57 protein-coding genes, 1 tRNA gene, 1 pseudogene and 1 riboswitch (1 of these 60 running past the window's edge) are annotated in these 54476 nt (G+C 71.7%); of the genes and pseudogenes, 15 read left to right on the top strand and 44 right to left on the bottom strand.

Translation table 11 applies throughout. The features are described from left to right. Positions 1–72: the 3' portion of a winged helix-turn-helix transcriptional regulator gene (locus tag IEZ03_RS11490; RefSeq protein WP_207946022.1), read on the top strand. The gene continues 423 nt to the left of window position 1, outside the view; the window shows 72 of its 495 coding nt (coding positions 424–495); the start codon falls outside the window, past its left edge; its stop codon occupies positions 70–72. On the opposite strand, the gene IEZ03_RS11485 is transcribed toward IEZ03_RS11490, so the two are convergent. The 14 genes from IEZ03_RS11485 to IEZ03_RS11420 form a co-directional block, all read right to left on the bottom strand. After that, positions 69–734, bottom strand: coding sequence for a GTP-binding protein (locus IEZ03_RS11485; protein ID WP_132053176.1), 666 nt, complete (start codon positions 732–734; stop codon positions 69–71). The two genes, IEZ03_RS11490 and IEZ03_RS11485, sit on opposite strands and share 4 nt — an antisense overlap. After that, positions 715–1137 carry a DUF742 domain-containing protein gene (locus IEZ03_RS11480; RefSeq protein ID WP_132053178.1) on the bottom strand — a complete coding sequence of 141 codons (423 nt, stop codon included), beginning with the start codon at positions 1135–1137 and terminating at the stop codon, positions 715–717. The genes IEZ03_RS11485 and IEZ03_RS11480 overlap by 20 nt, the downstream gene beginning before the upstream one ends. A 6-nt stretch (positions 1138–1143) precedes the next feature. Further along, positions 1144–1560, bottom strand: a complete 417-nt coding sequence (locus IEZ03_RS11475) for a roadblock/LC7 domain-containing protein (RefSeq protein WP_184888416.1) — start codon at positions 1558–1560, stop codon at positions 1144–1146. Beyond that, complete coding sequence (locus IEZ03_RS11470; protein ID WP_184888418.1) at positions 1557–4331, bottom strand: sensor histidine kinase; 2775 nt, start codon at positions 4329–4331, stop codon at positions 1557–1559. Before IEZ03_RS11470 ends, IEZ03_RS11475 begins: the two co-directional genes overlap by 4 nt. Before the next feature lie 184 nt (positions 4332–4515). Beyond that, positions 4516–4863: a hypothetical protein gene (locus IEZ03_RS11465; RefSeq protein ID WP_131988491.1), complete on the bottom strand. Its 348-nt coding sequence runs from the start codon at positions 4861–4863 to the stop codon at positions 4516–4518. Positions 4864–4907: 44 nt separating this feature from the next. Beyond that, positions 4908–5447 carry an ATP-binding protein gene (locus IEZ03_RS11460; RefSeq protein WP_184888420.1) on the bottom strand — a complete coding sequence of 180 codons (540 nt, stop codon included), beginning with the start codon at positions 5445–5447 and terminating at the stop codon, positions 4908–4910. Positions 5448–5609: 162 nt separating this feature from the next. Beyond that, positions 5610–6191: a PadR family transcriptional regulator gene (locus tag IEZ03_RS11455; protein WP_131988527.1), complete on the bottom strand. Its 582-nt coding sequence runs from the start codon at positions 6189–6191 to the stop codon at positions 5610–5612. A gap of 128 nt (positions 6192–6319) precedes the next feature. After that, entirely contained in the window at positions 6320–8122 is a 1803-nt protein-coding gene (locus tag IEZ03_RS11450) for a fatty acyl-AMP ligase (RefSeq protein WP_184888422.1), read from the bottom strand. A 6-nt stretch (positions 8123–8128) separates the two neighbouring features. After that, positions 8129–9937, bottom strand: coding sequence for an acyl-CoA dehydrogenase family protein (locus tag IEZ03_RS11445; protein ID WP_221480882.1), 1809 nt, complete (start codon positions 9935–9937; stop codon positions 8129–8131). Positions 9938–10174: 237 nt separating this feature from the next. Continuing rightward, positions 10175–10600, bottom strand: coding sequence for a nuclear transport factor 2 family protein (locus IEZ03_RS11440; protein WP_184888427.1), 426 nt, complete (start codon positions 10598–10600; stop codon positions 10175–10177). A gap of 33 nt (positions 10601–10633) precedes the next feature. Further along, positions 10634–11641, bottom strand: coding sequence for an SGNH/GDSL hydrolase family protein (locus tag IEZ03_RS11435; protein ID WP_184888428.1), 1008 nt, complete (start codon positions 11639–11641; stop codon positions 10634–10636). Between the two features lie 74 nt (positions 11642–11715). Continuing rightward, positions 11716–12339 carry an SGNH/GDSL hydrolase family protein gene (locus IEZ03_RS11430; RefSeq protein WP_184888430.1) on the bottom strand — a complete coding sequence of 208 codons (624 nt, stop codon included), beginning with the start codon at positions 12337–12339 and terminating at the stop codon, positions 11716–11718. After that, positions 12339–12596 carry an acyl carrier protein gene (locus IEZ03_RS11425; RefSeq protein ID WP_131954036.1) on the bottom strand — a complete coding sequence of 86 codons (258 nt, stop codon included), beginning with the start codon at positions 12594–12596 and terminating at the stop codon, positions 12339–12341. The genes IEZ03_RS11430 and IEZ03_RS11425 overlap by 1 nt, the downstream gene beginning before the upstream one ends. 454 nt (positions 12597–13050) lie before the next feature. Further along, a complete protein-coding gene (locus IEZ03_RS11420; RefSeq protein ID WP_184888432.1) occupies positions 13051–14073 on the bottom strand; it encodes a sulfotransferase family protein in 1023 nt (340 codons plus the stop codon). Positions 14074–14629: 556 nt separating this feature from the next. Here IEZ03_RS11420 and IEZ03_RS11415 point away from each other — a divergent pair. The 4 genes from IEZ03_RS11415 (at position 14630) to IEZ03_RS11400 (ending at position 23173) form a co-directional block, all read left to right on the top strand. After that, positions 14630–15301, top strand: a complete 672-nt coding sequence (locus tag IEZ03_RS11415) for a hypothetical protein (RefSeq protein WP_184888434.1) — start codon at positions 14630–14632, stop codon at positions 15299–15301. An 81-nt stretch (positions 15302–15382) separates the two neighbouring features. Further along, positions 15383–17410 (top strand): SPFH domain-containing protein, encoded by a 2028-nt coding sequence (locus IEZ03_RS11410; protein ID WP_184888436.1) that lies wholly within the window; start codon positions 15383–15385, stop codon positions 17408–17410. A gap of 114 nt (positions 17411–17524) precedes the next feature. Continuing rightward, positions 17525–22399 carry a DNA repair ATPase gene (locus tag IEZ03_RS11405; RefSeq protein WP_184888439.1) on the top strand — a complete coding sequence of 1625 codons (4875 nt, stop codon included), beginning with the start codon at positions 17525–17527 and terminating at the stop codon, positions 22397–22399. 36 nt (positions 22400–22435) lie between these two features. Then, entirely contained in the window at positions 22436–23173 is a 738-nt protein-coding gene (locus IEZ03_RS11400) for a hypothetical protein (protein ID WP_184888441.1), read from the top strand. Between the two features lie 27 nt (positions 23174–23200). On the opposite strand, the gene IEZ03_RS11395 is transcribed toward IEZ03_RS11400, so the two are convergent. From IEZ03_RS11395 to IEZ03_RS11370, 6 genes are all read right to left on the bottom strand, one after another. Then, positions 23201–23698 (bottom strand): pyridoxamine 5'-phosphate oxidase family protein, encoded by a 498-nt coding sequence (locus IEZ03_RS11395; RefSeq protein ID WP_184888443.1) that lies wholly within the window; start codon positions 23696–23698, stop codon positions 23201–23203. Positions 23699–23778: 80 nt separating this feature from the next. Beyond that, complete coding sequence (locus IEZ03_RS11390) at positions 23779–24051, bottom strand: VOC family protein (RefSeq protein WP_184888445.1); 273 nt, start codon at positions 24049–24051, stop codon at positions 23779–23781. Positions 24052–24150: 99 nt separating this feature from the next. Then, entirely contained in the window at positions 24151–24777 is a 627-nt protein-coding gene (locus IEZ03_RS11385) for a GAP family protein (RefSeq protein WP_184888447.1), read from the bottom strand. A 266-nt stretch (positions 24778–25043) separates the two neighbouring features. Next, positions 25044–25550 (bottom strand): DUF2332 family protein, encoded by a 507-nt coding sequence (locus IEZ03_RS11380; RefSeq protein ID WP_268248537.1) that lies wholly within the window; start codon positions 25548–25550, stop codon positions 25044–25046. A 17-nt stretch (positions 25551–25567) separates the two neighbouring features. Continuing rightward, positions 25568–26005 carry a VOC family protein gene (locus IEZ03_RS11375; protein WP_184888449.1) on the bottom strand — a complete coding sequence of 146 codons (438 nt, stop codon included), beginning with the start codon at positions 26003–26005 and terminating at the stop codon, positions 25568–25570. Beyond that, positions 26002–26568 carry a DinB family protein gene (locus IEZ03_RS11370; protein ID WP_184888451.1) on the bottom strand — a complete coding sequence of 189 codons (567 nt, stop codon included), beginning with the start codon at positions 26566–26568 and terminating at the stop codon, positions 26002–26004. Before IEZ03_RS11370 ends, IEZ03_RS11375 begins: the two co-directional genes overlap by 4 nt. A gap of 61 nt (positions 26569–26629) precedes the next feature. On the opposite strand from IEZ03_RS11370, the gene IEZ03_RS11365 reads away from it, so the two are divergent. Further along, positions 26630–27583: a helix-turn-helix transcriptional regulator gene (locus IEZ03_RS11365; RefSeq protein WP_184888453.1), complete on the top strand. Its 954-nt coding sequence runs from the start codon at positions 26630–26632 to the stop codon at positions 27581–27583. Positions 27584–27586: 3 nt separating this feature from the next. Here IEZ03_RS11365 and IEZ03_RS11360 read toward each other — a convergent pair whose 3' ends face one another. Next, positions 27587–28030, bottom strand: a complete 444-nt coding sequence (locus IEZ03_RS11360) for a winged helix-turn-helix transcriptional regulator (protein WP_184888455.1) — start codon at positions 28028–28030, stop codon at positions 27587–27589. 115 nt (positions 28031–28145) lie between these two features. On the opposite strand from IEZ03_RS11360, the gene IEZ03_RS11355 reads away from it, so the two are divergent. Next, a complete protein-coding gene (locus IEZ03_RS11355) occupies positions 28146–29054 on the top strand; it encodes an NADP-dependent oxidoreductase (protein ID WP_184888456.1) in 909 nt (302 codons plus the stop codon). A 74-nt stretch (positions 29055–29128) separates the two neighbouring features. On the opposite strand, the gene IEZ03_RS11350 is transcribed toward IEZ03_RS11355, so the two are convergent. The 11 genes from IEZ03_RS11350 to IEZ03_RS11305 form a co-directional block, all read right to left on the bottom strand. Beyond that, on the bottom strand, positions 29129–29587 hold the full coding sequence (locus tag IEZ03_RS11350) for a hypothetical protein (protein ID WP_189241186.1): 459 nt from the start codon (positions 29585–29587) through the stop codon (positions 29129–29131). A 229-nt stretch (positions 29588–29816) separates the two neighbouring features. After that, a complete protein-coding gene (gene hypE / locus IEZ03_RS11345) occupies positions 29817–30911 on the bottom strand; it encodes a hydrogenase expression/formation protein HypE (protein ID WP_308427959.1) in 1095 nt (364 codons plus the stop codon). Next, positions 30908–32032 carry a hydrogenase formation protein HypD gene (gene hypD / locus IEZ03_RS11340; protein ID WP_184888460.1) on the bottom strand — a complete coding sequence of 375 codons (1125 nt, stop codon included), beginning with the start codon at positions 32030–32032 and terminating at the stop codon, positions 30908–30910. Before hypD ends, hypE begins: the two co-directional genes overlap by 4 nt. After that, positions 32032–32301, bottom strand: coding sequence for a HypC/HybG/HupF family hydrogenase formation chaperone (locus IEZ03_RS11335; RefSeq protein WP_132052217.1), 270 nt, complete (start codon positions 32299–32301; stop codon positions 32032–32034). The genes hypD and IEZ03_RS11335 overlap by 1 nt, the downstream gene beginning before the upstream one ends. Further along, positions 32301–32981: a D-sedoheptulose-7-phosphate isomerase gene (locus tag IEZ03_RS11330; protein WP_184888462.1), complete on the bottom strand. Its 681-nt coding sequence runs from the start codon at positions 32979–32981 to the stop codon at positions 32301–32303. The genes IEZ03_RS11335 and IEZ03_RS11330 overlap by 1 nt, the downstream gene beginning before the upstream one ends. Continuing rightward, positions 32978–33199, bottom strand: coding sequence for a HypC/HybG/HupF family hydrogenase formation chaperone (locus IEZ03_RS11325; protein WP_184888464.1), 222 nt, complete (start codon positions 33197–33199; stop codon positions 32978–32980). Before IEZ03_RS11325 ends, IEZ03_RS11330 begins: the two co-directional genes overlap by 4 nt. Beyond that, the gene (locus tag IEZ03_RS11320; RefSeq protein WP_184888466.1) at positions 33196–33786 is read right to left on the bottom strand and encodes a D-sedoheptulose-7-phosphate isomerase; all 591 of its coding nucleotides are present in this window, start codon (positions 33784–33786) and stop codon (positions 33196–33198) included. The genes IEZ03_RS11325 and IEZ03_RS11320 overlap by 4 nt, the downstream gene beginning before the upstream one ends. A 25-nt stretch (positions 33787–33811) precedes the next feature. Then, entirely contained in the window at positions 33812–33940 is a 129-nt protein-coding gene (locus tag IEZ03_RS38540; protein ID WP_268248535.1) for a hypothetical protein, read from the bottom strand. 20 nt (positions 33941–33960) lie between these two features. Beyond that, positions 33961–34464 (bottom strand): hydrogenase maturation protease, encoded by a 504-nt coding sequence (locus IEZ03_RS11315; RefSeq protein ID WP_229808214.1) that lies wholly within the window; start codon positions 34462–34464, stop codon positions 33961–33963. Then, positions 34461–35393, bottom strand: a complete 933-nt coding sequence (locus IEZ03_RS11310) for a hypothetical protein (RefSeq protein WP_184888468.1) — start codon at positions 35391–35393, stop codon at positions 34461–34463. Before IEZ03_RS11310 ends, IEZ03_RS11315 begins: the two co-directional genes overlap by 4 nt. Further along, positions 35381–36070 (bottom strand): DUF6084 family protein, encoded by a 690-nt coding sequence (locus tag IEZ03_RS11305; protein WP_184888471.1) that lies wholly within the window; start codon positions 36068–36070, stop codon positions 35381–35383. The genes IEZ03_RS11310 and IEZ03_RS11305 overlap by 13 nt, the downstream gene beginning before the upstream one ends. Positions 36071–36526: 456 nt before the next feature. Here IEZ03_RS11305 and IEZ03_RS11300 point away from each other — a divergent pair, with 456 nt between their 5' ends. Further along, positions 36527–37540, top strand: a complete 1014-nt coding sequence (locus IEZ03_RS11300) for an aldo/keto reductase (protein WP_184888473.1) — start codon at positions 36527–36529, stop codon at positions 37538–37540. 42 nt (positions 37541–37582) lie between these two features. Here the strand turns inward: IEZ03_RS11300 and IEZ03_RS11295 are convergent, their stop codons facing one another. Next, entirely contained in the window at positions 37583–39739 is a 2157-nt protein-coding gene (locus IEZ03_RS11295) for an acyl-CoA dehydrogenase family protein (protein ID WP_184888475.1), read from the bottom strand. 123 nt (positions 39740–39862) lie between these two features. On the opposite strand from IEZ03_RS11295, the gene IEZ03_RS11290 reads away from it, so the two are divergent. Next, complete coding sequence (locus IEZ03_RS11290; RefSeq protein WP_184888477.1) at positions 39863–40654, top strand: FadR/GntR family transcriptional regulator; 792 nt, start codon at positions 39863–39865, stop codon at positions 40652–40654. A 23-nt stretch (positions 40655–40677) separates the two neighbouring features. Here IEZ03_RS11290 and IEZ03_RS38965 read toward each other — a convergent pair whose 3' ends face one another. Together IEZ03_RS38965 and IEZ03_RS11280 are read right to left on the bottom strand one after the other, a co-directional pair. Next, positions 40678–41139 carry a ribosomal protein L7/L12 gene (locus IEZ03_RS38965; RefSeq protein ID WP_184888479.1) on the bottom strand — a complete coding sequence of 154 codons (462 nt, stop codon included), beginning with the start codon at positions 41137–41139 and terminating at the stop codon, positions 40678–40680. Positions 41140–41198: 59 nt separating this feature from the next. Next, entirely contained in the window at positions 41199–41777 is a 579-nt protein-coding gene (locus tag IEZ03_RS11280; RefSeq protein WP_184888481.1) for a TIGR03086 family metal-binding protein, read from the bottom strand. Between the two features lie 444 nt (positions 41778–42221). Here IEZ03_RS11280 and IEZ03_RS11275 point away from each other — a divergent pair, with 444 nt between their 5' ends. Beyond that, positions 42222–42584, top strand: coding sequence for a hypothetical protein (locus IEZ03_RS11275; protein WP_184888483.1), 363 nt, complete (start codon positions 42222–42224; stop codon positions 42582–42584). 136 nt (positions 42585–42720) lie between these two features. Next, complete coding sequence (locus IEZ03_RS11270) at positions 42721–43137, top strand: hypothetical protein (protein WP_184888485.1); 417 nt, start codon at positions 42721–42723, stop codon at positions 43135–43137. Positions 43138–43142: 5 nt separating this feature from the next. On the opposite strand, the gene IEZ03_RS11265 is transcribed toward IEZ03_RS11270, so the two are convergent. From IEZ03_RS11265 to IEZ03_RS11255, 3 genes and pseudogenes are all read right to left on the bottom strand, one after another. Next, positions 43143–43793, bottom strand: a complete 651-nt coding sequence (locus IEZ03_RS11265) for a M15 family metallopeptidase (protein WP_229808213.1) — start codon at positions 43791–43793, stop codon at positions 43143–43145. Positions 43794–43798: 5 nt separating this feature from the next. Further along, positions 43799–43976: riboswitch (cyclic di-AMP (ydaO/yuaA leader) on the bottom strand. Between the two features lie 1602 nt (positions 43977–45578). Further along, a pseudogene (locus tag IEZ03_RS38815) lies at positions 45579–46106 on the bottom strand (TerD family protein); the annotation flags it as partial. A 168-nt stretch (positions 46107–46274) separates the two neighbouring features. Continuing rightward, positions 46275–46655 (bottom strand): tautomerase family protein, encoded by a 381-nt coding sequence (locus IEZ03_RS11255; RefSeq protein WP_184888491.1) that lies wholly within the window; start codon positions 46653–46655, stop codon positions 46275–46277. Between the two features lie 63 nt (positions 46656–46718). Here IEZ03_RS11255 and IEZ03_RS11250 point away from each other — a divergent pair, with 63 nt between their 5' ends. Beyond that, on the top strand, positions 46719–47198 hold the full coding sequence (locus IEZ03_RS11250) for a MarR family winged helix-turn-helix transcriptional regulator (RefSeq protein WP_184888493.1): 480 nt from the start codon (positions 46719–46721) through the stop codon (positions 47196–47198). 13 nt (positions 47199–47211) lie between these two features. On the opposite strand, the gene IEZ03_RS11245 is transcribed toward IEZ03_RS11250, so the two are convergent. Continuing rightward, entirely contained in the window at positions 47212–47796 is a 585-nt protein-coding gene (locus tag IEZ03_RS11245) for an HD domain-containing protein (RefSeq protein ID WP_184888495.1), read from the bottom strand. A gap of 348 nt (positions 47797–48144) precedes the next feature. Between IEZ03_RS11245 and IEZ03_RS11240 the strand changes: the two genes are divergently transcribed. Both IEZ03_RS11240 and IEZ03_RS11235 read left to right on the top strand, forming a co-directional pair. Next, positions 48145–48417 (top strand): UvrB/UvrC motif-containing protein, encoded by a 273-nt coding sequence (locus IEZ03_RS11240; protein WP_184888497.1) that lies wholly within the window; start codon positions 48145–48147, stop codon positions 48415–48417. Between the two features lie 111 nt (positions 48418–48528). Next, positions 48529–49293, top strand: coding sequence for an enoyl-CoA hydratase/isomerase family protein (locus IEZ03_RS11235; protein ID WP_184888499.1), 765 nt, complete (start codon positions 48529–48531; stop codon positions 49291–49293). Positions 49294–49382: 89 nt separating this feature from the next. Here IEZ03_RS11235 and IEZ03_RS11230 read toward each other — a convergent pair whose 3' ends face one another. Next, positions 49383–49772: a RidA family protein gene (locus IEZ03_RS11230; RefSeq protein ID WP_184888501.1), complete on the bottom strand. Its 390-nt coding sequence runs from the start codon at positions 49770–49772 to the stop codon at positions 49383–49385. Between the two features lie 566 nt (positions 49773–50338). Between IEZ03_RS11230 and IEZ03_RS11225 the strand changes: the two genes are divergently transcribed. Then, positions 50339–51148, top strand: coding sequence for an FkbM family methyltransferase (locus IEZ03_RS11225; protein WP_184888503.1), 810 nt, complete (start codon positions 50339–50341; stop codon positions 51146–51148). Positions 51149–51655: 507 nt separating this feature from the next. Here IEZ03_RS11225 and IEZ03_RS11220 read toward each other — a convergent pair. From IEZ03_RS11220 to IEZ03_RS11205, 4 genes are all read right to left on the bottom strand, one after another. Further along, positions 51656–51895, bottom strand: a complete 240-nt coding sequence (locus IEZ03_RS11220) for a hypothetical protein (protein WP_184888505.1) — start codon at positions 51893–51895, stop codon at positions 51656–51658. Positions 51896–51952: 57 nt separating this feature from the next. Further along, entirely contained in the window at positions 51953–53386 is a 1434-nt protein-coding gene (locus IEZ03_RS11215; RefSeq protein ID WP_184888507.1) for a WGR domain-containing protein, read from the bottom strand. Positions 53387–53765: 379 nt separating this feature from the next. Next, a tRNA-Ala gene (locus IEZ03_RS11210) sits at positions 53766–53839 on the bottom strand. Between the two features lie 47 nt (positions 53840–53886). After that, positions 53887–54411, bottom strand: a complete 525-nt coding sequence (locus tag IEZ03_RS11205; RefSeq protein ID WP_184888509.1) for a SepX/GlpR family protein — start codon at positions 54409–54411, stop codon at positions 53887–53889. Between the last annotated feature and the right edge of the window lie 65 nt (positions 54412–54476).

Here is a 54476-nt window from a genome sequence, read left to right as displayed (position 1 = left end):
AACGGCCACGACGTCGGCGTGGACGAGATCATCATGGGCCCCCCGCAGCCCGAGGAGGGCCAGAACGGCTAGCCGTCGCGGGTGGGGGCCGGGGTCCGCCAGGCCCGCGGGCTCGTCGAGGACGGGCCGCTGGCGAGCCGCAGCGCGTGCTCGACCAGCGCGACCAGCACCTGCTTGGCCGACACCGTCTGCCGCGCGTCGCACAGCAGCACGGGCACGTGCGGATCGATGTCCAGCGCCATCCTGATCTCCGGCGGGTCGTAGCGGTCGGCGTCGTCGAAGCAGTTGACGGCGACGACGAACGGCGTGCCCTTCTGCTCGAAGTAGTCGATCGACGCGAAGCTCGCCATCAGCCGCCGCGTGTCGGCCAGCACGACCGCGCCGAGCGCCCCGCGCGACAGCTCGTTCCACATGAACCAGAACCGCTCCTGGCCGGGCGTCCCGAACAGGTAGATCGCGACGCCGTCGCGCAGCGTGATCCGGCCGAAGTCCATGGCCACGGTCGTGGTGGTCTTGGACCCGAGCCCGTCGAGGTCGTCGACGCCGATACTCGCGTCGGTCAGCGCCTCCTCCGTCCGCAGCGGCCGGATCTCGCTGACCGCGCCGACCATCGTCGTCTTCCCGACGCCGAACCCGCCGGCGACAAGGATCTTCAACGCGACCCGCGGACCGTCCGCCCGGTCGTCATGCTCCTCGGTGGCGTCGGGCGGGGGGTCAGAGCGCGCGGAGTTCATCGAGCACCCTCCTGAGCAGGTTCTGGTCGGTGTGCGGCTGGACGTACGGCTGGCCGGCCGGTGTGGACCACCGCTGGACGTCCACGAGGCCGGAGTCGAGCAGGTCGCCGACCAGGACCCGGATCACGCCGAGCGGCAGGTCCAGGTCCGAGGCGAGGTCGGCGAGGGCGTGCGGGCGGCGGCAGAGCGCCAGCAGGCGGCGCTGCTGGCGGGACAGCCGGCCGGGTTCGGCGGGCGGCCGGCCGGTCGCGACGAGGATCGCCACGATGTCCAGCGGCTCGCCCGTCGGCTGGGTGCGGCCGCGCGTCACCGCGTAGGGGCGGACGATGGGTCCGGCGGCGGCGTCCAGCCACCGTTCCCGGCCCGGCCCCCTGGGGGCGCCGGGCGTTTCGCTCGGGTCCATCGCGGGTCACCTGTGTCCGGGGCCGGGCCCGCCCTGCCTGATGCCGGTGGACAGCTGCCTCCCGACCCGCTTGACCAGCATGGTCATCTCGTAGGCGACGAGGCCCGCGTTGGCGCCGACCTCGCTGATCAGGGCGAGGCAGCTGTTGGCGCCGGCGGGGACGACGAAGAACAGGCCGTTCTCCATCTCGACGAGCGTCTGCCGGATCTCGCCGGACTCCAGTTGCGGCTTGGCGCCGATCGCGAGGCTGTGGAACCCGGCGGCGAGGGCCGCCAGGTACTCGGCGTCGTCGCGGCCGACGCCGCGGGACATGCCCATGACGAGGCCGTCCCGCGACAGGACGACGACCTTGCGGATCTGCGGCACCCGGTCGACGAGATCGTCGAGGAGAAAGTTCAGCTCGGCCGCGACTTGCTGGGTCATGATCTTCCCTCCATGGCGTCCCCGGGTCCCTCGTCCTCGTCCCTGCCGCGGAGCCAGCCCGCCTGCAGGGAGGCGAACAGGTCGCGGGACGCCTCCGCTGAACGTTCCTCCCAGGCGGCGACGGCGTCGTCCTGGGCCGATGGCGCGGCGAACGGCTGCTCGTCGCGGAGTTGCGGCGCCAGGTTCCCGCCGCGGACGCGGCGCGGAAGCGGGGCCCGCCCGCCGCCCGGCTGCGCCTGGGCCTCGCCGAAGGACGCGGGCGCGCCGTACTGGCCGTACTGCTGCGGCCCCGGCTGCCCGAACTGGCGCGTGGCGTCGAAGGCGGTGCCGGCCTCCCCGTACTGTGCCGGGCCGTACGCGGACGACGGCGGGGTCCCGTACGACGGCGGGGTCTCGGTCCCGTCGTACGACGGCTGCTCCTGGAAGGACGCCGGTGCGTTGAACCCCACCGCCGCGTCGTAACCCGGCTGGTCCGAGCGGGACGCCGGAGTGTCGGACGGCGCGGTGCCCTGCACCTGCGCCGCGTCGTGCGCGGGGTCATGCGCGGGGTCATAGGACGGTGCGGAGGTGTCCCACGACGGTGTGGCGTTGTCCCACATCGTGGGGGACGTGTCCTCGGCCGGTGCGGACGTGTCGAACGGCGTCGGCGCGTTGAGCATCGCCGTGGAGGAGGACGACGACGGCGTCGGCCACGCCTTCGCCGCCCCGTTCGTGGGCGCGGAGCCGTTCTCGTGGACGGGCCTGGCCCGCGCGACGGGAACGTCTCCCGCGACGGCGCCGTCCTCGTCGTCGGGCTGGTCGACGTCCACGATGAGGCGGCGCGGGATCAGCACGACCGCGCTGACGCCTCCGTACAGGGACGGCTGCAGCGCGACCCTGATGCCGTGCCGGCCGGCGAGCCGGGAGACGACGAACAGGCCGAGCCGGTCGGTGACGGCCAGGTCGAACTCGGGCGGCCGCGAGAGCCGCAGGTTGAGCGCGTCGAGTTCGGACTGGTCGAGCCCGATGCCGCGGTCGATGATGTCGACGGCGAACCCGTTGGCGCCCATCTCGCCGCGGACCAGCACCTCGGTGGGCGCGGGCGAGAACACCGTGGCGTTCTCGATCAGCTCGGCGAGCAGGTGGATGATGTCGGCCACGGCCTCGCCGATCACGGCGGCCTGCCCGGACACGACGACGACCTCGACGCGCTTGTAGTCCTCGACCTCGGCGATCGCGGCGCGCAGCACGTCCTCGACGTGCACGGGCTGGCTCCAGCCGCGGCCCGGGGACGTCCCGGACAAAATGACCAGGCCCTCCGCGTGCCGGCGCATGCGGGTGGTGAGGTGGTCGAGGCGGAACAGGTCTTCGAGGGCCTTCGGGTCGGACGCGCTGCGCTCCATCTCGTCCAGCATTCGCAGCTGGCGGTGCAGCAGCGACTGGCTCCGCCACGCGACGTTGAGGAACACGCGGCTGATGCCCTGCCGCAGGTACGACTCGCGGACGGCGGTGTCGATCGCGGTGTGCTGCACCTTGGTGAACGCGTCGCCGACCCTCGCGACCTCGCGGGTCTTGCCGATGACGAGCGGTGGCGCCTCGGCCTCGACGTCGACCTCCTCGCCGCGCCTCAGCCGGGCGACGACGCTGGGCAGCCGGTCCTCGGCGAGGTTCAGCGCGGCGCGCTGCAGGCCGCGCAGCTCCCGGGACAGGCTGCGCGCCGCCAGCAGCGACAGGATGATCGACCCGACGACCGCGAGCAGCCCGAACCCGCCGGCGAGGACGAGCCGCATGATGATCTGCTCGCCGATCGGCTCGGCCATCTCGTTGAGCGCGAGGCTCGCCTGGGTGACCTGCTGCGCCCACGCCTCCGACAGCAGCTGGGTCGTGGCCTGCCACTGCGCCGCCTCGGCGGGCAGCCGGTCGTCGCGGACCTGGACGATCGCCGTCTCGGCCGCGCGGAACCGCTTGTACTCGTCGGATGCGGCGAGCTTCTGCAGCGGCCCGCGGAGCTCGTCGTTGAGGTCGGCGAGGCCCGCCTCGAACTGCCGCCGCCCTTCCGCCGCCCACTGCACGAACGCGGTGTGCTCGGCCGGGGTGAGCCGCCCGTTGCGCGCCATCGCGGCGGTGACGAGCGAGTCCTGGCGGAGCATGTTGGCGCGGGCGTTGCCGACGCTGATCAGCGCGCGGCCCTGCGTGACGATCGCGACGTCGTTGACCGTCACCAGGCCGTTGAAGACCTTGATGACCTCGTCGAGGACGGCGCTGTAGGCGTTGATGACCTTCAGCGGCTCGACGTCGCCGGAGTCGACTTCGGCGCGCAGCTGCGGCAGCGTGTCCAGCGCCTTGAGCGCGGTGGCGAGCCGCTCCTTCGTCTCGGGTTCGGCGGCGTCGCGGGCCTCGGGCGACAGGGCGGTCGAGCGGAACGACTTCTCGATGCCGCTGACGCGCTGCCGCAGCCCGGCGAGCTTCTTCTGGGCCCCGGCGTCGCCGGTGGCGAGCGCGACGACGCTGAGGGAGCGTTCCGCCTGGAGGTGGTTCACCAGGTAGATGCCAGGAAGCCCCACTTTGTCGTAGGTGGTGGAGAAGTCGTACTTGTCGAACGCGTCACCGAGGGTGATGTTCGCGGCGAACGCCCACAGGGCGATGAGGGAGACCAGCGGCACCAGCAGCAGGGCCGTGATCCGCAGGCGGATGGACCGCCTGCGGCGTCCCTTGCGGCCGGACGGGTGGTCCGGTGGCTTGCTTCTCGCGGCGGCCGCGTGGGGGTCCGCCTGCCGACCTTCGGCGACCATTCAGATCACAACCTCATGCGGGGAACGGACCGCGGTTCCGGCCCGTGCTCGGTCACTTCGTCTTCGTCTGCGCTCGCGCACGCCCGTTTCCGGGCATGCGCTCGCCGCTCGTGCGGTGCTCGTGCGCCGTGCTCTCGCTCATGCCGTGCCGTGCTCGGTCCCGCGCCGGCCCCGCGGGCACGGTTCAGGACCGGGCCTCGTCCAGGGCCGCGCGCGCCACCAGCCCGCGCAGCCGGCTCGTGATCATCGAGACCGCCTGCGCGTGCCCGCGCACCGCCTTGTCGCGCGTCGTGTACTGCCCGATGTCGGCGTGCATCGTGGTGTCGGACACGATCGTCTGCCACAGCAGCGGCCGCCCGTTGGCGGCCAGCCCGAGGTCGATCACGGTGAACCAGGTCGAGACGACCACCGTGACGGCGCCGACGCGGATGACGTCCTGCGCGAGCAGGCGTCCTCGCACGTCCAGCAGCAGCCGCTGGGCCTCCTCGGCCGTGGCGCGGCTCCCGTCCGAGCGGTAGTAGTCACCGGACATGGCGCGCCTCCCATCGCTGAACCGGGGATCTGCGAGGGGACGGCTCAGTGTCCGGGGTGCTCGTCCCGTGGCCAGGCCCGCACCTCGCACCACACCGACTTGCCGGAGGGCGTGTGGTCGGTGCCGTGCCGTTCCGCCAGGACCGCGACGAGGAACCAGCCCCGTCCCGTCTCCTCCATGAGGTCGACGGGGCGCGGCCGCGGCACCGCGGCGCTCTCGTCGTGGACCTCGATGCGGAGCCTGGTGCCCGTGCGGAGCAGTTTCAGGATGAGCGCGGAGCCGGGGACCGGCGCGTGCCGGACGGCGTTGGTGACCAGTTCGGAGACCAGGACCTCGGCGTCGTCGGCGATGTGGCCGACGCCGGAGACGGTGCTCACCGACCGGCTGAAGCGCCGCGCATGGGGCACGGACTCCCGTTCGGCGGGCAGGGTCAGTTCGCCCAGCAGTGACGCGGTGGGCTCGTCGAGTGCGCGGAGGTCGTGGGCCGCCGTTCCGTTGGTCGCGGGACCGTGGGTCGGGGTGCCGTTGGATGGGGCCGGGGCCAGGGTGCTAGGGAGTTCGATGGTGTGGTGATCGCCCGACATGATGGACGCCTCCTTGACTAAGGCGTGTTGTCCCGATCCAGCCCTGCCGGGGTGCGGAGCTGGGGAGGGCGCGGGGGGTTGGTGCGTGTGCCGCCGCCGTTCGGGCATGCGGCGGCACGGTGTTCGAGGTGGTGCGGGCCGCCGTTGTGCAGTGCATTCCGGTCATGACGGCTCGCCCCCCTCGGCCTGTGTGCCCGCCCGGGCTCGCAGCAGCCGGGCGGTACTGGTGAACCACTCGTAGTTCTCCTGCTCGAAGCGCAGGCCGCGCAGGCATGTCAGGTACGGCCCCACGGGGTTTCCGGTCCGCAGGAACGCCTCCTCGTCCAGGTCGCCGCGCAGGTGCTTCAGGGTGCGTTCGAAGACCTCGACCTTGGCGGCGGACGCCACGGCCCGGTCCTCCAATTGCGCGATGACGGACTCGGCTGAGATGTGGTCCACGGCCTGGACCATGACGAGCAGGTTCTCTCGGATGATTCCTGGTTTGGCGGGGGACGTCGCGAACCGCTCGAGCTCGTCGACGCCGGCCTGCGTGACGGTGTACACCCGCTTGTTGGGGCGGTCGTGCTGGATGATCTGCCGTCCGCTGATCAGACCTTCGGTCTCCAACCTCGACAGCTCCGAATAGAGCTGCTGCGGTACGGCATGCCAGAAGTTGGAGACCGACAAATCGAAGATCTTGGCCAGCTGGTAGCCGCTGTACTCGCCATCGAGCAGCGCCGCCAGCACCGCGTGACGTAGCGCCATCGGCTTCTCTCCCCGCCTTGACTCAGGGTTGTGCCGACGGTAGCAGACAACGACATGATTAGTCATGCTTTTGACTAGGTTTGGTTATGGTCATTTTTCCGGTTCACCGAAACTCCCAGGCCGGCCGGTCACACGTGCGTCCGGGACGGCCCGGCGACGCCCGGTTCGAGGTCCCGGGCGAGCTCGGTGACCTCCCCGGCGAGGTACGCGCGCCGGGTGAGGAGGCGCTGCAGCTTGCCGCTGGTCGTCCGCCGCACCGTGCCCCGCCCGGTCAGCACGACGCTCAGCGCGGGCAGCTCGAACGCGCGGGCCGCGCGGGTCTTGATGAGGGACGCCACCTCGTCCAGCGGCGTCCCGGCCGCGGCCCTGGTGCTGATCTCCTGGACGAGGACGACGTGCTCGACCCCGTCGTCCCGCCCGCCCGCCGGGTCGACGACGAACGCCGCGCCGGTGAGGGCGGCGGGATGCGCGTCCCGGGCGGCCTCCTCGATGTCGTGGGCGTAGATGTTGCGCCCGTTGACGATGATGAGGTCCTTGATCCGCCCGGTGACGTACAGCTCGCCGTCCGCGACGAAGCCCAGATCGCCCGTCCGGAGGTAGGGGCCCTCCCCGTCGGCGGTGCGGGCCTGGAAGCCCTCACGCGTCTCCTGAGGGCTCCTCCAGTACCCGCTGGCGACGCTGCCGCCGCCGACCCAGATCTCCCCCACGTGCCCCTCCGGGCGCTCCTTGAGGGTCACCGGGTCGACCACGCGGACGTCCAGCGTGACGGGGCGGCCGCTGCTCACCAGCCGCCGCACCCCTCCCTCCTCCCCGGAGGGCCCGTCCCGGGGGACGGCGGTGTCAACGGGGACGGCGGTGTCGCGGGTGAGGGCGGCGGCGTCGAAGTCGCGGATGACGGGCCCGTCGCCGACGGGGGCGGCGGTGATGAGGAGGGTCGTCTCGGCCATCCCGTAGCACGGCATCCACATCTCGGGACGGAAGCCGACCGGCGCGAACCGCTCGGTCATCCGCTCCAGCGTCGCCGCGCGGACCGGCTCCGCGCCGTTCTTCGCCACCCGCAGGGACGACAGGTCGAGGCCCTCCAGCTGGCTGTCGGTGACGCGGCGCAGCGCCAGGTCGTAGCCGAAGTTCGGCGCCACCGTGATCGTGCCGCGGTAGCGGGTGATGAGCTCCAGCCACAGCACCGGGCGCTTGATGAACGTGATCGGCGAGGTGAACACGTAGCGGCAGCCGAGGTAGAGCGGTTGGAGGAACTGCCCCACCAGGCCCATGTCGTGGTAGTGCGGCACCCAGCCGACGCCGACCGTGTCGGGCGACCCCTCGATCCGCCGCTTGATCTCCTCGCCGTTGCCGAGCAGGTTGCCGTGGGTGACCATGACGCCCTTCGGCTCGCTGGTGGAGCCGGAGGTGTACTGCAGGAAGGCCAGCGTCTCGGGACCGAACTCGGGAGGCGCCCAGTCCCCCGGGTCGAGGCCCTCGCCGTCCCCTGCCGCGGTGTCGAGGCAGTGGACGCGTCCCTTCAGGCCCCCGCCGGCGAGCCATCCGTCGATCGTGTCGCGGTGGGCGGTGTCGGTGAGGATCAGCGTGATGTCGGCGTCGTCGATGATCCGGCGGGTGCGTCCGAACCGTTCCGCGTCCAGGTCGGGCAGGGGTGCCGGGACGGCGACGACCCGCGCGTACAGGCACCCCAGGAACGCCGTCAGGAACTCCAGCCCTTCCGGATACAGCAACAGGACGGCCCTGTCCCGTAAACCGCGCGCCTCCAGCCGGCAGGCCAGCGCGCGGGCCTTGCGGTCGAGTTCGGCGAACCCGAGCACGTTCTCCTTGTACTTGCGGCCCGGTTCCTCACTGATGAACGTGAACGACCGGCCGTCGCCCTGCTCCCGGATGTTCTCCCGGACGAGCGACACGAAATCCCTGTGCGAGCGCATAGGCCATCACTCGTCTTCGGCCAGGGAAAGCAAGGAGAACCAGCGCCGCTCGTCGGAGACGCGGAACATCGCTGCCTCAAGCGAAGGGAGGAACTCCTCCGACAGGATGGTGTCGGGCTGGGCGCGTTGCAGCAGGCGTTGCAGGCACAGCACGAGCCACTGCCCGTCGGCGAAGGCCCCGCCGAACGCGTGCCTGTTGTGCAGCCACGTCAGGGCGCACGACATCATCGCGTGCAGCTCGCAGTACCGCTTCGCCCGTGCCAAGGCCGCCACTGATCCCGTGTCGCCCTCGCTGGCCCGGATGCCCTGGTCCACCTTGGCCCGCAGCCCACCGATGCTGGACATCAGGTCCTTCAGCTCTGCCGCGACCCCAGGCGCCGCGTGCGCGTTCGCCGCCGACAGCAGTTCCTCGGAGATCTGCTCGAACCGCTGCCCGATCTCGTCGCGGCCCTCGTTGGTGAGCTGCAGCATCCGGCCGTCGGGTTCCCAGGTGGGGGGCGTGCGCGTCCAGCAGAACAGGTCGGCGAGCAGCTCGTCCTCGTGGCCCGTCTCCTCCGGCGGCTCGATCAGGTACGGCAGCTGCCCGGCGACGTTGGCGAGGTTGACGTGCGTGGTGCCCTCGAAGATGCTCGCGATCGCGTGGTCGCGCTGGAGCTTCTGGAACACCCCGTGCGCCACGCCCTCGCGCAGGTAGCCGCGCGCCGCCAGCACCGTCCCGATGCTGGCCACGACCTCCTCCCCCAGGACGGGGACGAAGTACTTCACGATCGACGACCACAGGCTGAGCCGCCCCGGCGCGACCGTGAGGCTGCGCGTCACCGGGATCGCGACGCACTCGGCGATCAGCAGGTCCAGGTGCGTCTTGACCAGGTGGTCGCGGATCACGGGGATCTTGTAGATGTCCGACCCGTACAGCGTGCGCTCGCGCGAGTACCGCATCCCGATGCGGACCACCGCGTCCATCGTGCCGACCGACAGCGCCGCGATCGCCGTCCGGGTGATCTGCAGCGTCTTCAGCGTCTGCACGAGCCCGGAGCCGCGCCGCCCGATCACCCGCTCCGCCGGGACTCGGGCGCCGACGAACATCACGCCGCTCAGGTCGTGGCCGCGCAGCCCCACCGTCCGGACCGGCGGCAGCGCCGTCCACATGTCCGGTTCGAGCTCCTGCTTGTCGACCAGGATGAGCGAGAAGTCACGCGGGCCCGTCTTGGCGTAGGTGGTGACGAACCGGCCGCGCGTGGCGTTGCCGACCGGCCACTTCGTCCCGGTCAGCAGCAGCTCGTCGCCCTGGACCTCGGCCTCCGACTCCGACGCCATGACGTCGCTGCCGTGGTCGGCCTCCGAGACGCCGAAGCACGCCAGGTCGCCGTTCAGCACCCCGTCCGCCACGGTCCTGCGCTGCCACCCGTCCCCCCACAGCCAGACCGGGTTCACCGCCAGCAGCCCCGACCCGTACATCACCGCGACGGTGACGCTGCGGCGGGAGATGCCGCGCGTGACGAAGAAGAGGTCCTCCAGGGTCGTCAACCGGCCGCCGAGCCCGGCGGGCACCAGGTACTTCGGGAAACCCCAGGACCGGACGGCGTCGACCGCGCCCGCCGGCAGCTCGTCGCGCTCCTCGGCCTCAACGATCGCCTTGTAGGAGAACGGCCCGGACTCCTCGTCCATCGGGTCGCCCAGATAGCCGTCCAGATCAGCGGCGACCCGGTGCGCCGGTGACAACTCACCCCACCAGACCCTGGACCGCACGTCCCCCGGGGCGGGCTCGTCGGCACCGGCCGCACCCCGGGCGGGCACGGATTCCGCCGGGTTCACGGGGTCCACCGAATCCACAGGGTCCGCCGAGTTCTCAGTGTCCGCCGGATTCATGGGGTCCGCCGGATTCATGGGGTCCGCCGAGTTCATGGGGTCCGGGGACTTCAAGGGCTCCGCCGAAACCACGGGCGGCCTGGGGGGCTCGGGCTTCGCGGAGGTCGCGGGGACGTCAGGGGTTGCGGTAGCGGGGTGTGTCGCGCGTGCGGGGACCTTACTGTCCATCTCTTTCTCGACTCCCTATAGGTGGGCGGTGCCGGACGGGCCCCCCGGTCCCTCCGCCGCCTCCATCCGCCGCCCCACCGCCCGCGCGAGCGTCATCGCCGCGGGCAGGGGGCGGACCATCACGGTCAAGCCGGTGACGAGACCGTTGTCGCCGAACCGGAGCAGATCGAGCCCCTGGACGGCCTTGCCCATCACCCGGGCGTTGAAGATCAGCGCCTGGGCCGGCGCGTCGGGCCGGCCGGCGCTGATGAGCTCGTCGGTGTAGTGGAAGTCCTCGAAGACCTCCAGCAGCACACCGAGGAGCGCGGCGACGGAGTCGCGGCCGTGGTAGGGCTTCACCATCACCGGGCTGTGGAACTCGATGCCAGGGTCGAGCGAGCCGGTGATCGCGGAGAGGTCCTTGGCCTCCACCGCCTTTCGGAACGTTCCGGGAACCGTCACCTGAGCTGCTCCCTTCACTTGCCGTGGTCGGGGTCAGTTCACCGTCCGGGGCGGGACGATGTCGGCGGGGGGCGCGCTCTCAGCGGAACCGGGCGCGGGATCGGGTGCGGGCGAAGTCGTAGTGGCGGGGGTCGTAGTGGCGGGGCTCGTAGTGGCGGGGCTCGTAGTGGCGGGGCTCGTAGTGGCGGGGCTCGTAGTGGCGGGGCTCGTAGTGGCGGGGGTCGTGGTGGCGGGGACGGGGGTCGCGGCGCGGGCGAGGTCCTCGGCCCAGGCCCGGTAGCCGGCGGGCGACGGGTGGAAGCCGTCGCTCGCGAACAGCCGCCGGTCGCGCGCCATCGCCTCGTCCATCGGGGCGTGGACGGCGCCGCGCGACCGGGCCGCGTCGCGCATGATCCGGTCCATGAGCCGGGCCCGCGCGCCGAGGACGAGCCGCAGCGGCTGCGGGATCGCCGGGAACCGGTGCACGGGCGGCATCCCCGCGACGACCAGCGTCGCGTGCGCGTACCTGCCCTGCAGCGCGGCGATGAGCCGGGACACGTCGTCCGTCCACCGCCGCAGCGGGCGCCCCCGGATCAGGTCGTTGATCCCGACGGTCACGACCACGAGGTCCGCGCCCGGTCCCCCGGACGCGCCGCCGGGCGGCGCGCCCCCGGGGGGCGTGCCGTTACCGGAGGTGCCGTTGCCGGACGCGTCTTTGCCGGACATGTCCGTGCCGGGGGCGCCGTTCGGTACGAGGCCGGTCGCGACCCGGTGGGCCGTGGCGCCGTTCTCGCCGTTGACCGACCAGGACACGCTGCGCCGCAGGCGTTCCCGCAGCGCCTCGGCCAGGAAGCCCGGCAGGGCCTGCGCGTGCCGGGACGCGCCGACCCCCACCGCGGTGGACTCCCCGATCACGACGACCCGGTAGGCGGGTCCGGCGCCGGGGTCGGTGCCGGGGGCGAAGCCGTGCTCGTCACCGGACGCGGGTGCGAGCCGGGGCGTGCGCCGGGCCGTCCGCCAAGCCTGCACGGCGAGGACCGGCGCGAGCGGAATCAGCAACATCGACTGGGGGACTCGGGCGAAGGTGAATGGTCTCTTCATCTCAATCCCAGACTTGTGCGGTTCGGCCCCCGAGCTCATATCGCCCGCTCGCGGAGCAGGCTTCGTGCGAAGTTCGCGATCACCTCCGCGACATAAGCGTGCCCGCGCGGGTTCAGATGGATTCCGTCGGCGCTCCACATCGCGGGATCGGCGACCTTGTCCACCGTTTCTCGCGCGGGAAACGGTATTCCGAACTCGCGCGTCGCACGGGCGAGCTCCTCGTTGAAGTCGTGAATGCGCTGCACCGTTCGCTTCTTGCGGAACTGCGACATCGGGGACAGGTCGAGCAGCGGCGGCCGCGGCACCGGGATCGCGAGCGCGATCGCGTCGCGCGAGCGGGCCCAGCCGAACAGCTCGGTCAGCCGGGCCGCGGCGGCCGGCCGCTCGAACCCGCGCAGCGCGTCGTTCATCCCGCAGCCGAGCACGACGAGCCTCGGCCGCAGGTCCCGGACGGCGGGCAGCTGGGTGCCGACCACGTCCTCGATCGTCGCGCCCGGGTCGGAGACGTTGAGCATCTCCTCGCGGGAAACGTCCAGCTCACGGGCCAGCCGACCGGCCCAGCCGAGCCACCCGCCGGCCGGGTCCGGGTCGTTCTGCCCCTCGGCGACGCTGTCGCCGAGCACCACCATGACGGGCCCGCCGCCCGGCCGGTCGGCCATCACGCGACGAGTTCGAGCAGGTAGTCGGTGAGGGCCGTCACCGTCTCCCGGCGCCGCGCCTCGGCCACGTCGACCTCGACCTGGAGATGGTCTTCGATGTCGCTGATGATGCTGATGGCGTAGACGGAGTCCACGCCATACCGCGCCAGTTCGACACCTGGATCGATGTTTTCAGCAGGCCGGTCGAGGTAGAAGGCGATCCTGTCAAGAAGCCACGATTGCAGCTCGTCGTGGGAAATTGTTTCCGATCTGGTCACCGCATTCCTCCTTATGTCAGAGGATCATCGAATCAATCGCGATAGCTATCGGAAGACGAGCAACACGCAAGATACCGGCAAATAGACGATGTGTCTCAGATCCCCATGTGAACGATCGGACACAACCATGTCTCTGTTTCGTAAATTAAGTCAGTTAGACGGTAAAACGGCACTAGGTTACTGGTGAGTAACCACTTCCGTTATGGGGCCCACCGGAAGGCCGCCCGCGAACCCCTGTCCCCGCCCGTCCCACTGGATCCGTCGCTCACCCGCGAACCCACCGCGGCACCCGACCTGCGTCGTTTCCCAGCAGACCCGTCCCGCACGGGCATCCGGCCGGCCATGCCGACCCGGCACGTTCCAAGAGAATTTCGGACAAACTCCCAGACTCCCCCATCACGGACGAGTCAGGTCCTTCTTCCTTCGCAGGCATATATAGCTTGCCCCGCGGAAATCATGCCTGGTCAGCGGCACCGTCCACCGGCACCGGCCCGGTGAGGAGGGAGGCCACCGGATTGGGGTCGCGGGACTGCGCCAGGCGGTCCAGGACCGCGTGCGCCCGCTGCGACCGCCACCGGTGCGCCGCGATCCGGTGGTATCTGGCGAGGTTCGCGGCGGACGGGCGCGCCACCCCCGTCAGCGCGTAGCCGTGCTGGGCCAGCCGCGAGGCGAGGACGTGCTCGACCAGGTCCGCCTCCCAGTCCTCCAGGCGCTCCCGCCACGCCCCGACGTTGCGGGTGTTGGGCGCCTCGTGCGTCCGGAGGTGCCACTTGCGCGCGGACGGCACCGTCTCCCGGGCGTGCTCGTACGCCTTCGTCATCGCCGGGTGGTAATCCTCGCCGAGGAACGCGCACAGCCGCCGCAGCGAGTTCTCCGGTTCGGCGACGAGGTCCTCGTACCGGAACTCGTAGAAGGTCTCCGGGCCGAGGCGGCGGGCGAGGCACTTGCCGGTGTCGACCGCCTCCCGCCAGGTCAGCGCCGCCGAGAAGGTGTCGCCGTGGTACCAGGGCATCTTCTTCAGCGAGCTGACCGCGTCCCGGCCGTCCCGGACGAGATGGACGAACTGGGCGTCGGGGAACATCCGCTGGAGCATGGGCACCCGGCGGAAGTAGCTCGGGCGCTTGTCGCCCCACCGCGGCTTGCCGTGCTCGCGCGCGTACGCCCGGAAGACGGTCGCCAGGGCCGACCCGAGCGTCGGCGGCGCCTGCACGATCTCCTCGATCGTCCTGTCCGCGTCCAGCTTGAGGACGTGGAACTTCGTGTCCTTGCCCTTGACGATCCATTCCGCGAGCCTGCGCCGGTTCTCCGCCAGCTCCAGGTCACCGAAGGTCTGCCGCACCTCGTACGAGGTGTGCACGAACCTGGTCTCGGACGGGAACGCGATCCGCGGATGCGAGTGCAGCATCTGCTGGAGCAGCGTCGTGCCCGAACGGGGACAGCCGATGATGAAGATCGGCCGGCTGGTCTGCGGAGTCATGCCGCGCCAAAATACGCCGGGTTCCTGAGTGAAGCCCCAACGCTACCTCAACGAAACCTGAAAGTTCCCCCCGGTTTCGCGCCCGCCGCAGATCCGGTGGCCCGCGGCGGCCAAGCCACTGGAACCGATCATGGCGCCGGAACGCCCAAGTGTCGGGTCGCCGCACCGCGGACGGCGCGGCCCCTCGCCCGAGCCGCCGCGGCGAACGGCGAGGTCGGCGGCCGGTCACGGCAAACGATCCGACAGCAGACTTCCCTTTTCGCGAGAAATAAGCTAAGTTAACTACCGGTGTGCCGGGAAGTCTGGTCGGCGAGACACCATACGTCTGCGACCAGGAGGGTGGATGAATTCCCGGCACTTCATCATCGCGCCGCCTCCGTCGCCGCGCGTTCCCGCCCGGCCTTACGGCATGATCTCCATGGCCTGGGCGCACGACTTCCCAGATAGCTGAGCCGCTTCCTTCCCCTCCCCTTCGCGGGCCTTTCCTCACGGGCCGGCGCGCATTCGGCGCGCCCGGCGCGGTCTTCGACGTCCCACAGCGGAAGCGTGCATTCTCATGGCTGAATTCTTCGACGCCGCGTTCGGTTTTCCGACCGCGCTTTTCACTTTCTCTCTCCTGGTCGTCGCCGTGTACTGGGCCTTCGTCCTGGTCGGCGGCCTCGACATGGACCTCCTCGGGGCCGGCGCCGATGCCGATACGGGGGCCGGCGCCGGCCCCGAGGACGGGGACGGGCCCGGCCCGGGCTGGTTCGCCTTCCTCGGCCTCGGCGGTGTCCCCGGCACGGTCGTCCTCTCGCTGCTCATCGCCCTCGCGTGGTTCGTCAGCCTCGCGGGCTCGGCGCTGCTGGACGGCGCCTTCCTGCGGACCCTCGTCCTGGCCGTCGCGCTGATCGCGGCCTGGGCCGGGACGCGGCTGGCCGTGCTGCCGCTGCGCCGCGTCCTGCGCCGCCCGGTCGAGGCGTCGCTGCGCGACTTCGTCGGGCTGCCCTGCGTCATCCGCACCGGGCGGGTCGGCCCGGACTTCGGCCAGGCCGAGGTCACCGCCCCCGACGGCTCGTCCGCCATCGTCCAGGTGCGGCAGCCCGCGATGGACGTGGCCGTGGCGGGCGGCGCGCAGGGCACCGCCCTCACCGCCGGCAGCCACGCACTGATCTTCGATTTCGACCCGGCCGGCCAGTTCTTCTGGGTGATGCCGCACGACGCGGCGTTCGACCGCCCGGCCCTCTAGCCCCCGCGCCCCGACCCCCCGCGCCCCGCCCCCCGCGACCTGATCCCCGCGACCGCACTCCCCCGACAGACAGGGATTCCGATGGACGTCATCACCATGGGAGCCGGTGTGCTCCTGGCACTCGCCCTTCTCGTCACCCTCGGGCTCGTCCTGATGGTGAAGAAGCTCTTCCGCAAGGTCGACCAGGGCCGTGCGCTCATCATCTCCAAGTACAAGAAGGTGGACGTCACCTTCACCGGCGCGATCGTCCTGCCCGTTCTGCACAAGGCCGAGATGATGGACATCTCGGTGAAGACGATCGACATCGAGCGGACCGGCCGGGAAGGGCTGATCTGCAAGGACAACATCCGCGCCGACATCCGCATCACGTTCTTCGTCCGCGTGAACAAGACCGTCGAGGACGTGGTGAAGGTCGCGCAGGCCATCGGCACCGAGCGCGCCAGCGGCCAGGAGACGCTGCAGGAGCTGTTCGCGGCCAAGTTCTCCGAGGCGCTGAAGACCGTCGGCAAGCACCTCGACTTCGCCGACCTCTACACCCGCCGCAACGAGTTCCGCGACCACATCATCCAGGTCATCGGCACGGACCTGAACGGCTACAGCCTCGAGGACGCGGCGATCGACTACCTGGAGCAGACGCCGCTGATGTCGCTCGACAGGTCGAACATCCTGGACGCCCAGGGCATCCGCAAGATCACCGAGCTGACCGCGATCGAGCACGTCCGCACCAACGAGCACGCCCGCCACGAGGAGAAGGAGATCACGCGCCAGAACGTGGAGGCGCGCGAGGCGATCCTGGAGCTGGAGCGCCGCCAGGCGGACGCCGAGCTGCGCCAGGAGCGCGAGGTCGAGACCGTCCGGGCGCGGGAGCAGGCGGAGATCGAGCGGGTGAAGGCCGAGGAGCGGCTGCGCGCGCAGACCGCGCACATCCGCACCGACGAGCAGCTCGGCGTGCAGCACGAGAACAAGGAGCGGGAGGTCTCGGTCGCCGCGAAGAACAAGGAGCGGGTGCTCGCGATCGAGAGCGAGCGGATCGAGAAGGACCGCCTGCTGGAGGTCATCGCCCGCGAGCGGGAGACCGAGCTGACCCGGATCTCCGCCGACAAGGAGGTCGAGGCGGAGAAGCGGGAGATCGCGAACGTCGTCCGGGAGCGGATCGCGGTGGAGCGGACGGTCGCCGAGCAGGAGGAGAACATCAAGCGCCTCCGGACGGTCGAGGAGGCCGAGCGCACCCGCCAGGCCGTCATCATCCAGGCGGAGGCCGAGGCGCAGGAGAACCTCGTCAAGGACATCAAGGCCGCCGAGGCCGCGGAGGCCGCCGCCGAGCACCGCGCCCGCGAGGAGCTGACGATGGCGCAGGCGCGGCAGGAGGCCGCCGAGCTGGACGCGCAGGCCAAGATCAGGCTGGCCGAGGGCCTGCGGGCCGAGGCCGCCGCGCCCGGGCTGGCCGAGGTCCAGGTGCGCGAGCAGCACGCCGCCGCGATCGAGAAGGTCGGCCGGGCCGAGGCGGCCGTCGCGCGGGAGAAGGCGATGGCCGAGGCCGCCCGGATCCGCGAGGCGCTGAAGGCGGAGGCCGAGGGCCTCAACGAGAAGGCCGGCGCGATGGCCGCGCTGGACGAGGCGTCCCGCCAGCACGAGGAGTACCGGCTGCGGCTGGAGACGGAGAAGGACATCCGGCTCGCCGCGATCGACGTGCAGCGGCAGGTCGCCGAGGCGCAGGCGAGCGTCGTCGCGGCCGGGCTGGAGTCGGCCGACATCAACATCGTCGGCGGCGACAGCGTGTTCTTCGACCGGCTCGTCGGTTCCATCGCGCTCGGCAAGAGCGTGGACGGCTTCGTGCAGAACTCCGAGGTGGCGCGGTCCGTCGCCGGCCCCTGGCTGGACGGCTCGGGCAGCTTCACCGACGACATGGCCAGGCTGCTCGGCTCGGTCGACACCGGCGGCGTCCGCGACCTGACCCTGTCGGCGCTGCTGCTGCGCCTGATCAAGTCCGGCGGCCCCGAGGCGTCCGGGTTCCAGGACCTCCTGGACACCGCCCGCCGCCTGGGCGTGGCCGACGCGCCGCTGCGGCAGGCCAACGGAACCGAGTTGACGGCCCCCGGGACCAGCTGACCGCACCCGTTGACTTGCGGCGTGTTGTTGTTATCCGGCCTGTCAAAACAACAACACGCCGCAAGTCAACGCGCGGGGGGGCGGGGAGTGAAGGCGGAGCGGAGGGAGTGACGGGTGAGTGAGGGTGTACGGGCGGAGCTGGACCACGGGACGTACGAGGTGCTGCGGGCGCGGCTCGCCGAGCACGCGGCGGAGCTGGCGCGGCGCGCGGAGGAGCTGAACGCGCGGCGGCTGGAGGTCTTCGGCGGGGCGGAGCTGCGGCTGGCCGGCACCGAGCAGATCCGGACGGCGCACAACTGCGTCCCGCGGGACGTGGTGGCGCTCGGCGGGGTGATGCTGTTCGGCTACAACGTCTTCCTCGGGCTGAAGCCGGAGACGACGGTCGACGACGTGTTCTCCCTGCACCGCTTCGCGCGGGACGGGGACGGCATCTCGTTCGTCCCGACCGGGCCGGAGGCGGTGCCGGGCCTGCTGGACGACCCGCGGTTCCAGCGCGACTTCTCCGACATGTACCGGTACTACCGGCAGGCGCGGCTGCTCCAGCTGCGGCTGGTGGACGGGCGGCTGCTCGCGGTGTTCCAGACCGGCCCGCGCCTGTCCGATCTCCGGGTGCTGCGGTGGCGGACCGCGCCCGACGGCACCGTCGCGTACGAGGACAACCAGGGCGAGCGCGACCACGCGTTCCCGGCCGCGCACGACGTCGACTGGGTCGAGACCACCCGCGACGACCACGTCCTCGGCCGGCACCCGCACATCTCGGTCGAGGGCGAGGTGTTCGTCGAGACGATCGGCGGGACGCTCACCGTCAAGATCGAGGACAACACCGACAGCGGGACGGGCGTCTACTCCGAGCCGGTGGACGAGCCGCTCCAGTCCCTCGCCGACGCCGACATCCTGCACGCCCGGGTCGGGGCGCTGATCCTGCTCCGCATCCGCCCGTACAACGAGACGGCGTGGCGGCACCTGGTGTTCAACGTCCGCACCAAGGAGGTCGTGCGGCTCGACGGCATCGCGCAGGCGTGCCGGAGGCTGCCGGACGACCAGGGCATCATCTTCCCGGGCGGGTACTACCTGGACACCGGCGCCGCGAAGACGTTCGACACCGACGTCGCGGGCCTGGAGTACGAGCGCGTCGTCCGCTCCCCCAACGGCGAGGACGTCCTCTACGTGTTCCACTCGCGGGAGGACGGGCGGTCGCTGCTGCTGCCGTACAACGTGATCCGCAAGCAGGTCACGACGCCGATCACCTGCCACGGGTACTCGCTGTTCGAGGACGGGACGCTCGCGGTGATGCGGGCGTTCTCCGAGGAGCCCGCCCGCGTCCACCCGATGCAGATCTGGCGGAGCCCGTTCGTCTCCGACGCGCACGCCGCCGCGCAGCCCGTCGGGACGGGCCCGCTGGAGCGCGTCGGGAACGCCGACCTGGTCCGCGGGATCTCCGAGTGCCTCTCCGTCACCCGCATGGTGGACGAGATGTCGCCGTCCGGCCGCGTGTTCGAGGCGCTCATCTCGGCGTGCACGCGCACGGCCGACCTGTACCACTGGCTCGCCGAGGACGACCTCGGGGAGGTGGCGGCGCCGCTGGCCGACGTCCGCGCCACCGCGGGCCAGGTCCTGGACGAGTACGAGAAGGTCAGCGCGCTCACCGACCAGGCCGCCGCCGCGGTGACCGAGGCGGCCGAGGACATCGCGGCCCTGGTCCGGCGCTCCCGGGCCGAGCCGCCGGCGAGCGCCGACGGCTGGATCGGCCGGCTCGCCGAGTTCCGCCGCGCGCAGGGGCATCTGGAGACGCTGCGCGACGTCCGCTACATCGACCTCGCCCGGATCGACGAGCTGTCCGAGACCGTCCAGGCCGAGCTCCGGGACGCGGGCCAGGGCGCCGTCGAGTTCCTCCAGCGCGAGGACGCATTCACCGGCTACCACGCCGAGGTCGAGCGGATCAGCGAGGCGGCGCAGGCGATCGAGACCGCCGCCGAGGCCGTGCCGCTCGGCGACCTCCTCGACGCGCAGAACGAGGGCCTGGAGGTCGTCACCGGGGTCGTCGGCGACCTCGACCTGACCGACGCGACCGCGCGGACCGCGATCCTGGAGCGCGTGGGCGAGGTCCTCGGCGGCCTCAACCGGGCCCGCGCCGTCCTCGACGGCCGGCGCCGCGACCTGCTGGGGCGCGAGGGCCGCGCCGAGTTCGCCGCCGAGCTCGGCCTGCTCGACCAGTCCATCGCGGGCGCGCTCGCCGGGGCGGCCACGCCGGAGGGCTGCGACGAGCAGCTCGGCCGGCTGCTGCTCCGGCTGGAGACGCTGCAGGCCCGGTTCGGCGAGCTGGACGACTTCCTCGCCGAGCTGGAGACGAAGCGCACCGAGGTCTACGAGGCGTTCTCGTCCCGCAAGCAGACGCTGCTGGACGAGCGCGCCCGCCGCACCGACCGGCTCACCGAGTCGGCCGACCGCATCCTGTCCGGCGTCCGCCGCCGCGCCGCGGCCCTCGGGTCGCCGGACGAGGTCAACACCTACTTCGCCACCGACCCGATGGTGGCGCGGCTCCGCGGGATCGCCGACGAGCTGCGCGCGCTGGACGACGGCGTCCGCGCCGAGGAGCTGGAGGGCCGGGTCAAGGCCGCCCGCCAGGAGGCCGGCCGGGCGCTGCGCGACCGCCTCGACCTGTACGGCGACGACGGCGGGTCGATCCGGTTCGGGCGGCACCGGTTCGCGGTCAACACCCGCCCGATCGAGCTGACCCTCGTCCCGCACCGCGACACGGTGGCGTTCGCGATCACCGGGACCGACTACCGCGCGCCCGTCCGCGACGGCGGCTTCGCGGCGACCCGGCACCTGTGGAACCAGACGCTCGTCTCGGAGACCCCGGAGACCTACCGCGCCGAGTACCTGGCGACGTCGATCCTCGCGGAAACCGGCGCCGCCCGGCTGCGGCGGGCGGCGGAGGACGGCCGCCTCCTCGCCCTCGTCCGGGAGGCGGCCGCCGACCGGTACGACGAGGGCTACGAGCGGGGCGTCCACGACCACGACGCCGCCCGCATCCTGGAGACGCTGCTGCGCCTGCGCTCCGAGGCGGGCCTGCTGCGCTACCCGTCCCCGGCCCGCGCCGCCGCCCAGCTCTTCTGGACTCACGGCGCCGACGAGACCGGGCGCGCCGCCTGGACGACCCGCGCGCGGTCCCTCGTCCGGGCCCGCGAGGCGTTCGGTAGGACGGCCGGCCGCACCGGCGCGCTGGCCGAGCTGACGGCCGAGCTGTCCGCCGCCGTCACCGCCTTCACCGAGCGCAGCGGCCTGGCCGCACCGGACCCGCTCGCCGCCGAGTACCTGGTCGAGGAACTGGCCGCGGCCCCCGACGGCTTCGTCATGAGCCAGGGGGCCCGCACCCTGCTCAAGGGCTTCGGGCAGGCGCTCGGGGAGAACGCGCTGGACGACGACCTGCGCGGCGCCGGGTCGCTGGCCGCCCAGCACCAGCTGGCGGAGGCGTGGCTCCGCTCCTACCTCGGGACGGGAGCGGACGGCGACGAGGCCGACGCCCCCGAGGCCGTGGCGACGCTGCTCTGCGCGTCCGCCCGCTACGACTCCCCCGCCGCGCTGACGGCGACGATCGACGACCTGCTCGGCGACCACCCCCGCATCGCCGACCGCCGCATGGACCTCCGCCTCGACGAACTGCTCGCCCGCACGGAGCGGTTCCGCGCCGAGCGCGTCCCGGCCTTCCGCGCCTACCAGCGGCAGCGGAACGACCTCATCACCACCGAGGAGAAGCGGCTCAACGTCGCGGCGCTCAAGCCCCGGACGATGAGCGCGTTCGTCCGCAACCGGCTGGTGGACGAGGTGTACCTGCCGCTGATCGGCGACAACCTCGCCAAGCAGCTCGGCATCACCGGCGAGGGCAAGCGCACCGACCAGATGGGGATGCTGCTGCTCATCTCCCCGCCCGGCTACGGCAAGACGACCCTGATGGAGTACGTCGCCGAACGTCTGGGGCTGGCCCTGGTCAAGGTGGACGGCCCGGCCCTCGGCCACGACGTCACGTCCCTCGACCCCGCCCAGGCGCCCAACGCCACCGCCCGCCAGGAGGTCGAGAAGATCAACTTCGCCCTCGACATGGGCAACAACGTCCTGCTCTACCTGGACGACATCCAGCACACCTCGCCGGAGCTCCTGCAGAAGTTCATCCCGCTCTGCGACGCCCAGCGCCGGATCGAGGGCGTCAAGGACGGCGAGCCGCGCACCTACGACCTGCGCGGCAAGCGGTTCGCGGTCTGCATGGCCGGCAACCCGTACACCGAGTCGGGGCAGCGTTTCCGCATCCCGGACATGCTCGCGAACCGCGCCGACGTGTGGAACCTGGGCGACGTCCTGTCCGGCAAGGACGACCTGTTCGCGCTCAGCTACATCGAGAACGCGCTGACCTCGAACACCGTCCTCGCGCCGCTCACGAACCACGACCGCGCCGACGTCGAGCTGCTGGTGCGGATGGCGTCCGGCGACCGGACCGTCCGGCCCGACCGCCTGTCCCACCCGTACTCCCAGGCCGAACTGGACGAGATCCTCTCCGTCCTGGAGAAGCTGCTCCACGTGCAGCGGGTCGTCCTGACGGTCAACCGCGCCTACATCGCCTCGGCGGCCCAGGACGACTCCGCCCGCACCGAGCCCCCGTTCCGCCTGCAGGGCTCCTACCGCGACATGAACACGCTCGCCGAGCGCGTCCTCCCGGTGATGAACGCCGCCGAACTCGAAGCGGCCATCGACGACCACTACCGCGCCGAATCGCAGACGCTGACCTCGGACGCCGAGGCCAACATGCTCAAGCTCGCCGAGCTCCGCGGCACCATGACCCCCGGCCAGCAGGCCCGCTGGACGGAGATCAAGGACGCCTACCAGCGCGCCCAGGCCCTCGCCGGCAGCCAGGAGGACCCCTCGGTGGGCGCCCTCCTCCACCTGGCCGACAAACTGACCGCGATAGAAAAGGCGCTCCGGACCACCCGCTGACGGCACCGCCGAAATCCACCGACCGGGAAGCACGACATGGCTCATCTCTCCCTCCGCGGCATCATGAAGAGCATCTTCATGACCGTGCTCAACCTGGCGGCCGGCGTCGGGCTGGTGGTACTGGCCGCCGGGCTCCTGGCGGCGGAGGCACCGGACGGAGACCGCGACCTGCGCGCCTACGAGTCGGCGACACGCTGCCAGGCTCCGCCGCGAGCGCCCGCAGACTGCCGCTGGACGGCGAAGTTCACGGTGTCCGACGTCCGCCTGACCAGCAAGCGAGGCGAGTCGGACAGCGCGGTGCTCACCGACGCGGACGGCGACGGGTGGGAGACGTCCTATCCGAACAGCGGCCCCGTGCTGAACACCCTGGACGAGGGCGACCGGGTCACCGGCACGGTCTGGCGCGGCAGGCTGACCGAGATCGCGGCCATGGGCCAGTCCCAGCGGACCCACGCGGCGCCGGTCGACATGCGCACCCGGGTGCTGATCGGCGCGCTGATCCTCGTCCCCGGCGGCGTCCTCATGACGGCGGCGAGCACCTGGCGCCTGCTGCGGCTCCGGGCCCGCCCCGAGCCGACCCCGGGCATGGTCGCCACGCTCGGCCTGGCCTACGCGCTGTTCCTCGCCGGACTCTTCTCACCGCTCCTGGTCAGTGCCGGCGGCGAGAACTTCCGGACGACACTGGCCGTCTGGGTCCCCATCGCCGCCGTCATGACCGCGGCGGCCTTCGTCAGCACCGCTCGGAAGCGCCGCACGATGTCCGCGCCGGGCTGAGCCGCCGGAGCGCGCACCGGCCGGTGTTCAGGTCTGCGCGCGCTCCTGCTGCCGCTGGATCAGCTCCTCGACCGCGGTCGGCAGCGTCGTCTCGAAGTCGATCAGCTTCGCCCATGTGGGGGTGACCACGATCCGGACCATGGCCTCGTAGAGCGAGCGGACCCCGGCCTCCCACTCGACCCGCTGCTCGGGCGTCATCTCGTACGAGCCGTTCATCTGCAGGTACTCGTCCGGGATGCCCTCGACGAGGTCCAGCTCGGCCCGGCCCCGGATGAGCAGGATCTTCGGCGGGTGGACCTCGGTGTCGATGGTCAGGGCGACCATCGGGTTCGCGCGCAGGTGGCTCAGCTTCGGGGCGTTCGTCGCGGTGCACATCACGAGCTCCGCGCCGTTCCAGGTGAAGCCGATCGGTACGTTGCGCGGCGTGCCGTCCTTGGCGACGTAGGCCAGGCGGGTCAGGTCGCGGGCCAGCAGCTCCCGGCTCAGCGGCCGGTTCAGGATCTCGTTGATCTCATGCTGTTCCATGGTCGTTCCTCCGTCGTCCGGGCGGCCCCTCGCCGGCCGCCGTCATCCCTGGGACGAAGCCGTCCGCCGGTTCTCGACATCTAGCCGAGCTGCTCGGCCAGCCCGACGACGATCCCCTCGGGGCCCGGACGAAGCAGAGCCGGTGGCTGTCCCCGTACCGCGCCACCTCGCCGACCGGTCCGCATCATGACGATGTCGGTACGGACGCCGTCGAGCCCGAGCACCCGGTCGACCGAGTCCCCTTCGACGAACGCCTCGCCCTCCCGCTCCATGCCGAGCTCGGCGAAGAAAGCGGTGACGGCCTCCAGGTCGTCCACCACGATGAGGATGTTGTCCATCCGCAGCTTCGTCATGCCGGTTCCTCCTTCGTCACGCGGCCCTCACGGCCGCCGATGCACCTGGGACGCCACCGGCGCCGCGTTCTCGACACAGGAGGGCCCCGTCCCCGCCGATCAGAGAATGAGCGCGATGAAGACCAGGCAGGAGATGATGTTGATCAGCCAGCTGTGGTTGTTCATCCACGCGCGGACGCCGGGCATGGCCCGCTCCGCGCGCCGGTGGAAGAGCAGCAGGAGCAGCAGCGGCAGTGCCGCGACGGCGACGGTCGCCCCGACGAAGGGCAGGACGCCGGCGAAGCCCACGTCGTGCTGCTCCATGTGGGCTCCCACCGTCAGCATCACCACGATGTCCGAGGGCATGAACAGGACCACCAGGAGGCCCGTCCTGAGCGCCCGGCGCGGGCCCGCCTCCATGAGCGCCCCCAGCCAGTGGGGCGGCTCGATCGTCGCCCGCCTGACGTAGTTCCGCAGGGCCATGAGGACCAGCAGCCCGACCAGGACGAGCTGGATGATCTTTCCGGCCGATCCGTGCTCCGAGGGCTCGCCCAGGGACACGCCGGCGCCCAGCAGGTCGAAGACGCCGCGGGTCACGGCGACCCCCGCCGTCACGGCGACGGCCACGCCCAGCAGGAACGCGAGGGAGACGAGCACCGGCCGCCTCGTGGTCACCAGGATGATCGCGGACATGATCTGCGGGCCCGCCATCATCGTGACGGCCAGCGGAAAGATCTCGAGATCCAAGGCCCCTCCCCGTGGCCGGGCGATTCCACGATAAAGGGGCAGGTGATCACCTACCCTCGGCCGCGCGCCTTCTTGACCACCGGCTTGTGCTTTCTGTGCATCCGACCGGTATCCGCTTGGCCCGCCGCGCACGCGAGCGCGCCACCTGCGGCGAACGCTGACCACTCGTCCCGGGTGACGCTCGCCGACATCAAGGCCGGCAGGTTCTGACCTCGCCGGCGCGACCATGCGGGCCGTCCGCCACCGGGCGGCCCGCATCGCTCGGGCTAGGAGCCGGTCAGCCAGGACAGCAGGCGGCCGCGGGACCAGCAGCGGCCGACCGCCTCGGTGCGGACGGTCGAGTGATCGAGCAGCGCCAGGCCGATGATGCTGTGGCCGGACGCGCGGCGGTCGCCGAAGGTCGGTATCGCCGGCGCGACGCCGACGCCCTCCGCCGACACCCAGGCCACCGGCCGGTGCGCCGCCGTCTCGTCGAGGCGGTGGAAGAAGCGCAGGCGGCCTTCGAGCGGGAGGTCCGACAGCGCCCATGTCGTGGTGACCACGGGCAGGGCGTCCGGAGGCACTCGGGCGAAGGCTTCGGGCAGCACCTCGAGGGCGTCGCCTTTCAGCAGCACCGGCGGGGCCGCCGCCGCCAATGCCGTCTCCGCTTCGAGCCGCGCCCTCTGCTCCGGCCGGTCCGGCGGCAGGCAGGCGCGCAGCCAGCGGGCCTCGTCCGCGTCGGTCACGTCGACCGGGTCGGGGTCGACGCCGACGCGGGCGACGACCTCGGGGATCGCCCGATCCGGGACGCTCAGTCGAGGCAGAATTCATTGCCTTCCGGGTCGGTCATCACGATGTGGCCGGACTGCATCGGCGGTGCGGGCTCGAAGCGCTGGACGCGGGTGGCTCCGTGGGCGACGAGGCGTTCGGCCTCCGCCTCCAGGGCCTTCATGCGGTCCTCGCCCTCCAGGCCGGGGGCGGCCCGCACGTCCAGGTGGACGCGGTTCTTCGCCTGCTTGCCCTCCGGTACCCGCTGGAAGAACAGGCGGGGGCCGGAGCCCGCGGGGTCGACGACCGCGGAGGCGTCGTTGCGGTTCTCGGGCGGGACGCCTAACGCTTCCAGCGCCTCGTCCCACGACGTGAAGTCGCCGGGCGGCTTCTGCAGCTCGTAGCCGAGGGCCTCGGCCCAGAACGCGGACAGGGCGGCCGGGTCGGCGCAGTCGAAGGTGATCTGGACGTCGCGGGTCATCGGGTCTCCCGGTGCAGGTAGAGGTCGCGGAGCAGGCACACCTCGGACAGGTGGTGGATCAGCTCCCGGTTGATGTGCAGGACGAGCCGCGCCATGGGGTCCGCGGCGTACGGCCCCTCGGCCTCCCCGCACGGGCGGGCGAGGCCCGCCTCGCCCAGGGACTCTACTCCGGCGAGCCACGTCGCGTACTCGGCGTCCAGCTGGGCGAGCGCCTCGTCGGCGGTCTCGGCGTACTCGAACGCCTGGTAGTCGGTGGGCGCCCGGCCGAAGTGGGAGGCGTTGCGGATGGCGAGGACGCCGACGATGACGTGCGCGAGCCGCCAGGCGATCGTGGTGAAGGGCGGCGGGTCGGGCGGCGGCATCGCGAAGTCGATCGTCATCGTCCCGGAGCCGGCCTGCACCGGCGCGGTGCCGGTGCCGCGCGGGCGGACGCTCCAGCAGCCGGGCACCGGCTCCCGGAAGTACTCCTCGTCGGTGAGCCCGTCGATGCGGGGGCGCAGCTGGTTCGTCCAGTGCCAGGTGAGCTGGTCCCGCAGGATCGGGTTCCACTTCAGGTCGCTCATGGGTGCAGCCTGCCCCATATCGCGGACAGGATCCTTCCGTGATCTGTGGGACGCTGGGCGCGTGAGCGTCGAGGCGACCACCGAGCGGGTCCTGCGGTTGCTGGGGCTGCTGCAGCACCGGTCGTCCTGGACCGCCGCCGAGCTCGCCGCCGAGCTGGGCGTCACCGACCGGTCGGTGCGGCGGGACGTGGAGCGGCTGCGCGCTCTCGGCTACCCGGTGCACGCGGCGTCGGGGGTGGGCGGCGGGTACCGGCTCGGCGCGGGCACCCGGCTGCCGCCGCTGCTGCTGGACGACGACGAGGCCATCGCGACGGCGGTGTCGCTGCGGATGGCGTCCGGGGGCACGGTCGCCGGGGCCGGGGAGGCGGCGCTGCGGGCGCTCAGCAAGCTCGACCAGGTGATGCCGCCCCGGCTGCGCGCCGAGGTGCGGGCCGTGCACGGCGCCACCGAGACCCTCGTCGGCCCCGGGGTCGAGGTCGACGCGGAGGTGCTGGTGACGCTCGCGCGGGCCTGCCGCGACGCCGTGCGGGTGCGGTTCCGGTACGCGGCCCGCGACGGCGGGGAGCGGGAGCGGACCGTCGAGCCGGTGCGGATGGTCGCCACCGCCCGCCGCTGGTACCTGATGGCCTGGGACACCGGCCGCGGCGGCTGGCGCACGTTCCGGCTGGACCGGATGCGGGACGTGACGGCGACGACCTGGCATTTCCGGCCGCGGGAGCATCCCGACCCGGTCGCCTACGTGCAGCGCTCGGTGACCGCCGCGCCGTACCGGCATCTCGCGCGGGTGCGGCTGCACGCCCCGCCCGCCCGGGTGCGCGAACTGGTCCCGCCCCAGGTGGGACGGGTCGAGGACGACCGCGACGGGTGGTGCGTGCTCAGCGTCGGCGGCGACGACCTGGACTGGCTCGCCATGCACATCGCCCGGCTGGGCTTCGACGCCGAGGTACTGGAGCCGCCGGAGCTGCGGGACGCCGCCGCCCGGCTGGCCCGCCGCCTCGCCGCGATGGCCGGCTGACCGTCAGTTCTCCCCGGGGGCGTCGTACCGCGCCCGGTTGGCGATCACCTCGTCCATGTGCGTCTCCGCCCAGATCTTGATGCCGCGGATCGCCGCGTGGAGCGAGAGCCCGAGGCCGGTCAGCTCGTAGGTGACCGTGACCGGCACGGTCGGGGTCACCGAGCGGGTGACCAGGCCGTCGCGCTCCAGGGAGCGGAGCGTCTGGGTGAGCATCTTCTGGCTGACCCCGGCCAGCCGCCGCGCCAGCTCGGAGTAGCGCATCGGCCGCGGCTCGCCGACGCGGTCGTCCCCGGGGTACGGGTCGTCGCCGCCGAGCGCGGCGAGGACCAGCGCGACCCACTTGTCGGAGATCCGGTCGAGGAGCTGCCGGCTGGGGCATCGCGCCAGGAACGCGTCGTACTCCATCTTCGCCTCGGCCCGCTTCTGGGCCGCCGTCCTCGTCGGCATCGGCCGCTCCTTCCTACCGCGCGGTGACCTACGCACTTCCAGGTGCGTTCTTCCCGATGGAGAGCTACCCCTCCATTGTGGAGGAGCAGAGCGAACATCTCCATGGGAGGCGACCATGTCGACCACTTTCCGTACCGCCGTCGTCCGCGATCCGGGCGGCCCCGACCCGATCGAGATCATCGACGTGCCCCGCACCGAGCCGGGGCCCGGCGAGGTGCGCGTCGAGATCGCGGGCGCCGCGGTCAACCCCGTCGACCTGGCGGTCGTGTCCGGGTTCTTCCACGAGATCGGGCTGATCGAGCGGACCGGCCACGTCGGCCTCGGCTGGGACTTCGCCGGGACCGTCGCCGCCGCCGGCCCGGACGCCGGTTTCCCGGTGGGCAGCCGCGTCGCGGGGATCCTCCCCGGCTTCGACCGCGACTTCGGGACCTACGCCGAGCAGCTGGTCATCCCGGTCGACGACCTCGCCCTCGTCCCCGAGGGCCTCGACCTGACCACCGCGGCGGCGGTCCCGCTCAACGCGCTGGCAGCGGCCCGGCTCGTCGACCTGCTCGGGGACGGGGAGGGCCGGAGCCTGCTGGTGACCGGGGCCGCCGGCGCGGTCGGCGCGAACGCCGCCGTGCTCGCCCAGGAGCGCGGCTGGCGCGTCACCGGCCTGGCCCGCGCCGGGGACGAGAAGTTCGTGCGCGGCCTCGGCGTCGACTTCACCCAGGAGGCGGCGCCCGGCTGGGACGCGGTCGCCGACGCCGCCACGCTCCAGGACAGGGGCATCGCGCTGGTCCGCGACGGCGGCGTCTTCGTCGGCGTGCTGCCGAACGCCGCGCCGCCGGAGGAGCGCGGCGTCACCGTCCGCGTACTGGACGTGCGGGCCGACGGCGCCCGGCTCGCCGAGCTGCTGGACGCCGCCGCGAGCGGCCGCCTGCCGGTGCGGGTGCACGCGGTCGTGCCGCTGGACGAGGTCGCCGGCGTCCACCGCGCGGTCGCGGAGGGCGGCGTGCGCGGGAAGTACGTCCTGCGGCCCTGACCCGGACGCCTCGGACGCCGGCCGCCTCCGCCGTCGCACCCGGCCGCGGAGGCGTTCCGCCGCATATGAAGGCTTCAGCGTCGCTGCACGGTGAACGTGCCGCACCCTGGGCTCTGAATGGTGCCGTGGATTTGGTCGGGATCGGCGGATGACAGGCGGGCGCTCAGCGAGACCATTTCATAGGCGCCCGGCCTGCTGAGCCAGGAGTCACCGTGCAGAGCCAGCGAACTGCCGGTGACGTGCCCCCGCAGGGTGAACGAGCCCGACAATCCATCGGAGTTGCCGGGCGCGGGGGCGAAACGGAAGATGCCGCTGACCGTTCCGCTCGACCTTTGGACGAGGGTGAGGTTCAGCTGCATGAGCCCTTGCGGGCAGGTGTAGGTGCCGCGCCAGCTGCCGGTGAGCGTGCTCTGCCGGAGCTCCGGCGTCGAAAGATCCGGCGTCGAGAGCTCCGGGGGCGGCGGGAGCTCGCGGGTGGGCCGCGATTCGGTGGTGAAGTTCGGTATCGCGCACCCTGAGCCGAACAGTGCCATCGCGGCGATGGCGGCCGAAGCCGCGGTGATCCTTGCGCGCCCGTTCCGCCGGACGGTGTCGGGCTGGCTGCTTCTCATGGTGGCGACCCTCTGGCTGCTGGACGCCCCGCGCATCGGCACGACCCATGCCGGACCCCCGCACGGGGACGAAGGTGATCGAATCGGAACTGTGACGGCGCGCACCCGGTGCGGGTTCCGTCGGGTTCGATCGTCCGGCGCGGGGACGCGGTCAGCAGATGCGTGGCAGCGGGTCGCCCACCAGGAGGTCGACGATGCGGGTCCCGCCGAAGACCGTCTTCAGCAGGACGAGACCGGGCGGGTCGTCGCGCACCTGCCCGATGACCGCGGCGTCCGCGCCGAGCGGGTGCCGGCGCAGCGCGGCCAGGGCGGCGTCCGCGGCCTCCGGGGCGACGACGATCACCGCGCGGCCCTCGCAGGCCACGTACATCGGGTCGATGCCGAGGAGCTCGCAGGCGCCGCGGACGGCGGGCCGCACGGGGACGGCGGACTCGTCCACCACCACGGCCGCGCCGGCGTCGGAGGCCAGCTCGTTGAGGACGGTCGCGACACCGCCGCGGGTGGCGTCGCGCATGCGGCGGACGGTACCGGGGCAGGCGTCGCGGACCTCGGCGAGCAGGCAGTTCAGCGGCGCGGTGTCGGACGCCAGGTCGGCCTCGATGTCGAGTTCGCCGCGCGCCAGCATGATCGTGACGCCGTGCTCGCCGATCGGGCCGGTGACGAGGACCGCGTCCCCCGGCCGGACCTCGGCGCCGGCGGCGTGCGCGAGGCCCACCCCGGCGGTGTTGATGTAGCAGCCGTCGGCCTTGCCCCGCTCGACGACCTTGGTGTCGCCCGTGACGATGTCCACGCCGGCGGCCTCGGCGGCCCGGCTCATCGACTCGGTGATGCGGCGCAGGTCGGCGACCGGGAAGCCCTCTTCGAGGATGAACCCGGCCGAGAGGTGCAGCGGCGTCGCGCCGGAGACGGCGAGGTCGTTGACGGTCCCGTTGACGGCCAGGTCGCCGATGTCGCCGCCGGGGAAGAACAGCGGCGACACGACGTAGGAGTCGGTGGTGAAGGCGAGCCGGGTCCCGTTCACGGTGAGGTGGGCGGAGTCGTCCAGGCGGTCCAGGTGCGGGTTGTCGAACGCCTCGCGGAACACGGCCTCGATCAGGGTGTGGGTGGCCTTGCCGCCGGAGCCGTGCGCGAGCGTGATGGCGTCCTCGCGGAGGCGTGCCTTGCGGGACCGGGCGCGCTCGATGCGTTCGAGCACCTGCTCCTCGCGGATCGTCACGCGTCCCGTCACCGTGTCGCGTCCGGTCACCGTGTCGCCTCCTTGACGCGCTCGCGGGTGAAGCGGCCGAAGTTGTAGTACGCGGCGCAGGCGCCCTCGGAGGAGACCATGCAGGTGCCGATGGGCGTCTCCGGCGTGCAGGCCGTCCCGAAGACCTTGCACTCCCACGGCTTGAGGACGCCCTTCAGCACCTCGCCGCACTGGCACGCCTTCGGGTCGGCGACCCGGCCGCCCGGGATGTCGAAGACGCTCTCGGCGTCGTAGGCCGCGTACTCGTCCCGGAAGCGGAGCGCGGAGTGCGAGATGAAGCCGAGGCCGCGCCACTCGAAGTAGGGCCGCGGCTCCATGGTCTGCCCGATGACCTGGAGCGCCTTGGCGTTGCCGTCCCACGGGACCACCCGGCCGTACTGGTTCTCGACCTCGGAGCGTCCCGCCGCGAGCTGCGCCAGCAGCATGTGCACCGACTGGAGCAGGTCCAACGGCTCGAAGCCCGCGACGACCAGCGGCTTCCCGTAGTCGCCGGTGATGAACGAGTACGGGCGGCAGCCGATGACGGTCGAGACGTGGCCGGGGCCGATGAAGCCGTCCAGCCGCAGGTCCGGCGAGTCGAGGATCGCCTTGATCGCCGGGAGGATCGTCACGTGGTTGTTGAAGACCGAGAAGTTCCCGATGCCCTGGGCCGCCGCACGCAGCACCGTCATCGCGGTGGACGGCGCGGTGGTCTCGAACCCGATCCCCATGAAGACGACGCGGCGGTCTGGGTTCCGCTGGGCGATCTTCAGCGCGTCCAGGGGCGAGTACACCATCCGGATGTCGGCCCCGGCGGCCTTGGCGTCGAAGAAGGAGCCGTCCCCGCCCGGCACCCGCATCATGTCCCCGAAGGACGTCATGATGACGTCCGGCTGGGACGCGATGTGGATGGCGTCGTCCACCCGTCCCATCGGGATCACGCACACGGGGCAGCCTGGGCCGTGCACGAGCGAGATGTTCTCGGGCAGGTAGTCCTCTATCCCGTGCTTGTAGATGGTGTGGGTGTGGCCCCCGCACACCTCCATGAACTTGTACTGGCGGCCTGGCTCGCACAGGGACGCGATGGAGGCCGCGAGGGTCCGCGCCTTGTCCGCGTCCCGGTACTCGTCGACGAAGCGCATCAGTCGATCCTCGATTCCCGCAGTGCGTCGATCTCGTCGTCGTAGGCCTCGCCGAGCCCTTCGAGCATCCGCAGCGTGGCCATCGCCTCCGCCTCGTCGATCTTCGACATGGCGAAGCCGACATGGATGAGCACCCAGTCGCCGGCGGCGAGCGCCTCCCGGTCGAGCAGGCCGATGTTGACCGAGCGCCGGACGCCGGTGACGTCGACGGTCGCCAGCGGGCGGTCCGCCATGATCTCCACGATCTCGCCAGGTATCGCCAGGCACATCAGCGGGCCTCCCGGTCCAGTTCCGCCTGCGTGAGTTCCCGCTGCGTCAGTTCCCAGAGGGCGTGGTAGATCGTCGTCTGCGCCTCCTGGATGCGGTGCACGGACGACGACGGCACCACGAACAGGTGGTGCCGTCCGTCGGAGAACGCGGGCTCCTCGGCCATCTGGCCGCCGGTGTATCCGGCGAGGCCGACGGTGAGCATGCCGCGCCGCGCCGCCTCCCGCAGCGCGGCGATCAGGTTGTCGGAGTTCCCGCTGGTGGACAGCGCGAGCGCGATGTCGCCCGGCCGCCCGAACGCGGCGAGCTGCCGCGCGAAGACCACCTCGAACCCGATGTCGTTGGACAGCGCGGTCACCACGGCGACGTCCGTCGTCAGGGCCAGCGCGGGCAGCGGCCGCCCGGCGTCGCCCGGGTTGAGGAACAGCGCGGCGACGTCCTGCGCGTCGGTCGAGCTGCCGCCGTTGCCGAACGTGAAGAGCCGCCCGCCGGCGCGGAACGCGTCCGCCATCCGGGCGGCGCAGACCGCGAGGGCCTCCCCGTACTCCTCCAGGACGGACTCGCGCAGCCGGGCGATGTCGGCCGCCTTCTCGGCGGTCGAGCGGCGGACGTCGGCCATGAGCGCGTCCAGCCCCGGACCGCCCGCGTACAGGAACGGATAGAGCTGCTGCATGCCGGTCATCTCACGACTCCGATGGCCTCTTTGGCGTGGACGAGGACGGTGTCGCCGGCCGCGGCGTCCACCAGCGCCACGCTGACCTGCTCGACCCGCCCGTCCCCGGTGTCGACCTCCGCGAGGCCGTCGTCCCCGATGCGCAGGATCCGCACGGGGACGGCCTCGTCCGAGCAGGTCACGCAGTGGTCGCCCGCGCAGTCCCCGCCCGCCTGGGATGTCGTCATGCGCCGTCCTCCCCGGTCAGCACGTCCGGCTGCTCCAGGAACACGTGGACCAGTTCCCAGAGCACGTGGTAGGCCGTGACGTGCACTTCCTTCACGACGCGCGGATCGGCGGACGGCACCGTGACCAGGTGGTCGGCCGCCCCGGCGAGCTCGCCCCCGTCGCCGCCCGCCAGCGCGACCGTGAGCATCCCGAGGTCGCGGGCGGTCGCCAGCGCGCGCCGGACGCTCCCGCACCGGCCGTCCGGCGAGATGCCGAGGGCCATGTCGTCCGGGCCGCCGAAGCAGCGGAGCTGGTGCGCGAAGATCTCGTCGAAGCCGGCGCCCGCGCCGACGCCGGTGAGGGTCGCGACGTCCCCGGTGAGCGAGAGCGCGGGCAGCGCCCGCTTCCCCACGATCACCGGGTGGACGAACTCGACCGCCACGTGCTGGGCGTCGGTGGCCGCGCCGCCGGTCCCGAACGTGAACAGCCGGCCCCCGCGGTGGAACCGCGCCGCCATCGCGTGGCAGGCGGCGGCGATGGTCCCGGCCTCCCCGGCGAGCGCGGCGGCGGGCTCGGCCCGGCGCCGGAACACCTCGGTCACGGTCATCGGCCGTCACCTCCCGGTCCGGCCCTCACGGGCCGGTCCTCAGGTACCGGCGCAGGACCGGCGTGTCCCGGACGAGCCCGACGATCACCGCGAGCACGAACAGCGCGATGATCGTCCGGAGCGCGTCCGGGCCGATGCGCATTCCCTTCCGCATGCCTCTCCCCCTTCGGTCGCTCACGCGGGCGTCCCGGCGAGCAGCCGCCCGGTCTCCCGGGCGACGAGCATCTCGACCAGCCGGACGGCCTCGGCCACGGCGGCGGCGACCGGCCGGCTGAGCGTCATCTCCCACGGGGGGTGCGCGGCCCGCTCCGCCGGCTCGCACGCGACGAGCAGGGTCCGGGCCGGGACCCTGCCGTCCTCCCTGGCCAGCCGCACCGGGTCGAGCGGGTGCCCGGCCTCGCCGAGGCCGCCGACCGGCTCGACGAGCGAGACGGTGCCGGGCACGAGGCCGCGCGCCGCCGCCTCGACCAGGACCACCGTCCGGTAGTCCGCGCCGAGCGCGTACATGAGGTCGGTGCTCCGGATGCCGAAGTCGGTGACGTCCACGCCCTCCGGCAGCGGCCGCCTCCGGAGCCGCCGGGCGACCTCCACGCCGAAACCGCCGTCGCCGTTGAAGACGTTCCCGATGCCCGCGACGAGCACCGTGCCGGACCGTGCCGCAGGGTGGGACCGCGTCACCGGGCGTCCCTCCCAGTGAGCGCCTCAGCGGCGGCGCAGCGCTCCAGGAACTCCGCGGCCCGCGGGTCGGCGGCGGACATCTCCCGCCGCTCCTCCTCGCTGAGGCTGAGCACGCTGAGGACGAGCAGCCGCCCGGCCTCGGTGCCGTCGAACGGCGTGCCCTCCGGCGCGACCTGCGGCCAGTCGTAGAGGACGACCGGGGCGGCGAGGACGGTGTCGTAGCGGCCCGGCGCGCCCGCGAGCACCGGCCACAGCCCGTCGCTCGCGCACTCCGCCGCGGCGTCGGCCAGCCGCTCGGGCGGATCGCCCGGCGAGACGAACGCCCCGCCGCGCGCCCGCGCGACCACGTGGGCGCACATCATGCCCGCGTGGACGGCCTCGTCGCGGTCCTCGCCGCGGCCGGTGTTGACGACCTCGACCCGCAGCCGGACGACGCCGTCCCCGGCCTCGGCGGCGGAGAGTTCGACCGTCCCGTCCACCCGGTGCCACAGGCGCATGAACCGGGCCCCGCCGCCGAGCTCCTCCTCGTCGGTGCCCGCCGCGACCGCGACCGGGACCCGCACGGGCGAGCGCAGGAGCCGCGCCACGGGGACCCGGCCGCCGGTGATCTCGCGCTCGCGCGCCTCCTGGCGGGTCTCGTACGTCCCGTCCCCGGTGCTGACCTCGTCCACCGGGACGCCGCCGTCCATGGCCTGGCGGTGCACCGCGTGCAGGAACCGGAGCGTGACCTCCACGTCCGCGTCGGGCGAGCCCTCCATGAGGAACTCGGCGCAGACCGTCCACGGGTCGCCGGCCGCTTCCGCGTACGGGCGCGGGTAGACGCCGCCTATGGTCCACCTCCGCCCGCGGCCCTGCGCGGAGCGCCGGGAAGGCCAGAGCTGATGGCCCTCGTAGAGGACCACGTCGGCGATGGCCCTTACGCGGTCCACTCTTCCTCCTCGCGCAGCTCCCGGTCGTCCCGCAGCATCTCCGCCCTGCGGAGCAGCTCGTCGACCGTGTCGTCGAAGGACGAGTGCGCCCGCCGCGCCCGGTAGGCGGCCAGGCGGGCGAAGCAGTCGTCGTCCAGGCGGAGCCAGCGGGCGGCCCCGTAGTAACGGTCCATGAGGTCCCGCCACGTCTGGACGGGGAGGCGCCCGGTGGCCTCGTGGTGCCACGGGATCTGGCCAGTGCGCAGCCGGCCGTCCTCGCCCGGATAGAACACGGTGCCGTTGAAGGTGAGGTCGAGCGGCACGTCGCCGCCGCGGAGCGCGTGCAGGTAGCGGTCGGCCGCGACCTGCATGTCGTGCCCGCACGCGAGCGCGAGCGTCACCTCCGCATCACCGCGGAACGTCGGCACGGTCGCGCCGATGCGCCCCCACGTCAGGCCGTGCAGCGACCTGTCCCCCACGTCCGGCTCGCCGAACACGCCGGCGAGCCGCTCCCGCTCGGCGTCGTCGTAGGAGCGGCGCGACGCCGCGATCGTCACGGTCGTGGTGAGCAGGACGCACTGGACGGGCCCGCCGTCCAGCCGCCGCAGGCCGATCCGCAGGTTCAGCGTCGGCGTCGCCGCGAACGTCTCCGCCTCGATGCCGAGCAAGTCGAGCCCGAGCTCCGGCGGCGCGCTCATGACGGACCCTCGATCATGGTCTTCCATCCCCCTCGATGCTCACCATCGCTTCCACCCGCCCGGTGGAGATCATCATCAATTCGCACTGCCCGGCGAAGCCGCCCCGAAACACCCTGGGAATGCCGCGGGAACGATGACCCGATCTTGGCAAAATCGGCATCCGACCAGGGGGAGATCACTCGGCAGAGATCGCGCGAAAATGGCCCGAACAGCGATGGGAAAGCGCGGAGCCCGACCCGCCGCACCGAACACGGAAACCAGCAATTCCTGGCCAATTGCCCGATTCGCGAACGCCACTCGCCGCACCCGGAATGGCAAGACTTTCCACGCCCGTGCCGAACCCCGTACCCGCCCCCGCCGCCGGCTCCGGCGGCACGAGGTCACGGGCCGCGGGGTTGACCTTGAGTGGGCTCCAGCCTCTAGCGTTCGGGGCAACGTCGAAGGGAGCTCATCAGTATGGAGTACCGCAGGCTCGGGCGGACCGGTGTCAAGGTCAGCGCGCAGTGTCTCGGAGCCATGATGTTCGGGACCATCGGGAACGCGGACTACGACGAGTGCGAGCGCATCGTCCACCGGGCCTTGGAAGCGGGCGTCAACTTCATCGACACCGCGGACATCTACTCGGGCGGCAGGAGCGAGGAGATCGTGGGCCGCGCGATCAAGGGGCGGCGGGACGACATCGTCCTCGCCACCAAGTTCTTCAACCCGATGGGCGAGGACCGCAACATGCGGGGCGGGTCGCGCCGCTGGATCGTCCGGGCCGTGGAGGACAGCCTCCGCCGGCTCGGGACCGACCACATCGACCTCTACCAGATGCACCGGCACGACTGGAACGTCGACCTCGAGGAGACGCTCGGCGCCCTGGACGACCTCGTCCGCCAGGGCAAGGTGCTCTACCTGGGGTCGTCGTCGTTCCCGGCCGACTGGATCGTCGAGGCGCAGTGGGCCGCCGGCCGGCGGAACACCGAGCGCTTCGTGTGCGAGCAGCCGCAGTACTCGATCTTCGCGCGGGCGATCGAGACGGACGTGCTGCCCGCGGCGCGGCGGCACGGCATGGGCGTCATCCCGTGGAGCCCGCTGGCCGGAGGGTGGCTGACGGGCAAGTACCGGCGCGGCGAGCAGGCGCCCGCCGGCTCCCGGTTCGCCCACGGCGACCGGCTCGGCAAGGACCCGAGCACGCCCGACCGCTTCGACGCGGTCGAGGGGCTCACGGAGATCGCCGATGGCGCCGGGCTCTCGCTGACCCACCTGGCGCTCGGGTTCGTCACCGAGCACCCGGCCGTCACCTCGGCCATCATCGGGCCGAAGACGATGGAGCAGCTGGAGGACCTGCTGGCCGCGGCCGACGTCCGCCTCGACGCCGGGGTGCTCGACGCCATCGACGAGGTCGTCCCGCCGGGTACCGACATGCCCGGCATCGACCACATGTCCGGCAACCCGTCGCTGCGGCCGGGGAACCGCCGCCGGTGAGCGTCCGGGCCCCGGCGCGGGGTGGCGCCGGGGCCCGGTCCCTTACTTGATCAGCGGGTCGCGGGGGAGGCCGAGGATGCGCTCGCCGATCTGGTTGCGGGTGATCTCGGACGTGCCGCCCGCGATGGACAGGCCGCGCGAGCCGAGCCGCAGCCGGCTCGCGGCCTGGGCGAGCGGCCCGTCGGTGAAGGCGGCCTCCGGGCCGGCGAACTCGGCGAGGAGGTCGGCCGTGGCGTGCGCGTGCTCGGCCAGGACCAGCTTGGTGATGTTGCCCTCCGGGCCGGGCTCGCCCCCGGCGACCGCGCGCTCGGCGGACCGGAGGTTGAGCAGCCGCAGCGCCTGCTCGCGGGCCGAGTGCGCGCCGACGCGCTCGGCCGCCGCGGGCACGCGGTCGCCGCGTTCGGCGTAGAGCCGGAAGAGGTCGGGTCCGGGCGGTCCGCCGACGCCGCCGCCGATGCTGACGCGCTCGTTGCCGAGGGTCGCGCGGGCCACCGCCCAGCCCTGGTTCGGGGTCCCGACGACGTCGGCGTCGGGGACGAAGACGTCGGAGAAGAACACCTCGTTGAAGTCGGAGTCGCCGGTGGTCTGGCGCAGCGGCCGCACCTCGACGCCGGGGTGCTTCATGTCGACGACGACCATGGTGACGCCGGCGTGCTTGGCGGCGTCCGGGTCCGTGCGGACGGTCGCGAAGCCCCAGCGGCAGTAGTGGGCGCCGCTCGTCCAGACCTTCTGGCCGTTGACGAGCCAGCCGCCGTCCACCTTGACCGCCCTGGTCTTGACGGCCGCCGCGTCCGACCCGGCCTCCGGCTCGCTGAACAGCTGGCACCAGATCTCGTCGCCGGTGAGCGCGGGCCGCACCCAGCGGTCGATCTGGTCCTGCGTGCCGTGCTGGATCAGGGTGAGGATGACCCAGCCGGTGATGCCGTACTGGGGGCGCTTCACGCCGGCGGTGCGGAACTCGTCCTCGATGACGAGCTGCAGCCCGGCGCTCGCCTCCACTCCCCAGGGTCGCGGCCAGTGCGGCTGGACGTACCCCGTCTCGATCAGCTTGGTCCGCTGCTCGGCGGCGGGCAGCGCGGCGATCTCGCGGGCCAGCTCGCGGATCCGCGGCCGCTCCGCCTCCGCCTCGGGCGGCAGGTCGAGGTTCGCCTTCCGGGCGACCCCGGCGGCCCGGAGTCGCGTCACGTCCCGCTCCGCCGCGTGCGGGTCGAACACCGCCTCCAGCGTCGCGGCCCGGCGCAGCAGCAGGTGCGCGTCGTGCTCCCAGGTGAAGCCGATCCCGCCGTGCACCTGGATGTTGAGGCCCGCGTTGCCGGTGAACGCGGGGATCGCGAGCACCGCCGCGACGGCCGCGGCCAGCTCGAACTGGTCGGCCGGGCCGGACGCCGCCCGCGCCGCGTCCCACACCGCGGCCGTGCCCAGCTCGGCGGCGACGAGCATGTTCGCGCAGTGGTGCTTGACCGCCTGGAACGTCGCGATCGGCCGCCCGAACTGCCGGCGCACCTTCGCGTACTCGGTCGCGGTCTCCACGCATTCGAGCGCCCCGCCGACCGCCTCCGCGGCGGCCAGCGTGCGGGCGACGGCGGTGGCGTGCTTCCGGGCGCCCGCGAGCACCGCCTCGGCCGGGACGCCGTCGAGGCGGACGCGCGCCGACCGGCGGGACGGGTCGAGGTTGCCGGGGACCTCGACGGTGACGCCCGCCGCGTCCGCCCGGACCACGACCATCTCGTCCCCGGCGGCGAGGACCAGCAGTTCCGCGAGCCCGCCGCCGAGCACGACCCCGGCGTCCCCGGACGCGGTGCCGTCGCGCAGGGCCACCGAGCCGTCCACGCCGAGCGCCGCCAGGGTCTCCCCGGAGGCCAGGCCGGGCAGCAGCCGCGCCCGCAGGTCCTCGTCACCGGACGCGGCGATCACCGCGGACGCCGCCATCGTGGGCAGCGCCGGGCCGGGTGCGGCCGCCCGCCCGAGCTCCTCGGCGACCACGACCAGTTCCTGGAGGCCCGCCCCGCCGCCGCCGTGCTCCTCGGGGAGGTGCAGGCCGAGCAGCCCGAGCCCGGCGAACTCCACCCAGAAGCCGGGCGGCTCCTCCTTGTCCGCCTCCAGCAGCGCCCGGTTCGCCGCCCGCGCGTCCTGGTCGCGCAGGAACGAGCGCGCCGTCCGCGCCAGCTCCCGGTGTTCCTCGGTGATGGCGATCGCCATGGCCCCTCCAAGGGTCGTTCCGCTCCCGGCGCCCTGGCGGCCGCCCGGCGCTCCAGCAAATCAGTAGATTGATTGCGTTGTTATTCTGGACCGGTCGACCTCCCCACGTGAAGGAGCGGTCCCATGCGACGGGAACCGGCCGCGCCCCGCGACCGGGCGCCGGAGCCCGTCCGGATCCCGCGGCCCGCCGGACGCGGCGCCCGCACCTCCGCGCTCGTGGCCTCGTCCATCCGGTCGCAGATCGCCCGCGGTGAGCTGCGGCCGGGCGACCGGTTCCCCACCGAGGACGAGCTCATGGAGGTCTTCGGCATCGCCCGCAGCACGCTGCGCGAGGCGCTGCGGATCCTGGAGTCCGAGGGACTGGTGACCGTGCTGCGCGGCCGGAACGGCGGGCCGCGCGTGACGCGTCCGACGGTCGAGCACATCTCCCGGATGTTCGCGCTGCTGCTGCAGATCGAGGGCGTCCCGATGAACGACCTCTACGCGTCCCGGGCGGCGATCGAGCCGTGGCTGGCCAGGATGTTCGCCGAGACCCACACGCCCGAGGCGCTCGCCGACTTCCGGGCCGCGGTCGACGCCGCCGCGGACGCCGCGCACATCGCGGACGGCACCGCGTTCGGCGAGGCGGCGGCGCTGGTCCACGAGAAGCTGTTCGAGCACGCCGGGAACGCCTCGATGGCCCTGTTCGCGCGGCTGCTGAGCGAGGTCGTCTCGGCGTTCTACCGACGGTCGGGGCAGGTCACGAGCATCACCGGGCGCAGGCGGGCCGTCCGGTCGTACCGGAGGTTCTGCGAGCTGGTCGAGGCGCGCGACGCCGACGCCGCCGAGGCCCACTGGCGGCTCCACATGTCGCACACCGCCAAGGCGTTCCTCGAACAGCCCGTCGAGCTGTTCCCCGCCCCGGACCGCTTCTAGCTTCTGGCGGCTTCTGGCGGCTGCTAGCGGATCGCCTCGACGAAGCGCAGCGCCTCGTCGCGTCGCATGCCCGTCTCGGCGCACACCAGCGCGATCGCCGACTCGTGGTCGCCGGCCTGCTTGAACGCCCGGACCCGGTCCGACAGCATGCCCCCCGGCGCGATGATCAGGTGTCCGCCCTGGAGGGCCTTGACGTAGTCCTTCGCAGCCCTGGAGTCGAGGCCGAGTTCCCTGCGGATCAGCTTGACCGCGTCCTTCGGGCTGCCCTGGGCGATCAGCGCCTGCGCCTTGCCCTGGGTCTCGGGCGGGACGACCCTGGCGAACGCCTCGCCCTTCAGGCCGTCCACGTACTCCTTGGCCTCCTTGAGCCCGAGGCCCGTGACCTCCCGGACGAGCTTGATGGCGGGAATGTACTGACCCTTGCCGATCATGCTGAGGACCCGTTCGCGACCCTCGGGAAGCAGGTACGGGACGGAGGATTTCACTGGTTCTCTCCCTCGGTGCGGCCGGCACCCGATTCTTCCATCCGCGGGCGGCCGCATCCTCAGCGGCGCGGGCGGCGCCCGAGCCGGGCGACCAGCCGGTCCCCTGCGGACGCGTCCGGCCCCGCGTCGACGGGGTCGGCGAACAGCGGAGGGCGCGACTCGGGCAGCACGAACGGGCAGACATGGAGGAGCTCCTCCGCCAGGTCGGGCGGGACGGGCCGCCGCTCCCCCGACGCCTGCGCGATGTCCCAGCCGTGCACCGCCACCTCGACCGCCCCCGCCGCGGCCATCAGCTCCCCGTCCATCCGGCGGTCACCGATCTCCACCTGCCCCAGCGCCCCGGACGCGCGCAGCAGCCGGATCGCGCTCACCCGCACGGCCGACACCGGATGCTCCTCCCGGCCGGGCTGGACGGAGGTCGGCGCGACCCGCCCCAGCGAGATGCCCTCCTGCAGCGCGGACAGGGAGTCCCGGAGGTGCAGCAGCAGCATCTCAAGGTCCCAGGAAGCGCAGGGGGTCCGCCGCTGCAGCATCTCCGGCGTGACCGCCTGGACCGACGTCAGCGCGAAGCCGATCGCCCGCTCCAGCAGCCACCGGCCCCGCAGGGCCGGATACGGCTCGTGCGTCCGCTCGCGCATCGGCGATCCAATCCTGGTGATGTGCCTCTCACGTGTGGACCGCCCGCCAAGCGAAAAGTCATCGCAGACCGGCGCGCCACAGGAGCGCCGAGGTGCGGAACTCCACCTAGCAAACGATTGATATCGCACAATTCGGACTTACAGCTGCCGGACGAATGTCGTTCCACCTGTTTTCCTTAGAAATCACCACATGTTCGGGCATGGTGAATACGATCATCCAATCGGAGCGCCCCGGCGAATCGCAGGCCGGAGGCGCCCGCACCGGCGTGCGCAATGGGGCGCGCGCCCACCCCGACTAGGACAGGTGACCTGGGCAGATGCTCGTCCAAGCGATCAACGTCATCTCGATGGTGCTCCCGAACATCTTCATGTGGTGACGCTCGTGAGGATCCACTCGGGATGAAACGTCTGGCAGGCGCTGCCTGGTCGTGATGCACTGAACGAATGACAGATCCCATGACCGTGGCGGTCGCCACCGCCATGGCCGGCAAAGCCGTCGAGGTCGCGGGCGAACCCGTCCGCGCGGCCGTCGCCGAGATGTGCCGGCGGGTGCGCGAGCGGTTCCGCGGACGTCCCTCCGACGAGGCGGCCCTGGCCAGGGCCGCCGAGGACCCCGACGCCGTCGAAGGGGCCGTCCGGCGCCTCCTGGACGAGGATCCCGGCTTCCGCGCGGAGCTGGAGGCCCTCTGGAACCAGGCCCAGACGAAGGCGTCCGCGAACGACGAGGGTGTCGTCAACGTCTTCAACGGCCGGGCCGACAAGGTCGTCCAGCTCCGCGACGTCCAAGGCGACCTGAACATCAACTAGGCGCCGCGGCCGGCGCCTCCCGAGCGAGTTTCGGTTTCCTCGAACCTCGGGAGGCCCGTCCCCGTATGACCGGCCGTGGGAGAGCAGCCGGGACCCTGGGTTGCGGTCGGCGGAGAAGCGTGAAGGCGCGCGTCAGATGACCGGCGACGCGGCCCGCCCCGCCGATCCCTGGGCGCCGTTCCTGGCCGCGCTCGAAACCGGGTGCGGAACGTGCGGCGGCACGGGCGGCGTCGTCCGCGAGCAGTGGCGGACGTGGTACCGGCAGGCGGACGAGCTGGTCCGGGTCGCGCAGGCGGCGCGCAGGGCGGCGGACATGACCCCCGAGAAGGCGCCGCACCAGGACTTCTCCTACGGCTCACTCCGGCTGGGCCCGGCCGAGCCCTCGATCGTCGCCGCCATCGACCGCGCGATCGACGACCACATGAGGGCCCGGCCGGAGGGCCCGGAGGAGGCCGCCTGCGAGACGTGCCGCGGCTCCGGGACGGTCCTCACCCCCACCGGCCGGCGCCTCGCCGAGATCCTGGCCCGCCACGGCTTCTTCCGCGACAGGTGACGCCATTACGCCTGGCCGACGTCGAACTCCCAGTGCCACGGTTCGTACGGGCTGCTGTAGGCCCACCTCGGGTGCATCCAGCCGTACTTCCTGGAGTTGTCCTCCAGCCACTTGAACTGGGGTGAGGACTCGCGCTGGACGCCGTCGCACAGGTCGACCGCGATGCCGATCCCGTGCTTGCTGTTGCCGGGACGCGCGGCCATCCCCGCCGGCATGCTCTGGTACAGCTGCTTCTGCTTGTTGTAGCCGCGGTAGGAGCTCCGCACGCACATCTCCTTGCCGAAGCGGTCGTGGTACGCGGCGTTGAGCTTGTAGAAGGCCACCGCGGCGTCCGCGCGCAGGTACTCCCCGTCCTGGGGCAGCTTGCAGAGCTGGTCGACGGGAATCCGCCCGTTGGCGTACCGGGCCGTGCTCTTCGAGGGGTCGCAGTCATCCGGCGCCTTGCGCGGCGGCCCCTCGTCCCGCTTCGCCGCCGACCTGTCGACGCGCTCCGCGACGGCCTTCGTTGACGGAGTCTCCTTGGAGTCCGCGGAACCGCCGTCCGCCGAACCTCCGTCCAGCGGCGCCACGGCCACGGCGCCCGCGAAGACACCGGCGAGGACGACGCTCAGCACGGGAGCGGGCTCGAATTTCTTCTTACGGTGCCGACCGATCACGGCAGTTGCTCCTTCCATGCCGCCTACCGGGTTAGCTGACGGATTCGGGCATGGAAGTCGCCCTACGACCCTCGTCGCACGTGGCGAGGAGGCGTCGATTCACCCCTGCGAGGCGGGCATGGACCCGCACATCGCGCTGGTTCCCCGGCTCCGCGCACCACGCGGACTCGGCGCAGCCGCCCGCCCGGCCGACACACGACCCGAACGGAACGGACACGATCAGATGGTTACGGCACCTGGCAGGCGCCGATTTCGGACAGACCGTACCAAAGCTTCAAGCGGCTGCAAACACCCCGCAAACCTAACCCCACCTGTCCGAACACCCGCACGCCCCTGACCCCCGGGCATGCAGGCTCCCCGGGGACCCGATCAAACAACCGCCGCGGTATCGAGCTTCAGGACCTGGAGAACGTCCTGATGGAAGCGGTCCATCGCGTTGTCGATGCTGCGCACGAAGCCGGTCTCCTCCGTGCCCCGCTTGGTGCCCATGCCGGACGGGAGGGTCAGCCGGAAGGTGGTGATCTGCTTCCCGTCACCGGGGACGAGGATGCCGGGTTCGCTGGTCAGGTTCGCCAGGAGCTCGCAGGGGCCGGTCTTGTGGCCGGGCGTCAGGGCTTCGACGCGAAGCTCGGGCGGGGCCTCGTTCAGCTGCCGCAGTAGCCATTGGACGCGGGTGAGGGGACGCGCGCGGTCCGCGGCGGGGATCTCGACGGTGGTCTCGATCTGGCCGGTGCGCAGGTCGGCTTCGAGGAGGACCGGGCCACCGGCGGTGGGCATGCGGATCTCGGCGCTCATCCGCCCGGTCTCCACCAGGGACGTCACGGTCTGCAGGCGGCGCACCGACGCGTCCCCGTCCCGCCGCCTGCGGAGCACGGGAGCGACACCCGTGCCGGTCCCGCCGCTCAGGCGCAGGCACAACTGCCGGATCAGCTTCTCCCAGCTTTCGGCCACCTGCATGGCACGGCGGTCGCCCAGGCGGAGCGTCCCGGCGGTGACGGCGTTGCGCACCGGGACCCACGCGGAGCCCATGTCGCGGAACCCCTGGCACCCGGCGCCGTCCTGACGCAGGTAGTGCAGCAGTTCGCTGAGCAGCCACGCATGGACCGGATTGGCGACACCGTCGTGATGGCACAGCATGTCGGCTTCATGGGCGACCTCGGCCCAGGAGACGTGCCGCAGCGCGACCTTGCGCAGCAACCGCTTGTCGACCTTGAGCGGATGCTCGCTGCCCAGGGCCAGGTCGTTCGACAGGGTGATCACGGCCTCGTAGCCGTTCCGGGCCGCGACCTCGAGGTAAGCCTGCACCTGCTCCGGTTTGAGGGGGTTGCCGCCGGTCTTGGTCTCGATCAGCGCCGTCCAGATCCTGCCCGCCCTCGCCACGCGCAGCACGCCGTCCGGCCGCACCTTGCCGTCCCCGTGCTTGAAGCTCGCCTCGGCGAACGTCTGGACCGTCCCGGCCGGAGCGTTGAAACGGGCGGTCAGCCGGCGGCCGAACTCGGGAACCTGCGCCATCACCGACAGCAGCGTGGCGGTGGCGCGGACCTCGCGCTCCTGATCGTTGCGCAGACCGGTCACCGAGAACAGCCGTGCGTGCCGCCACGAGGAATGCTCAGCCAGATCGACCTTCGCCGCCTTGGGGAGGGTGGTCTTCTTCTTGGCGGTCCGAACCCGCTTCGGCCGCTCGTCCTCGACCGGCGTCGCGGCAACCGGTTCGGGCTGGTCGGTGCCGGACGTAGGGCCCTGCGAGGCCGGCGCCTCGCCCGGCTCGTCCTCGTCGCCGTCATCGACGTTGATCCCGAAGTCGGTGGCCAGCCCCGCGAGCCCGGATTCGTACCCCTGGCCGACGGCACGGAATTTCCAGCCGTCGCCCCTGCGGTAGAGCTCCCCGAAGATGAACGCGGTCTCGGTGTCGGCGTCCTTGATGTCGAAGACCAGCAGGACCTCTCCCGAGCCGTCCGAGACGGCCAGGCGCAGGTCGTCCAACGCCCCGAAGGTCGCCTCCCTGTAGCGGCTGGCGGCGACGACCACGCGTTCCACCTCGGGACGCAGCGCGGTCAGGTCGACGAGTATGCGGTCCTCACTGCCCGTGGCGGTGGGCGCCTTGCCCAGGAGCCGGACGGACTCGTCGGCCGTCGCGGGCTGGTTGTAGAAGACGAAGTCGGCGTCACTCCCCACCTTGCCGTCGGCATTGACCAAGAGCACCGAGACATCGGCCTCGCCTTCACCGGAAGGATCGATCCAGCTCAGCGCGACGGTCAACGGCCCCGTCGCCGCGGTCAGGCCGGACAGGTCGATGTTGGCGCCCTTGGACATCTGCTGCACTGGCCGGCTCCTCGTTCCGCGTGGGTCACGTGTGCGCGGCGGGAGCCATGATCGCCACCGGCCGCCAGGCACGCAGAGCGATCATCTGAGTGCGCGCTGCCAGCGTACGTTCGGATCTCCGGCTCTTCACGGGAGGGGCCACACCCGGCCAGCCGTGGGCTACTCGGCGCGGGCGCCGCCGACGAACGTGCGTTCCTGCGGGGACGCCACGAGTTCGACCATGGTGCCGGCGCGGAACTCCTCGCCGAGCACATCGGTGATCGCGTCGGTGAGGCCGGCGCCGAGGCGGGCGGTGATCTCGTCGGCGTCGGGACGGTCGAAGGCGCTGGCGCGGACGCCCATCGTCAGCGAGGCCCCGGTGTCCACGCTTTTCCCGCCTTGCACGAAGCGGCCCGCGGGCACTCCGGCCAGGCGGATGCCCACCAGGTCACGGGCCCATTCACCGTAGACTCCGATGATCGCTTCGGTCAGAGCGGTGACGAGCTCGGATTCCTTGCCCGACAGCCTGTTCTCCGGAAGGTGCACGGTCAGATGCGGCATGGCGAGCCCCGTTCCCTTTGACCTTAAAAGCTTTGTACTCAAAGGTACTTGGAGGGGCCGCCGATGTCCACCGCCCCGGACGGTCCGGCCGTCGACGAGGCCGTCCGCACCCTGCTGCTCCTGATGCCCCGGCTGGTCGGCCGCGCCAAGCGCCTGCCCGTCCCCCAGGCACTCCAGGGCTTCGACCTGGCGCCCCGCCACCTGGCGCTGCTGGCGCACCTGGAGTACGACGGCCCCGCCAGCGTCAACGAACTCGCCGCGCGGCTGGAGGTCGCCCCGACGACCGTGAGCCTCATGGTGAGCGAGCTGTCCCGGCGCGGCGTCCTGGAGCGCACCACCGACCCCGCCGACCGCCGCCGCCGCATCATCGCCATCGCCCCCGCCTACACCGCACCGATCGGCGAATGGCTCTCCGGCAACGCCTCCGCCTGGGAACGCGTAATGCGCGACCTGACCCCCGCCGACCGCGCAACGGTGATCACCGCCCTACGCGCCTACGAGACCGCCCTGGAACAGGGCGCCAACCGAACCGGCGAGCCCTGACAACGACCGCCGGCTAGGGACCCTCATCGCCGTTCAACACTCGCGTGAACCAATCGAGGGAACCGCTCTTCTGCACCTCCGCGGCCAAACGCTTGGCGGACGCGGTCTGGAGTTGGGCGAGTGAACTGTCGATCCACGGCCGGGTGTTCCGATTGCCGTGCTCCCGGTACTCGACGGCCTGAATGAGGCACTCGAGCTTGTCCGCGTCGCGGGCGCACATCGCCTCGGCGCTGGCCTTCCCTTCATACTCTGCGACGACACCCGTGATCATCGCGGTGACCACGTCCGGCAGACCGCGCGTCTGGTGCTCGGTGACCTCCTCGTTGGACGCCTTTTCCACATACGGCCTGGCCAGGTAAGGGAGGTCGGTGAGACGCGTCTCCTGACTGTCGTGGAAAAGGCTCAGCAGCGCGGCACGCTCGGGATCGGCCCCCTCCATCGCGGCCAGGACGCTCGCGATGATCGCCGTACGGAACGAATGGTCGGCAATGCTCTCGGGGTCCTGCACACCCGCCACGAACCACCCGGTGCGCTTGTATCGCTTGAGAAGCCCGATCTCATACAGGAACCCCGCCAGCCGTTCAGTCTCACTCGCCATGCTCACCCTTCCCCAACAATCCGCCACACCCAGCCCCGCCGCACTGCGGGACGACCGCACACCCGCACCACCACGCCGAATCCAATCCCCACCGTCGGGCACGTCCGAACGTCGGACCGTCCCACGGCCTGCGACGCAGCTGCGCTCCACCCACCCAAGCCCGCCGTACCCTGATCGGCCGCACTGGCCGGCCGACAGCGAGAATTGGAGGGCGGCCTCGCTGCCGAATTGCTCGCGGCTCAAGGCGCCACCGTCGACCGCGTCCGAGCCGCGCGCGAGCAGGTCAGGCCCCTCACATGCTACGGATGTGCTGAATGCGCCGGAGGTCAAAGACCCCTTGGCGCCCCCGTGCCCGTGCTCCCCGACGAGCTGGCCCTGATCACAGAACGGGTCACCGCGTTACGGCGCGCCAAGGAGGACGCCGTCGATGCCCAGGATTTCATGCGTGCAGCCGAGATAAGGGACGCGGAGAAGGCCATTGTGCGCGACGGTGTGGCAGAACTCGACGAGCAAACGGCCAGGGCCCACCTCACCATCGCGCTCGATATGATCCCGCCACTACAGGCAAGAGTGGACAGCCTTCTCGCCCTCCTCCATCACCAACACGGAACCACCGTCTAACGTGCCCCTGCCCCCGGCCAAGCCGCAGACCAAGGCTGCGCGGCCGTCCGCAAACGGTACGAGCTGCGCCAGCGGATCCAGGACTTAACGGAGAGGAACTGACCGGCCGCTATGCCGCAAGATGTCATCTATGAGGCCGACGGCCATGTCGGCGTCATCACACTGAACCGCCCCGAGGTGCACAACGCGCTGCGCCGCCAGACCTACGAGGAACTGACCGAACTGGTCCTCGCCACGACCGCCCGCGCCCTGGTGGTCACCGGAGCCGGGCGCTCCTTCTGCTCCGGTGACGACGTCCGCGAGCTGATGGGCGGCGGCGAGGCAACACCGTCCCGCCCGGAGCCCAAGATCACCCCGGCGGCCGGGGCGTTACTGAAGACGGACATCCCGGTCATCGCGGCGGTGAACGGCCCCGCAGTGGGGTGGGGCATGGAACTGGCACTGATGGCCGACCTCCGGGTGGCGGCACGGCGGGCCCGGTTCGGTGAGCTGTTCGTCAAGCGCGGGCTGTGCAGCGACGTGGCCGGGATCGCCCGCCTGGCCCAGCTAGTCGGGCGCGAGCACGCCGCGGAACTGCTGTTCACGGGCGAGGTGATCGACGCCGACCGAGCCGAGCGAATCGGCCTTGTGGGCCGAGTAGTGGACGACGACCGCGTCCTGGAAACAGCAGTCGAACTGGCCGACCGGATCGCCGCCAACCCGCCACTAGCCGTAGCCGCACTCAAACGCGGTTTGCGCCGCGCCCTGGACCCCGACTGGGACGAACTGGGCGCCTGGGTCACCTCCACACTCGGCGACCTGTTTGCCACCGAGGACCACCGCGAAGGCGTGCGATCCTTCCTAGAAAAGCGCGAACCCCGCTATCTCGGCCACTAACCAAAAAGGAAACTAAACGCCAAGTCTAGGGCCCCCCACAAGACACCGTGGTCAGCGCGCCGCTCCCGCTACGACAACGGACGCCACTCTTACGAGGTGGCCTTCCGCGCGTCCACCTCGATCTCAATCTTCATGCGCGGGTCGGCAAGCCCGCACACCATCATCGTGGCGGCCGGTCGTACCGCGCCGAAAGCACGACGCAGTACAGGCCAGCAAGGCTCGAAGTCGGAGCGGTCAGGCAGCAGATACCGCACCCGCACGACATCGGCGAAAGTGCAGTCCGCTTCGGCCAACGCGGTCTCGACGCTGCGCAGGCACTGCTCGGCCTGCTCCACCACGTCCTCGGAGATCGTCATGGTGGCGTAGTCGAACCCAGTCGTCCCGGACACGTACACCCGATCGCCGTCGACCACGGCACGGGCGTAGCCGATCTGCTCCTCGAACGTCGAACCACTGAGGATCACACGTCGTTCTGTCATGCGCGAACCCTAACGACCGGCCACCGGCCACGAACTCCCCAACGCCACGGCCGATGAACCAACTGCTCTGAGCAACACCTCCGCAGACCCGGCCGCCGCACAGCACCGATGCACCCGGTGCTCTCCAATCCCACGCCAACGACGCACAAGGCCCCGGCCACCCGGGTCCGGACGCTGGAAGATGAGTCGCAACGGGCCGGGCAAGTTCCACATGAGCCGACCCCGGTGAAGGCGGCGGCACCCAGGACGCCTTCGGCGATAACCGCATCCGCTCCGTCCAAGGTCACAATCCGCGCGCGTGATCTGTCTCAGCTGACGATCAACACGAACTTCCGGAGGCGGCCGGGTTCCGCCATTGACGGTGACATCGGGCACGCGCCGGAGTATGGTCACGCATGATCACCAGACGTTGGACCTGCCCCCCTTCCAGGGCGGTCGTTCGCCCGCTCCGGCAAAGCTCCGCGACGTGGTGGTCTACCTCAGAATCGGACACCGGCCATTCCTGTCGGCATGGCCGGACGGCCGTCGGCTGCCTACGGGCGTTAGGAATGTTACGGAGCGGGCTGTTGGTTGACGGCGTCCTCGACCCGACACCGGAGCGGGAGGAATCGGCCGCCGCAACACCGGCCGCGCGGGCCAGCCGTGCAGCCTCGGGACGCCGGCTCTCGGCGGCGTTGCCGACAGGACTGATCGGCCGCCTGGTGCGGACGGTCTATCCGAGGCTGGAGCCCGAGTTAGCGCGGCTGCCCGAGTACGTGCCGGTCGGGGGCACTGCGGTGGACATCGGCGGATGGTTCGGTCCGTGGACCCGACGCCTCTCCGACCGCGCGGACCGGGTGGTGACCGTCGAGGCCGATCCGCGGCTGGCTCGACTGCTGCGCCAGGCGTTCCCTCAGGTCGAGGTCGTGCAGGCCGCCGCCTCCGACGAGTGCGGAGAGATCGACCTGTGGGTCCCCGACGGCCGTGCCTTAGCGGGGATCTCCTCGGTAGCGGGCGGCGCCGGCCGTCCCGTGAGCGTCGCCCGGATCACCGTGGACAGCCTCGGGCTCACCGACGTCCGCTTCATCAAGGTCGACGTCGAGGGACACGAACTGAACGCACTGCTCGGCGCCGCCGAGACCATCGCGCGCGACCGCCCCACCCTGATCGTCGAGGTCGAGGAGCGCCACCGGCAGATGCCGGGCCTGATCGCTCTGATGAGCGGCTGGGGTTACACCGGCCGCGTACTCCTGGACGCCGGCTGGACACTGTTGGCCGACTTCGACCTCTGCACCCACCAGCGCGAAACAGTCCGCGAACTAGACCGAGGCTTCGTCCGCAGAACCCTGTGCCCCGGTAAGCGCTACATCAATTCCGTCCTATTCACCAGCGACTGACACCCACCGCCCCCCGCAACGCACGCTTGAAGGGCGAGCAGCCTGCCAATCCTCGGAGTGGTTCACGTACTCGTATCGCCACGGCGGCTGTACTTCGACAGTGTGATGCGGGCGATGTTCGGGTGGTCCGGGTCGTGCCATCTGGTGTCGCTCGGCCGTGGCGGCAAATGATCAGAGGCCGGTCGGATCTCCCAAACCAGCCTCTCACCGCCTGCCGACGCAGCACTATTCCGTCGCCGCTGGCGCAATCAGCTCCATATATGGCCGCCGGGTTGGGGTTGGCGGCTTCAGAGGTTTTGAAGGCAAGGGCGTTGCGGCCGTCCGCACCTACGGTCCATACGCTGTTCGTTCCGGGGACCTCTGTGACGGCCTGGAGCGTCGTGCCGTAGGGGCCGAGCTTCGCCGGTGTCCACTCGCCATTCCGGTAGCGGTGAAGGATGCCGCCGCCGTCCGTCACCCAGGCGGTGCCGGACGCGTCGACGGCGATGTCTTCGAGGATGCCGCGGGTCAGTCGTCGGGGAGCGGGACGGCGGTCCAGGCGGCACCGTCCCAGTGGAAAGCGACCGTTCCGGTCGTGGCCCAGACGTCGTCCTCCGCCACCGGGACAACGCGGCTGAAGCCGCCAAGGCCCGGGGGCGTCGGCAGGCTCGTCCAGGATGTGATCCGGTGGCGGCGGCGCGCGGTGCCGATGACCCCGCTCACCAGCATGGTGGCCGCCAGCGCTAGGCACATCAGAGATCGCGCCATGAAGGCTCTACGACCGCGCGGCGCCCACAATGCCAGTCATTACTGACAAAGTCGTGGTCAGAGGAGCCGTCTGATCTCGCCGTAGGCCCGGTAGAAGCCGCCCCGTCCGGAGGTGCGGACGCCTTCTACGGCGTAGCGGGCGCCGGGTTGGCGGATCTCCTTGGGGAACTGCACGTTCCATGTCTGCTCGTAGCCCTCGCTGATGACCCGCACCCGGTGGCGGGAACCGTCCTGATAGCACTCCAGGATGACGGCGTCGCCGGGCTGCGAGGTCGTCTCCAGTACCGTCACCGGCTCGGACGTCGGCAGCGACGCGGCGACCTTCACGTCAACGGGCTTGGGGACCGACCCTTGCTGAGCCGCATGGATGGCCGTCTCGGAGGCGTCGATGCAGACCAGCGAACCGTCGGTGGTGACGATGTAGACCCTCTCGTCCAGGAACTGCATCGAATAGGCCGAGCCGTGCCCCGTACCGAGTTTCCACAGGCGCGTGCCGTCCTCGTCGAAACAGTAGATGGACGAGTGGTTGTCGCCGGCGAACACGTAGCGCCCGTCGGGCGAGGCCGCGCAGGAGAAGACGGCGGCGTCACAGCGGTACACCGCTTCGACCTCACCATTGCCCTTGGCCAGCCTGTAGACCTCCTTGTTGCCGGTCGCGGCGTACACCGAGCGATTCTCCTGCCAGCCGAACAGCACGTTGCCGCCGACCGGCGTCCGCCAGACCGGTTTGCCATCGGTGGCCGAATAGCAGGCCACTCCGCGTGAATGGCCGTGGAAGACGGTGTTGCTCCCGGCATCGCATCGCACCATCCAGGCCGAGTCGCCGTCGACGTCGCGCGACCATTGGTACTCGTCTTCGTGGTCGACAGCCGTGACGCGGCCGTTGCGGTCGGACACTCCGAGGATCGCGTCATCGATGTCCAGCCAGTAGATGTCGACATCGGCGGATATCTCGTAGGCCACGTGCGGAACCTTGCCGCTCAGGTCGTACACCCTGCCGTCGTCACAGCCGGCGTAGATCCAGAAGTCGTCGGCGACGATGCACTTCACCCCGTTGGGCAGCCGGTAGTGGCCGGTCACGGTGCCGTCGGTGGCGACGGTGTACACGTCGCCGTTCTGGTTGCCGACCCAGCACCGGTCCTGGTCCACGAAGATGCCGAACGCCGCAGCGCCGGTGGCCAACCGCCACAGCACCGGTGCCTGGCGGGCCGTCGACCTGCTGCTGACCATGGTGCGCCTGGTGACAGGGCGGGCCTGCCGCACGCCCCGCACCGCCGGCGCGTAGCCCTTCCTGGTCTTCTCCGCGATCTTCTTGGCGGCGGCCGTCTCGGCCTTGGCCTCGGTCGCGAAATCGGTCACCTTCCTCTGGCCGGAGGCACCGATCCGTCCGTAGGTAATGGTGACCCGAGTGCCGGAACGGACCACCTCGTAGAACTTGTGCGCGGTGGCGTCGTCTTCGGACAACTCGAGGTACGTGCGGTGCTCCGCCATTCCAGCCTCTCGATCACCTGATACTGCGAACCGCTGACTCGGATGTCGCCGACCGTACAGATCAAGTCCGACAGATCGACCAGGAACCCGGCTGGAGTGGGCGCGCAGGACGCGGTCGCGTTGCGGCCAGGGCGGGGACCTCCGCGAGGCCGCGGGGCGGGGCCCGGCGGCCGTCCAGCGGCCCTCCCAGGTCACACGAGACGCCCCCACGGCGATCGGCTGGCTGGTGGCAGACGCGGCGAGGTGGCGCGCGGGATCGATGGTGGCTGCCGGGAACGTGTCATCTCGTGGCGGCGCTCCTGATGACAACGTGATGACAAACGATCAAGGCCCTGTTCGGAGCATGCTCCGAACAGGGCCTTGACCTGGGGTTTCTCGGTGGAGCTGAGGGGATTTGAACCCCTGACCCCCTCGATGCGAACGAGGTGCGCTACCGGACTGCGCCACAGCCCCGAGGACTCCGTAAGGTTAGCAAACTTCGGGGGGTGTTCGCGCACGGGTCATTCGCCGACGGCGCGGCGGTCGGGGGCGTACTGGTCGAAGACCTCCTCGGGGGTGGGGAGTTCGATGACCTCGGCGGTTTCGGTGGCGAGGAGGGCCTCGCGGGCGCGGGCCCTGGCGCGGGCGCGGGCCTGGGCGGCGGCCTGGCGGCGGGCCGTGTCCATGCCCACGGCGACGCGGAGCAGCGCCAGGTGGCCGGCCATGAGGACGGCCGGGGGCGCGGTGATCCACCACGGGGCGAGGCCGGTGGCGGCGACGGCCGTGGTGGTGAGGAGCAGGGCGGTCAGGCCCGTGGTGCGGCGGCGGCGCCGGGCGATGACGGCGGCGCGGGTCGACCGGCCGCGGGGGCGGGGCGCCGGGATCTGCTCGGGCTCCTCTTCGTCGTCCTCGACGAGGGGCTCGTCGGTGCGCTTGTGGAGGAGGCGGGTGAGTCCGGTCGCCTCGGTGTCGCGGCGCAGCCACATCGGGACGAGGACCATGGCCCAGACGGCGACGATGGCGAGATAAAGAACTGCGCTGCTCATCGGCACCACCGTCCCAGGGCACGCTCAAGAGGCGGGCCGACTTTCGGCGCGCGAACGTGCATTGG

Source organism: Actinomadura livida (assembly GCF_014648675.1).
In the GTDB taxonomy this organism is placed as follows: Bacteria; Actinomycetota; Actinomycetes; order Streptosporangiales; family Streptosporangiaceae; genus Spirillospora; species Spirillospora livida.
This window is presented reverse-complemented; position numbering and strand designations above follow the sequence as displayed.

Coding starts and splice junctions, on each gene's coding strand:
- IEZ03_RS11485 (WP_132053176.1), bottom strand. CDS start 734: ATGAACTCCGCGCGCTCTGACCCCCCGCCCGACGCCACCGAGGAGCAT.
- IEZ03_RS11480 (WP_132053178.1), bottom strand. CDS start 1,137: ATGGACCCGAGCGAAACGCCCGGCGCCCCCAGGGGGCCGGGCCGGGAA.
- IEZ03_RS11475 (WP_184888416.1), bottom strand. CDS start 1,560: ATGACCCAGCAAGTCGCGGCCGAGCTGAACTTTCTCCTCGACGATCTC.
- IEZ03_RS11470 (WP_184888418.1), bottom strand. CDS start 4,331: ATGGTCGCCGAAGGTCGGCAGGCGGACCCCCACGCGGCCGCCGCGAGA.
- IEZ03_RS11465 (WP_131988491.1), bottom strand. CDS start 4,863: ATGTCCGGTGACTACTACCGCTCGGACGGGAGCCGCGCCACGGCCGAG.
- IEZ03_RS11460 (WP_184888420.1), bottom strand. CDS start 5,447: ATGTCGGGCGATCACCACACCATCGAACTCCCTAGCACCCTGGCCCCG.
- IEZ03_RS11455 (WP_131988527.1), bottom strand. CDS start 6,191: ATGGCGCTACGTCACGCGGTGCTGGCGGCGCTGCTCGATGGCGAGTAC.
- IEZ03_RS11450 (WP_184888422.1), bottom strand. CDS start 8,122: ATGCGCTCGCACAGGGATTTCGTGTCGCTCGTCCGGGAGAACATCCGG.
- IEZ03_RS11435 (WP_184888428.1), bottom strand. CDS start 11,641: ATGTTGCTGATTCCGCTCGCGCCGGTCCTCGCCGTGCAGGCTTGGCGG.
- IEZ03_RS11430 (WP_184888430.1), bottom strand. CDS start 12,339: ATGGCCGACCGGCCGGGCGGCGGGCCCGTCATGGTGGTGCTCGGCGAC.
- IEZ03_RS11420 (WP_184888432.1), bottom strand. CDS start 14,073: ATGACTCCGCAGACCAGCCGGCCGATCTTCATCATCGGCTGTCCCCGT.
- IEZ03_RS11415 (WP_184888434.1), top strand. CDS start 14,630: ATGGCTGAATTCTTCGACGCCGCGTTCGGTTTTCCGACCGCGCTTTTC.
- IEZ03_RS11410 (WP_184888436.1), top strand. CDS start 15,383: ATGGACGTCATCACCATGGGAGCCGGTGTGCTCCTGGCACTCGCCCTT.
- IEZ03_RS11400 (WP_184888441.1), top strand. CDS start 22,436: ATGGCTCATCTCTCCCTCCGCGGCATCATGAAGAGCATCTTCATGACC.
- IEZ03_RS11395 (WP_184888443.1), bottom strand. CDS start 23,698: ATGGAACAGCATGAGATCAACGAGATCCTGAACCGGCCGCTGAGCCGG.
- IEZ03_RS11390 (WP_184888445.1), bottom strand. CDS start 24,051: ATGACGAAGCTGCGGATGGACAACATCCTCATCGTGGTGGACGACCTG.
- IEZ03_RS11375 (WP_184888449.1), bottom strand. CDS start 26,005: ATGACCCGCGACGTCCAGATCACCTTCGACTGCGCCGACCCGGCCGCC.
- IEZ03_RS11370 (WP_184888451.1), bottom strand. CDS start 26,568: ATGAGCGACCTGAAGTGGAACCCGATCCTGCGGGACCAGCTCACCTGG.
- IEZ03_RS11360 (WP_184888455.1), bottom strand. CDS start 28,030: ATGCCGACGAGGACGGCGGCCCAGAAGCGGGCCGAGGCGAAGATGGAG.
- IEZ03_RS11355 (WP_184888456.1), top strand. CDS start 28,146: ATGTCGACCACTTTCCGTACCGCCGTCGTCCGCGATCCGGGCGGCCCC.
- IEZ03_RS11350 (WP_189241186.1), bottom strand. CDS start 29,587: ATGGCACTGTTCGGCTCAGGGTGCGCGATACCGAACTTCACCACCGAA.
- hypD (WP_184888460.1), bottom strand. CDS start 32,032: ATGCGCTTCGTCGACGAGTACCGGGACGCGGACAAGGCGCGGACCCTC.
- IEZ03_RS11335 (WP_132052217.1), bottom strand. CDS start 32,301: ATGTGCCTGGCGATACCTGGCGAGATCGTGGAGATCATGGCGGACCGC.
- IEZ03_RS11330 (WP_184888462.1), bottom strand. CDS start 32,981: ATGACCGGCATGCAGCAGCTCTATCCGTTCCTGTACGCGGGCGGTCCG.
- IEZ03_RS11325 (WP_184888464.1), bottom strand. CDS start 33,199: ATGACGACATCCCAGGCGGGCGGGGACTGCGCGGGCGACCACTGCGTG.
- IEZ03_RS11320 (WP_184888466.1), bottom strand. CDS start 33,786: ATGACCGTGACCGAGGTGTTCCGGCGCCGGGCCGAGCCCGCCGCCGCG.
- IEZ03_RS38540 (WP_268248535.1), bottom strand. CDS start 33,940: ATGCGGAAGGGAATGCGCATCGGCCCGGACGCGCTCCGGACGATCATC.
- IEZ03_RS11305 (WP_184888471.1), bottom strand. CDS start 36,070: ATGAGCGCGCCGCCGGAGCTCGGGCTCGACTTGCTCGGCATCGAGGCG.
- IEZ03_RS11300 (WP_184888473.1), top strand. CDS start 36,527: ATGGAGTACCGCAGGCTCGGGCGGACCGGTGTCAAGGTCAGCGCGCAG.
- IEZ03_RS11295 (WP_184888475.1), bottom strand. CDS start 39,739: ATGGCGATCGCCATCACCGAGGAACACCGGGAGCTGGCGCGGACGGCG.
- IEZ03_RS11290 (WP_184888477.1), top strand. CDS start 39,863: ATGCGACGGGAACCGGCCGCGCCCCGCGACCGGGCGCCGGAGCCCGTC.
- IEZ03_RS11280 (WP_184888481.1), bottom strand. CDS start 41,777: ATGCGCGAGCGGACGCACGAGCCGTATCCGGCCCTGCGGGGCCGGTGG.
- IEZ03_RS11275 (WP_184888483.1), top strand. CDS start 42,222: ATGACAGATCCCATGACCGTGGCGGTCGCCACCGCCATGGCCGGCAAA.
- IEZ03_RS11270 (WP_184888485.1), top strand. CDS start 42,721: ATGACCGGCGACGCGGCCCGCCCCGCCGATCCCTGGGCGCCGTTCCTG.
- IEZ03_RS11255 (WP_184888491.1), bottom strand. CDS start 46,655: ATGCCGCATCTGACCGTGCACCTTCCGGAGAACAGGCTGTCGGGCAAG.
- IEZ03_RS11250 (WP_184888493.1), top strand. CDS start 46,719: ATGTCCACCGCCCCGGACGGTCCGGCCGTCGACGAGGCCGTCCGCACC.
- IEZ03_RS11245 (WP_184888495.1), bottom strand. CDS start 47,796: ATGGCGAGTGAGACTGAACGGCTGGCGGGGTTCCTGTATGAGATCGGG.
- IEZ03_RS11235 (WP_184888499.1), top strand. CDS start 48,529: ATGCCGCAAGATGTCATCTATGAGGCCGACGGCCATGTCGGCGTCATC.
- IEZ03_RS11230 (WP_184888501.1), bottom strand. CDS start 49,772: ATGACAGAACGACGTGTGATCCTCAGTGGTTCGACGTTCGAGGAGCAG.
- IEZ03_RS11220 (WP_184888505.1), bottom strand. CDS start 51,895: ATGGCGCGATCTCTGATGTGCCTAGCGCTGGCGGCCACCATGCTGGTG.
- IEZ03_RS11215 (WP_184888507.1), bottom strand. CDS start 53,386: ATGGCGGAGCACCGCACGTACCTCGAGTTGTCCGAAGACGACGCCACC.
- IEZ03_RS11205 (WP_184888509.1), bottom strand. CDS start 54,411: ATGAGCAGCGCAGTTCTTTATCTCGCCATCGTCGCCGTCTGGGCCATG.